Source organism: Photorhabdus akhurstii, from assembly GCF_018448925.1.
Taxonomy (GTDB): domain Bacteria; phylum Pseudomonadota; class Gammaproteobacteria; order Enterobacterales; family Enterobacteriaceae; genus Photorhabdus; species Photorhabdus akhurstii.
The window spans coordinates 57,672-101,187 of sequence record NZ_RCWE01000017.1; the positions used below are offsets into that span (position 1 = coordinate 57,672).

Annotated in this window: 3 protein-coding genes (1 of these 3 running past the window's edge); all 3 read left to right on the forward strand. The window is 51.8% G+C overall.

What is annotated here, in order from left to right; genetic code table 11:
* Positions 1-385 carry the final stretch of a non-ribosomal peptide synthetase gene (locus EAE93_RS16750; protein ID WP_214040156.1) on the forward strand. 15,986 nt of this gene lie to the left of the window's left edge, so 385 of the gene's 16,371 nt are visible here — the last part of the coding sequence; its start codon lies beyond the left edge, outside the window; it ends in the stop codon at positions 383-385.
* Between the two features lie 1,074 nt (positions 386-1,459).
* Positions 1,460-41,053, forward strand: coding sequence for a non-ribosomal peptide synthase/polyketide synthase (locus EAE93_RS16755; protein ID WP_214040157.1), 39,594 nt, complete (start codon positions 1,460-1,462; stop codon positions 41,051-41,053).
* A gap of 2,323 nt (positions 41,054-43,376) precedes the next feature.
* A partial coding sequence (locus tag EAE93_RS16760; protein ID WP_214040160.1) for a DcrB-related protein occupies positions 43,377-43,516 on the forward strand: 140 nt, incomplete at its 3' end.

The following is a 43,516-nucleotide window of genomic DNA, read 5'->3' on the forward strand; positions in this document are numbered from 1 at the left end:
GGTGCAGTTTATTGAAGCGGCACAAGAATTGGCGTTGTATCCCGCAAATCTGCATGCCGATGTGATCGCAAAACGTTGGCAGCAGATCGAACGTTACACCCAAATAGTGGCGGATTATGAACCGTCAGCATTAACAATAACGTTGCATCAATTCTATGCAGTAGAACCTTCCCCTACTGTTTCTTTTGTGACGGATGAAAAGCCGGAGTCCGTGAATATAGAACCGTCGTTAGGTTGGGAACGGGTAATGCCCGATACTTTACTTCAGTTGATTGCTACTCCGGGTAACCATTTTAGTTTATTGGAGGATAATGAGAATAAAATCACTTTAGCTCAGATTTTGAATAGGGCGTTGGCAATCAACTATGACGAGGAGGCTTCGTAATACTGATATATTAAGGAAGTACTCAATTATTTAGTTCTAGTGTGATAATCCGGTATGTATTTATTATACCGGATTTTTTATGCATTAAAATAGAATAAGGGAAGTTATCATTCCCATATAAGTTATTTTTTTAGGTTTCTTTGTTATTATTGTTGCTATTTTATATTGTGTGAACTCAAACGGATTTGATTGTTGATTTTATTTTATTTTGTTGATTGCCTTGGTATCGAAATTATATTTTTAATTGTGGTGTTATTGTTGGGAATATTTATTGTAATAGATAATTATGAGAAGATAATTGAAGGTGTGATCATGGTAATGTGTTTTTTGGTGGTGATATAGGCTGGTTTAATTACCCTTAATTTCATGATCTCTCTTTGGAATATATCGGGTTTATTTTAAATGCTCGTGATAATTAAAGACCTTACCTATTAGGGGTAATTGTTGCGGGCCGTTTTTATAAATGAACAGCAAATACGGACGGTGCAGAGAGCCCGGCGTATACACGTAATATGTGAAGGGTAATTCGCCTTGTTCTCTATGGCAAAGAATAGCAAGTAAAATAGTCATATTGGGAGGGGTATATAATTGAATAATATTAAATTTAATCCCATCTTGCACCACGTGTTGATAAATATCTCTGGGCGTCAGAAAAATAACATCACAAAACGATCTAATTGTAATATATCTCGTTATAATCAATATTTTATTGAGTTTATTATTATACATGTCACATAATCTTATTATTATGAAATAATATATGGTGATATTAATTGTAATTTGTAATGTTTCTTTATGGTATTGAATATAATAATGTCATTATAGTGACAAGAATAGAGTGTTTTATTTGTTCAAATAAGGTTGATTATTTGTTCGGTTATTAGGGGAATTAGCGTGCAAAAATGATTAATTGTCCGTTATTAATCGGGCGATGGTACGATTTTTGAATATTTTGAATTGATGTCGGATACGTCCGATTTTATTTCTTGGGGGCAAGAAGTAAGAAAGAAATATTGGTGATGGCTGTCAGGTATGACAGTTTTCAAATTTCTAACAGATTCGTTGAGGTAATAGATGAAAGGTAACATTGCTACAGCGGGAAATGTTCTTAAAGACCAAGCTCTCTCTCAGATGTCATGTGAAAATATAACTCATAATACGTATGATACATCGATTCCATCACGAATATGCGTTGTGGTGGGGGGAACAACCCTTGCGGTGTTTTGCGCCGAGCAAATTTTGGCGGCTGGGCATACCATACAAGCAGTGCTACCTACTGATACTGTTCTACAAACATGGGCTGCCCAACAAGGGATTGTTTGTGTGAACTCGGTTGATGCATTACAAGAACAAATCACGTCACAGCCTGTCGATTGGCTTTTTTCAATCGTTAACCCAATCATCTTGCCGGTGGCGCTCATTGAACAAATTCGTGGCGGGGCTTTTAATTATCATAATAGCCCCCTGCCACGCTATGCGGGTAGTCATGCAACCTCTTGGGCGTTGTTAGCTCGGGAGACACATTACGCTATTTCTTGGCACTGTATTGAAGGCGGTGTGGATACCGGCGATATTGCAGTGCAATGGCCGGTATCGATTGAGGAACAGGATAACGCTTTCTCGTTGAATCTGAAATGTTATCAGGCGGCTCAGGAAGGATTTGTTGAACTACTGAAAAATCTGGGGCGCGACGCACTGGTGACTTATCCTCAGGATCTCTCGCAACGGAGTTTTTATGCTCAGTCACGTCGTCCCGACTGGGGGGGATATTTGTGTTGGGAGCAGTCGGGAGAAGCTCTGTCAGCTTTAGTGCGGGCATTGGATTTTGGGGAGAATTATTTAAATCCATTGGGTTGCCCGAAACTGTTGCTGAAGCAGGGCCCGGTACAGATTTCTTGGCTTCAGCGGTTGAACACGTGCTCCGAAGGGTTACCCGGTACGCTGATTAGTGTGGAGGAGGATAGCTGGCAGGTGACGACCGGCAGTGAGGATGTGCGGATTGGGGGATTCGCTACCCTTGAAGGTCATTTGCTATCTGCCAGAGAGCTTGCCGATATATCGGAACTTAGACCGGGCAAACAGCTTCCTTTACTCTCCTCACAACAAGCGCAGAATGTAAAAGATACCCTTCAAACACTCGCGCCTAGTGAACCATTTTGGTATAAGCGTCTTGCCTCGTTGCAACCACTCCAGCTGCCTTTTGAAATGATTGGGAAACAGGCAGAATCCCTATGGGGAATCAGCCCCTGGCAGCCTCCACTGCCGAATGCTGGAGAAGACCCATTACAGACACTGTTGCAGGTATTCGTTATCTACCTTGCGCGTTTGACTCAGCAGACTAAATTCCAAATCGGCTGGTGCGTGGATGAGGCAAAAGATAAACCAAATATATTGACGGGGTTGTCATCGGTGGTGCCGATGGTTGTTGAGGTGGCGTTTGATAAGCCGTGGTCTATGGTAACTGATTGGATTGATAACGAGCTTGTCCGATTGGCGCGGCACCGCACATTTAGTCGAGATCTTCTTTCCCGTTCTCCTTCACTGCGGGCTATCCCGGCATTAAGAACAAGCCGACCGTGGCAGATCGCCGTTTCTATGATACAGGATGACAAATCGTATGATCAGTCGGTATCCGGCGAATTGTTGACGTTCCAGATGAATGCGCAGGGTGGTTTTCGCTGGATTTATGATGAAAATCGTTTGAGCTCGGAAGTTATTCTGCGGATGAGTGAACATTTGCAGGTGCTGGCGTCATCAAAAAGGATGAGTGGTGAAATCCCCGTAGGGCAGCTTAATTTGTTACCGGAGGCTGAACGTAGGTTGTTACTGGAAACCTGGAATGCCACTGAAACCGCGTATCCTGAGGCGTTATGCATTCATCAGTTGTTTGAACAGCAGGTGGAGAAAAACCCGGAGGCAACGGCACTGATAGCGGGAGATAAAACTTTCAGTTATATGGAACTGAATACCCGCGCCAATCGGTTAGCTCGACAGCTCATCAAACAAGGGGTGTGTCCCGGTGATCATGTTGCGTTTCTGCTAGAACGCTCGATGGAACTGGTGGTCGCTCAATTGGCGATTCTGAAAGCCGGTGCTGTTTACGTGCCGATAGATCCTAGTGTGCCGGATGAGCGGAAAAACTGGTTGATAAGTGATTGTGCCGCCAAATTACTGCTCGCCGGTACACAGTCGGATATTCCGGCTAACCTGGCTGTGCCGCTGCTTTGTCTCTCAGATGAGACAGACGCGGGCTGCGAGGAGGATCACCTTAACCTTGACTTACCGCGTTCCAGCACCGAGTTAGCGTATATCATGTACACCTCCGGTTCTACCGGGACACCCAAAGGGGTTTTGGTGCCGCATCGTGCGGTAGTCCGGCTGGTTATCAATAATGGTTATGCTGAAATCGGACCGGATGATCGAGTGGCTTTTGCCGCTAATCCGGCGTTTGACGCCAGCACGTTTGAAGTCTGGGCGCCGTTGCTGAATGGCGGCGCATTAGTGGTTGTCGATCACGCCACTTTGCTGACGCCGCAGGCGTTTGTCCAGGTTTTACAGATTCAGCGAATGACGGTTCTGTGGTTGAGTGTCGGGTTGTTTAACCGGCTGGCAGCGGAACTGTCTCCGGTTTTGCCGCAGATAAAGCTGCTGATTGTCGGCGGAGATGCCCTTGATCCTCATGTTATCGGCCAGGTACTGAATGCCGGTCCGCCACAACAGCTATTAAATGGCTATGGGCCAAGTGAAGGCACCACCTTTACAGCAACATACCGAATTAATGCAGTCGCATCAGGAGCGACCAATATCCCGATCGGCAGACCGGTAGCCAACACGCGGATTTATCTGTTAGATACCTATGGTCAACCGGTGCCGTTAGGGGTGGTCGGAGAGATTTATATCGGAGGAGATGGGGTAGCCTGTGGTTATCTTAATCGGCCTGAATTGACCGCCGAGCGTTTTCTTATCGATCCGTTCAGTGATAACCCGGATGCTCGTCTGTATCGCACCGGGGATTTGGCGCGTTATCTGCCGGACGGCAATCTGGAATTCTTGGGCCGAAACGATCAGCAGGTTAAAATCCGTGGCTTCCGCGTTGAACTGGGGGAAATTGAAGCCCGGTTAGCAGAGCATCCAACGGTGCGTGAGGCGGCGGTGTTAACGCTAGGCGATGGGCCGGACAAGCGGCTGGTGGCCTATGTGGCGGCAAAAGCTCATGACGGGCTGGTGAACAGCTTACGTGCTTATCTACAAGCTATTTTGCCTGACTATATGGTGCCGTCAGCCTTTGTGCGGCTGGATGCGTTTCCGCTAACGCCGAACGGTAAATTGGATCGTCGCGCACTACCGGCGCCTGATAGTGAAGCCTTTGCCCGTCAGACTTACGAAGCGCCTCAGGGAGAAACAGAAATTGCGCTGGCGGCGATTTGGCGTGAATTACTGGGGATTGAGCAGATAAGCCGGTATGACAGCTTTTTTGCTCTGGGTGGTCATTCGCTACTCGCGATACGGGTGGTTGAACGCCTGCGTCACTTGGGATTGACACTGACGGCGCGTGATCTGTTCCAGTTTCCGGTGCTGTCAGACCTGGCTCAAACATTGGGACAGCATCAGGCTGTGATAGTGCCGCCTAACGTTATTACGCCAACAACCTCAGAGTTGACGCCGGCAATGTTGCCGCTGATTGATTTGACTCAGGCTGATATTGACCGCATCGTCGGGCGGGTGCCGGGTGGGATCGCTAATATTCAGGATATCTACGCCCTATCGCCGTTGCAGGATGGTATTTTGTTCCACCATTTACTGGCAAACGAAGGTGATCCCTATCTGTTGACGGGGCAAATGGCTTTTGCTGATCGGGCGCTGTTGGATCGTTATCTGGCGGTGGTGCAACGGGTGGTTGATCGCCACGATATCTTACGTACCGCTTTTATCTGGCAAGGATTGTCAGTCCCAGCGCAAGTGGTCTGGCGTCAGGCCACTTTATCGGTGACTGAACTGGCGTTAAATCCAGTTGATGGCTTGGTCAGTGAACAGTTAATCCGGCACTTTGATCCACGTCAGCATCGTCTCGACCTGAGCGAAGCGCCGTTATTGCGTTTTGCCGTGGCGCAGGAAACTGATGGCCGTTGGATTCTGCTGCAATTGTTGCATCACCTGATTGGCGACCATGAAACAATGGAAGTCATGCACCGCGAAGTCCAGGCATATCTGGCAGGTCAGGAGGAGAGCTTGCCGGTGCCGGTACCTTTCCGCAATCTGGTGGCTCAGGCTCGGCTGGGGATGAGCCAGGAGGAACATACCCGCTTCTTTACCGAGATGTTGGCGGAGGTGGATGAACCGACGCTGCCGTTTGAGTTGACAGAGGTGCATCGTGATGGTTCACAGGTGACGGAATCTCACCGGATGTTGGCCCCAGAGTTGAATAGCCGTCTGCGCGGTCAAGCCCGGCGTTTGGGCGTCAGTTTGGCGGCGTTGTGTCATTTGGCTTGGGCACAAGTGTTGTCGCGCGCCAGCGGGCAGGAACAAGTCGTGTTTGGCACCGTATTGTTTGGGCGTATGCAGGCAGCGGATGGCGCCGACAATGGTATGGGGCTGTTTATTAATACCTTGCCATTGCGGTTGGATATCGATGAAACCCCGGTACGGGAGAGTGTACAGATTGCTCATACCCAACTCGCCGGATTACTGGCGCATGAGCATGCGTCACTGGCGCTGGCTCAGCGTTGCAGTGGGGTTTCCCGCGGTACGCCGCTCTTTAGCGCCCTGTTGAACTATCGGCATAATGCCTTATCGGCAACGTCAGATGAACTGATTGGCGGTATTGAATTCCTTGGCATACAGGAACGAACCAACTACCCGTTAGTGCTGTCAGTGGAAGATTTTGGCGATGCACTGGGACTGACAGCTCAGGTAGTGCAACCGTTTGAGTCAGAACGGGTATGTGGTTATATGCAACAGACGCTGGAGAGTCTGGTGGAGGCTCTTGAGCAAGCCCCGGATATGGCTGTTCGGGCATTGGAAATTCTGCCGGAAGCGGAGCGTACTTTGTTGTTAACAACCTGGAACGCGACGAAAACTGCCTATCCTGAGACGTCATGCATTCATCAGTTGTTTGAACAACAGGTGGAAAAAACGCCTGACGCGATAGCATTAGTGTATGAAGAGCAGACCCTCAGTTATGCCGAATTAAATGCCCACGCTAACCGGTTGGCTCGTCAGCTCATTGAACAAGGGGTGTGTCCCGGTGATCATGTCGCGCTCCTGCTAACACGCTCGATGGGGCTGGTAATGGCCCAATTGGCGATTCTCAAAGCCGGTGCTGTTTACGTGCCAATAGATCCCAGTGTGCCGGATGAGCGGAAAAATTGGCTGATAAGTGATTGCTCCGCCAGATTGTTGCTCACTGATACACGGGAGGATATTCCAGCGGATCTGGCTGTCCCGCTGTTTCGTTTTTCGGATGAAGCTGACACGGATAGCGAAGCAGATCGCATCAATCCTAACTTACCGCGTTCCAGCACTGAGTTGGCGTATATCATGTACACCTCCGGTTCTACCGGGATACCTAAAGGGGTCTTGGTACCGCATCGTGCGGTGGTCCGGCTGGTGATTAACAACGGCTATGCTGAAATTGAACCCGATGATCGGGTGGCTTTTGCCGCTAACCCGGCTTTCGATGCCAGCACGTTTGAAGTCTGGGCGCCGTTGCTGAATGGTGGCGCGTTAGTGGTTGTTGATCACGCCACTTTGCTGACGCCGCTAGAGTTTGTACAGGTTCTACAAGTTCAGCGAATTACTGTTCTGTGGTTGAGTGTTGGATTGTTTAACCAGCTAGCAGAAGAGCTATCTCCGGTTTTACCGCAGATAAGGCTCCTGATTGTCGGCGGAGATGCCCTTGATCCGCATGTTATCGGTCAGGTGCTGCGCACGAATCCGCCACAACAGCTATTAAATGGCTATGGGCCGAGTGAGGGCACCACCTTCACGACCACATACCGTATCAATGCAGTCGCGCCGGGAGCGACCAACATCCCGATTGGCCGACCGGTAGCCAACACGCGGGTTTATCTGTTGGATGCCTATGGCCAGCCGGTGCCGTTGGGGGTGGTCGGAGAGATTTATGTGGGTGGAGATGGGGTGGCCTATGGTTACCTTAATCGGCCTGAATTGACCGCCGAGTGTTTCCTTGTCGATCCGTTCAGTGATAACCCGGATGCCCGTATGTACCGCAGCGGAGATTTGGCGCGTTATCTGCCGGACGGCAATCTGGAGTTCTTGGGCCGTAATGATCAGCAGGTTAAAATCCGCGGTTTCCGTATTGAGCCAAAAGAAATTGAGGCCCGGTTAGCCGAGCATCCAACGGTGCGTGAAGTGGCGGTGTTGGTACAGGGGGAAGGTCAGAATAAACGGCTGGTGGCCTATGTGGTGGAATCAGCGGATGACGGGCTGGCGGACAGCTTGCATACTCACCTGAGCACTATTTTACCTGACTATATGGTGCCAGCGGCCTTTGTGCGGCTGGATGCTTTTCCGTTGACGCCGAACGGTAAGTTGGATCATCGGGCGTTACCGGTGCCGGACAATGAAATTGTTGCCCGTCAGGTTTACGCTGAGCCTCGGGGAGAAACAGAAATAGCGCTGGCGGCGATTTGGCGTGAATTATTGGGCATTGAGCAGATAAGTCGGTATGACAGCTTTTTTGCCTTGGGTGGTCATTCGTTGCTCGCTGTACGTATGATTGGACGCTTGCGTCACTTGGGATTGACACTGACGGCGCGTGATCTGTTCCAGTCGCCGGTGCTGTCAGATCTGGCGCAAACATTAGGACAGCATCAGGCTGTGAAAGTGCCGCCTAACGTCATTACGCCAGCAACCACAGAGTTGACGCCGGCAATGTTGCCGCTGATTGATTTGACTCAAGCTGATATTGACTGCATCGTCGGGCAGGTGCCGGGAGGGGTTGCCAATATTCAGGATATCTATGCTCTGTCGCCGTTGCAGGATGGCATTTTGTTCCACCATTTGCTGGAGAATGAAGGCGATCCCTATCTATTGTTCAGTCAGATGGCCTTTGCTGACCGGGCGCTGTTGGATCGTTATCTGGCCGCGGTTCAGCGGGTGGTTGATCGCCACGATATTTTGCGTACCGCTTTTCTCTGGCAAGGATTGTCAGTCCCGGCGCAGGTGGTCTGGCGTCAGGCCGCCTTATCGGTGACGGAACTAACACTGAACCCGGCTGATGGCCCGGTCCGCGACCAGTTAACCCGGCGTTTTGATCCGCGTCAGCATCGTCTTGACTTGAGGGAAGCGCCGTTATTGCGTTTTGTGGCGGCACAGGAAACCGATGGTCGTTGGGTCCTGCTGCAACTGCTGCATCACTTGATTGGCGACCATGAAACGATGGAAGTGATGCGCCGTGAAGTGCGGGCGTATCTGGCCGGTCAGGAGAAGAGCCTGACTACACCTGCGCCTTTCCGTAATCTGGTGGCGCAGGCCCGGTTAGGAATGAGTCAGGAAGAACATACCCGTTTCTTTACTGGCATGTTAGCGGAGGTAGATGAGCCTACGTTACCATTTGGGTTGACAGAAGTGTATCGTGATGGCTCGCAGGTGGCTGAATCTCACCGGATGTTGGCGCCTGAGCTAAATAACCGTTTGCGCAGTCAGGCCCGACGTTTGAGTGTTAGTCTGGCGGCCTTGTGTCATCTGGCCTGGGCGCAGGTATTGGCGCGTACCAGCGGGCAAGATCAAGTGGTGTTCGGTACGGTGTTGTTTGGGCGTATGGCTGCGGGAGACGGGGCTGACAATGGCATGGGGCTGTTTATTAATACCTTGCCGTTGCGGCTGGATATGGATGATACCCCGGTACGGGACAGTGTACAGGCCGCTCATACCCGATTAGCCGGATTGTTAGCGCATGAACACGCGTCACTGGCGCTGGCACAGCGTTGCAGTGGCGTTCAGGGTGAAATACCCCTGTTTAATAGCTTGTTAAACTATCGGCACAATACTTTGCCGGTAATGTCAGATGATTTGATGAGCGGTATTGAGTTTCTTGGCGCTCAGGAGCGGACCAACTATCCGTTAGTGCTGTCGGTGGAAGATTTTGGTGACGCACTGGGTCTGACTGCTCAAGTCGTCCAGCCATATGAGCCGGAACGGGTATGTGGTTATATGCAGCAGGTGCTGGAAAGTTTGGCGGATGCGTTGGAGCGAGCCCCGGACATGCCTGTTCGGGCATTGGAGATCCAGTCGGAAGCGGAGCGTACACTGTTATTAAGAACCTGGAATACAACGGAAACCGCGTATCCTGACCAGTTATGCATTCATCAATTATTTGAACAACAGGTGGAGCAAACTCCTGATGCGATAGCGATAGTATATGAAGGACAGGCGTTCAGCTATGCCGAATTAAATGCCCGCGCCAACCGATTGGCCCATCGGCTAATTGCGCTGGGCGTAGAGCCGGACCAGCGGGTGGCGATTTGTGTGGCGCGTTCACCGGCAATGGTGGTGGGATTGCTGGCGGTGTTGAAAGCCGGGGGAGCTTATGTGCCGTTGGACCCAACCTATCCGGGGGAGCGTCTGGCGTATATTCTGACTGATGCCGCACCCGCTATTTTGCTGGCGGATAACGCCGGACGTGCTGCGTTGGCTGAGCAGGCACTGGCAGCACTCACGGTACTTGACCCGAATGCGCCGCTTAACCTGCGGGACGATAACCCACAAATATCGGCATTAACCTCACGACATCTGGTGTATATCATTTATACCTCGGGTTCGACAGGGACCCCGAAAGGGGTGATGCTGGAACATCGCGGTGTCTGCAACTACCTGCTATGGGCGCGGAGTGAATACCTGGCTGAAAGGCAATTCGATAGTATCGTTTCGTCATCGCTAGCCTTTGATGCCACGGTCACCAGTCTTTACCTGCCATTACTGTGTGGCGGCAAGATCCACTTGCTCCGTGACGGGCAGGAGCTGGTTGAATTACTTCCCGCGTTGCTGTCAATGGAATCGGGCGCTCTGGTTAAGATTACTCCCGGTCATCTCTCTGCAATGGGGCAGGAATTGAAAACTGCGGGACGAACATGCCCCGCTCACTGCTTTATCGTGGGTGGAGAGACACTGCCCAGTTCCACTGTCGCACTTTGGCGAACATTATCGCCTGGATCACGTATCATCAACGAGTACGGCCCGACCGAAACCGTTGTGGGTTGTACCGTGTTTGATACCCATCATCCGAGCTGTTTTGCTGATAACGTACCGATTGGTCGCCCAATTTCCAATACCCAAATTTATATTCTCGATACCCACGGGGAACCGGTCCCAATGGGCGTCGCTGGTGAACTTTACCTTGGGGGAGTCGCTGTCGCCCGTGGCTACCTGAACCGGCCAGAGTTGACGGCTGAACGTTTCCTGTCTGACCCGTTTAGTGATAAACCCGATGCGCGGATGTATCGAACCGGGGATTTGGTGCGTTATCTGCCGGATGGCAATCTGGAATTTCTGGGACGTAATGACCAGCAGGTAAAAATCCGCGGTTTCCGTATTGAACCGGGGGAAATTGAAGCTCGCCTGACAGAGCACCCAGAGGTACGCGGAGCATTGGTACTCGCTCTGGATGATGGGCAGGATAAACGGTTGGTTGCTTACGTGACGGCGCCGGCGAATGACCAGTTGGTGAATAGTTTGCGTACCCACTTGAGTGCTCTGTTGCCGGGTTATATGGTGCCGGCGGCTTTTGTGCGTCTGGATGCGTTTCCATTGACCCCGAACGGTAAGCTGGATCGTCGGGCGCTGCCGGCACCGGGCGATGATGCCGTTGTCCGTCAGATTTACCAAGCGCCACAAGGAGAAATAGAGATAGCGCTGGCGGCGATTTGGTGTGAAGTCCTGGGGATTGAACAGATCAGCCGACATGATAATTTCTTTGCCTTGGGGGGGCATTCATTATTGGCGGTACGGGTGATGAACCGGGTAGCCGCGTTGGGTATTGAATTGCCGCTAACCACCCTGTTTAAGTCTCCTTCGTTAAGGGCATTTGCTGAGGCTATGCAGACTCGGAAGGAGCAACCGGATACTATCCTGCCAGCTATTGTGCCGATATCCCGTGAAGGGGAATTACCGTTGTCATTTGCTCAACAACGCTTGTGGTTCCTGGCACAGCTTGAAGGCGTCAGTGAGACTTATCATATTCCTATGTCCCTGCGCTTGTGTGGTGAGTTGGATATCGTGGCTTGGCAAAAGGCGTTGGATGCCTTATTTGCCCGTCATGAGGCGTTACGTTCGGTCTTTGTCTCTGTAGATGGTCAGCCACAAGTGCGTCTGTTGGAACCGGATAGTGGCTTACTGTTATCTCAATATGATCTGCGTGGGGTTCCGGATGCGGATGGGGTTCTTGAGCGTTTGAGAGTGGAGGAAGCTCATGCATCATTTGATCTAGACAGTGGTCCGCTTATCCGCGCCTGTCTTATTCGGATCGCCGATGATGAATATCAATTTTTGCTAACTCAGCATCACATTATTTCCGATGGCTGGTCTGCCAATGTGCTGGTAGAGGAACTGAACGCACTCTATACGGCGTTTATGGACGGGCAATCGGATCCGTTGCCGCCGTTGGCGATTCAATACCCGGATTACGCCGCCTGGCAGCGTCAGTGGCTGTCGGCTGAACGTATTCAGGTTCAGTCTGACTATTGGCGTACCATGTTGGCTGATGCGCCGGTTCTGTTGGATTTGCCCACTGATCGGCCCCGTCCGCCGGAGCAGTTGTTTGCCGGACAGGCTGTGCCGGTTAATCTGGATGTGGCGTTAACAACCGCCCTGAAACGCCTGAGTGAGCAGCAGGGCGTCACCTTGTTTATGACGCTGTTGTCTGCTTGGGCTATAGTTCTGTCTCGTCTGTCAGGTCAGGAAGATGTGGTAATTGGCACACCGAGTGCCGGCCGTAGCCGTCAGGAAGTGGAGCCGTTGATTGGCTTCTTTGTCAATACACTGGCGTTGCGCATGGACTTATCCGGTGAGCTGACTGTGACGGAATTACTGGCGCGAGTTCGGCAAACCGCATTGACGGCGCAGGAGCATCAGGATTTACCGTTTGAACAGGTGGTGGAAATCGTGCAACCGCCGCGCCGACTAGCACATACCCCGTTATTCCAGGTGATGTTCGCCTGGCAGAATAATGAAAGTACGGAATGGGGATTACCGGGGCTGGAGGTATCGCCGGTCGATCAAGCCGTTGATGTTGTTAAGTTTGATCTTGGGCTCAACTTGTTAGAAGAGGAAGGCAGGATTGTTGGCGCATTGAGTTATGCCACCGCTCTGTTTGATCTATCGACAATGGAACGGCAAGTGGGATATCTGCATACGGTGCTGCAAGCGATGGCGGCTGATCCCCAACAGAAAGTCGGAGAAATTGATATTCTGTCTCCGGCAGAGCGCAGGTTGTTACTGGAAACCTGGAATAGTACGACAACCGCCTATCCTGAGACGTTATGTGTTCATCAATTGTTTGAACAGCAGGTGGAGAGAACTCCAGAGGCAGTAGCCTTAGTGTGTGAAGGGCAGACCCTCAGTTATGCTGAATTAAATGCTCATGCTAACCGGTTGGCTCATCAGCTGATTACACTAGGGGTAGAGCCGGATCAGCGGGTGGCGATTTGCGTGTCGCGTTCACCGGCAATGGTAGTGGGATTGTTAGCGGTGATGAAAGCGGGCGGGGCTTATGTGCCGTTAGACCCGGCTTATCCTAGCGCGCGTCTGGCACATATTCTGACTGATGCTGCCCCGGCCGTGGTGCTGGCGGATAAGGCTGGCAGGATTGCACTAAGCGAGGAAGCGCTGGCTGGATTAACGGTACTGGACCCCAATATTTTGCCTAACCAGAGCGACAGCAACCCGCAGATATTTGGGCTGACTTCGCGGCATCTGGCCTATGTGATTTATACCTCCGGTTCTACTGGTGTGCCCAAAGGGGTGATGATTGAGCACCGCAATACGGTTAACTTTTTGCATTGGGCTCAGCAGGCTTTTGAGGTGGAAGAGATCCGCGAAGTGCTTTTCTCGACGTCGATAAATTTCGACCTGTCCATTTTCGAATGTTTTATGCCATTGTGCTGTGGTGCGGCGATTCGTCTGGTGGAGGATGCCCTGTCATTGATGCAGCATACCCTGCCGGTGACCTTGGTCAACTCAGTCCCGTCTGCAATGAAGCCGTTATTGCAGGCTCAGGCGCTGATGGCGTCGGTTCATACCGTTAATCTGGCGGGGGAACCGCTTAAAGGCGCTTTAATTGAACAAATTTTCAAAGAAACGCAAATCCAGCGGTTATGTAATCTCTATGGCCCTTCTGAAACGACAACCTATTCTGCCTGGTTGCCGATACAGCGAGGTGACCGGATTATTGAAAGTATCGGTCGCCCGATAGCTAACACCCGCCTTTACTTATTGGACGAATATGGTCAACCGGTGCCGTTAGGTGTGGTGGGGGAAATTTATATCGGGGGTGCGGGGGTAGTGCGTGGCTACCTCAACCGCCCAGACTTGACGGCGGAGCGGTTCCTGATGGATCCGTTTAGTGATGTGCCGGATGCCCGGATGTACCGCACCGGGGATTTAGCCCGTTATTTGCCGGACGGCAACTTAGCATTCCTGGGCCGTAACGACCAGCAGGTTAAAATTCGCGGTTTCCGTATTGAGCCGGGGGAAATTGAGGCCCGGTTGGTGGAACACCCGGCGGTGAGTGAATCTGTCGTATTGGCGCAAGGGGAAGGGCAAGAAAAACGGCTGGTGGCCTATGTGGCGGCAGAAGCTCACGAAGGGTTGATTAACAGTTTACGCGAACATTTGAGCGTTCAGTTACCCGACTATATGGTACCGGCGGCCTTTGTGCGGCTGGATGCATTGCCATTGATGCCGAACGGTAAACTGGATCGTCAGGCACTACCGGCACCGGACAATGAAGCTGTTGCCCGTCAGGTTTACGAAGCTCCCCAGGGAGAAACGGAAATGGCTCTGGCGGCGATTTGGCGTGAAATCTTGGGAATTGAGCAGATCAGCCGGTATGACAATTTCTTTGCCTTGGGAGGCCATTCGTTGCTGGCGGTACGGGTGATGAACCGGGTAGCCGCTTTGGGTACTGAACTGCCGCTCACCACCTTGTTTAAATCTCCTTCGTTAAGGGCGTTTGCTGAGGTTATGCAGGCTCGGCAGGGGCAACCAGATACTATCCTGCCGGCTATCGTGCCGATATCCCGTGAAGGAGAATTACCGTTGTCGTTTGCTCAACAGCGCTTGTGGTTCCTGGCGCAGCTTGAGGGTGTCAGTGAAACTTATCATATCCCAATGGCCCTGCGTTTGTGTGGTCAACTGGATATCATGGCCTGGCAGAAAGCGCTGGATACCTTATTTGCCCGTCATGAAGCGTTACGCTCGGTCTTTGTCTCTGTAGATGGTCAACCGCAAGTGCGGTTGTTAGCACCGAACAGTGGCTTACTGTTATCTCAATATGACCTGCGCGGGCTCCCGGATGTTGACGTTGTTGTTGGGCGTCTGAGCGTGGAGGAAGCCCATGCGTCATTTGATCTTGAAAGTGGCCCGCTTATCCGTGCCGCCCTCATCCGGCTCACCGATGATGAATATCAGTTTTTGCTGACTTTACATCACATTATTTCCGATGGTTGGTCTGTCAATGTGCTGATACAGGAACTGAACACGCTCTATATGGCATTTATGGACGGGCAATCCGATCCGTTGCCGCCGTTGGCGATTCAATACCCGGATTACGCCGCCTGGCAGCGTCAGTGGTTGTCGGCTGAACGGATTCAGGTTCAATCTGACTATTGGCGTGCAATGTTAGCCGATGCGCCGGTTCTGTTGGATTTGCCTACTGACCGGCCCCGTCCGCCGGAGCAGTCGTTTGCCGGGCAGGCCGTGCCGATTAACCTGGATGTGGCGTTAACAACCGCCTTGAAACGCCTGAGTGAACAGCACGGTGTTACTTTATTTATGACGCTATTATCAGCCTGGACGGTGGTTCTGTCGCGTCTGTCAGGTCAGGACGATGTGGTGATTGGCACCCCGAGTGCCGGCCGTAGTCGTCAGGAAGTGGAGCCGTTGATTGGCTTCTTTGTCAATACGTTAGCATTGCGCATGGATTTATCGGGTGAGCTGACCGTGACGGAATTACTGGCGCGAGTTCGGCAAACCGCATTGACGGCGCAGGAGCATCAGGATTTACCGTTTGAACAGGTGGTGGAAATTGTGCAACCGCCGCGCCGACTGGCGCATACCCCATTGTTCCAGGTGATATTTGCCTGGCAGAACAATGAGAACACAGACTGGAAGCTGCCGAAGTTGGTAGTCTCACCGGTCGATCAGGTTGTTGATGTTGTTAAGTTTGATCTTGAATTGGGTTTGTCAGAAGAGGAAGGCAGGATTGTTGGGGTGTTGAATTATTCTACTGCCTTGTTTGATCCATCGACGATAGAGCGGCAGGTGGAATATCTACGTGCGGTACTACAAGCGATGGTGACTAACCCGCAACAGCCGGTCGGAGAAATTGATATCTTGTCTCCGGCGGAGCGCAAGTTGTTGCTGGAAACCTGGAACGCGACGGAAACCACCTATCCTGAGACATTATGTATTCATCAATTGTTTGAACAACAGGTGGAGCAAACCCCTGACGCGATAGCGTTAGTGTATGAAGAGCAAACTCTCAGTTATGCCGAATTAAATACCCGTGCTAACCGGTTGGCCCATCAGCTTATCGCACTGGGCGTCGTACCCGATCAGCCAGTGGCGATTTGTGTGTCGCGTTCACTAGCAATGGTGGTGGGAGTATTGGCAATACTGAAAGCCGGTGGCGCCTATGTGCCGTTGGACCCGGTGTATACCGGGGAGCGTCTGGCACATATTCTGACTGATGCCGTTCCGGCTATTTTGCTGGCGGATGATACCGGACGTAATGCGCTGGATGAGAAAACTCTGGCTACTCTGACGGTGCTCGATCCTAATGTTTTGTCTGATCAGCCGGATGGTAACCCACAGGTACCGGTATTAACCGCACAACATCTAGCCTATGTCATTTACACCTCGGGTTCGACCGGGACGCCGAAGGGAGTGATGGTCGAGCATCGTAATATCCAGCGTTTGTTTGACGCGACGGAATCCTGGTATCACTTTAACCAGCAAGATGTTTGGTGTCTGTTCCATTCCATTGCGTTTGACTTCTCGGTATGGGAATTATGGGGAGCATTACGCTACGGCGCTAAACTGGTTCTGGTGCCGCACGCGATTGCTCGTTCCCCTCAAGAGCTGCATCAATTCGTGTGTCAGCACGGAATCACCGTGTTGAATCAGACGCCGAGCGCCTTCAAAGCCTTTATTGCCAGTTATGTAGACAATCCATTACCGGACCAGTTGCGTTATATCATCTTTGGGGGAGAAGCCCTTGAACCGGGTATGTTGCGACCGTGGTATCGCCTGCGTGAAGAGACATCACCGCAGTTGGTGAATATGTACGGTATCACGGAGACAACGGTTCATGTGACTTATCGGGAATTGAATTCGCATGATGTGGAACGGATAACCAGTCCTATTGGTGCGCGTATTCCGGATTTAACCCTCTATCTGTTGGATAAATACGGTCAGCCGGCGCCGTTAGGGGTAACCGGTGAATTGTATGTCGGGGGGGCTGGTGTAGCACGGGGTTATCTGAATCGTCCAGAGCTGACGGAGGAACGTTTCCTGATTGATCCGTTTAGTGATCAATCGGATGCTCGCATGTATCGTACCGGAGATTTAGCTCGTTATCTGCCGGAGGGGGATTTGGTGTTTGTGGGTCGAAACGACCAGCAGGTAAAAATCCGCGGCTTCCGCATTGAACCGGGTGAAATTGAGGCTCGATTAGTGGAGCACCCGGCGGTGAGAGAATCGTTGGTGTTGGCATTGGGGCAAGGGCAGGATAAGCGTCTGGTTGCTTATGTCGTGGCGCCAGCGGATGAGGGGCTGGCGAATAGCCTGCGTAGCCATCTGAGCGCCATGTTACCGGATTATATGGTGCCAACGGCCTTTGTGCGTCTGGATGCATTTCCGCTAACGCCGAATGGTAAATTGGATCGTCGGGCCTTGCCGGCACCGGATGGCGAAGCGTTTGCCCGTCAGGTTTATGAAGCGCCTCAAGGGAAAACGGAAATCGCATTGGCGACCATTTGGCGTGATTTGTTAGGTATTGAACGGATTAGCCGGCACGATAGCTTCTTCGCATTGGGAGGCCACTCTCTGCTGGCGGTACGGATGATTGAGCGTCTGCGTCACCTGGGGCTGACACTGGCGGTGCGTGACTTGTTCCAGTCGCCAGTGTTATCTGAACTGTCACAGACATTGAAGCAGCACCGGGCCGTGATGGTGCCGCCGAATGTCATTACGCCAGCGACGACGACACTCACGCCGGGGATGTTGCCGCTGGTAGATCTGACGCAAGCTGACATTGACTGTCTCATCGGGCAAGTGCCGGGTGGAATGGCTAATATTCAGGATATCTATGCCTTGTCGCCGTTGCAGGACGGTATTTTGTTCCACCACTTACTGGCAAACGAAGGTGATCCGTATCTGGTGGTCAGCCAGATGGTGTTTGCTGATCGCGCTTTGCTAGATCGTTATTTGGCGGCGGTGCAACAGGTGATTGAACGTCACGATATCCTACGGACCGCTTTTCTCTGGCAGGGATTATCTGTGCCGGTTCAGGTAGTCTGGCGTCAGGCGCCTTTATCGGTCATTGAATTGACGCTCGACCCGGCTGATGGGGAGATTTGTGATCAGTTGATTCAACGTTTTAATCCCCGTCATTATCGTCTTGACCTGAATCAGGCTCCATTGTTGCGGTTTGTGGTAGCGCAGGAAACTGATGGCCGCTGGCGAGTATTGCAATTGCAGCACCACCTGATTGGCGACCATACGACGATGGAGGTCATGAACCAAGAGATTCAAGCGTATCTTATCGGACAAGAGAATAGCCTGCCGGTTCCGGCGCCTTTCCGTAATTTGATTGCTCAGGCACGGTTGGGGGTTAATCAGGCAGAGTATATCCGCTTCTTTACCGACATGCTGGCTGAGGTGGATGAACCCACGTTACCCTTTGGATTGACGGAGGTGCATCGTAATGGCTTGCAGATGACGGAATCACACCAAATGTTATCTCAGGTGTTGAATGATCGTCTGCGCAGTCAGGCGAGACGTCTGGGCGTCAGTTTGGCAACTTTGTGTCATTTGGCCTGGGCACAGGTGTTGTCGCATACCAGTGGTCAGGAGAAAGTGGTATTCGGCACCGTGCTATTTGGGCGCATGGCGGCGGGGGAAGGCGCTGATAGTGGCATGGGGCTATTTATTAATACCTTGCCGTTGCGGCTGGATATCGATGATACCCCGGTACAGGACAGTGTACGGGCAGCACACGCCCGATTAGCCGAATTGTTAGATTATGAGCATGCCTCATTAGCATTAGCCCAGCGTTGCAGCAGGGTACAGGGTGAAATACCACTCTTTAGTGCTTTGTTGAACTATCGGCATAACTCATTGGCGGTGGTTTCGGATGGAACCATGAGTGGTATCGAATTTTTTGGTGGACAAGAGAGTAGTAACTATCCGTTTTCCTTGTCGGTGGAGGATTTTGGTGATGCTCTGGGGTTAACGGCTGAAGTTGTCCAGCCGTATGAGCCGGAACGAGTATGTGGATATATGCGGCAGGCGCTGGAAAGTCTGGTGGAGGCGCTTGAGTCGGCTCCGGAGACACCGGTACGGACACTCGGCATTTTGCCTGAGGATGAACGCGCGTTATTGCTGGAAACTTGGAACGCCACGGAAACCCCGTACCCTGGCTCGTTATGTATTCATCAGTTGTTTGAACAACAGGCCGCGCAGGTCCCGAATGCTACGGCATTAGAATATCAAGAACAGATCCTCAGTTATGCGGAACTGAATACCCGAGCCAACCGGCTGGCTCATCAACTGATTGCATTGGGCGTCACACCGGACCGGCGGGTCGCGATTTGCGTAGAACGCTCCCCGATGATGGTGGTGGCATTGCTGGCGGTGCTGAAAGCCGGCGGGGCTTATGTGCCGCTGGATTCCTCTTATCCGCAGGAACGTCTGGCGTATATCCTGAATGATAGCGCCCCATCAGTGGTGCTGGTTGATGAAGCCGGCCGGGCGGCGCTGGGTGAACAGGCGCTGGTGGAACTGACGGTACTGGACCCGAATATTCAGCCGGATCAGCCCGACAGCAACCCGCAAGTTCCGGCGTTGACGCCACAGCATCTGGCCTATGTGATTTACACCTCCGGCTCAACCGGACAGCCGAAAGGGGTGATGGTGGAACATCAGGCGATTTACCAACGTTATCTGGGCTTTAATGAGACCTATGCGATCACCGCGCAAGACCGGATATTGCAATTTGCCGCTTTCGCGTTTGATATTTCAGTGGAAGATTTTTTCTCGTCATTATGCAATGGGGCCACGTTGGTTATCCGTGATGATAGCTGGCTGGCTTCAATGCCGGCATTTATTGCCTTAACCCGACAATATCGTATTACGGTGATGTCGCTGCCGACGCTATTCTGGTCTGAACTGACGGCCAGAGATCCCGGATTGCCGCTGCCGGATTGTCTCCGTCTCATCATCATTGGGGGGGAGGCGGTGAAAAAGAGCGCCGTTCAGAACTGGTTTAGGCAAGCGGGCCACCGACCCCGGTTATTGAATGGTTATGGTCCGACGGAAAACACTGTGACGGTGACCTATAAGAACGTGTTATCCCCGGAAGATGCCCGTTCTATCGGCCGGCCGGTTAAAAATGCCCGTATCTACCTATTGGACAAGAAGGGGCAACCAGTTCCATTGGGTGGTATTGGCGAAATGTATATTGGCGGCGTGGGGGTGGCGCGGGGTTATCTCAACCAGCCGGCGTTGAGCGCGGAACGTTTTATGCCGGACCCTTTTAGCCCGCTATCCGGTGAGCGGATGTATCGTTCCGGGGATTTGGCCCGCTATTTACCGGACGGTGACTTGGAATTTCTGGGGCGTAACGATGAGCAGGTTAAAATTCGGGGATTCCGGATTGAATTGGGGGAAATTGAAACCCGGTTAATGGAGCATCCGGCAGTACAAGAGGCGGCAGTACTGGCGCTGGATGATGGGCAGGACAAGCGGCTGGTTGCCTATGTGGCGGCGCAAGCAGATGATGAATTGGTTAATAGCTTACGTACCCATTTGAGTGCTATTTTGCCCGGCTACATGATACCGGCGGCTTTTGTACGCCTGGATACCTTCCCGTCGACGCCGAACGGCAAGCTGGATCGCCGAGCGTTGCCTGCGCTGGGGGCGGAAGCCTTTGCCCATCAGATTTATGAAGCGCCGCAAGGGGAGATGGAAACAGCATTGGTGACTATCTGGCATGAGTTACTTGGCGTTGAGCAGATAAGCCGACATGACAATTTCTTTGCCTTGGGGGGGCATTCGTTGTTGGCGGTACGGATGATCAACCGGATAGCTGCTTTCGGCATCGAGCTGCCATTAACCACCCTGTTTAAATCCCCTTCGTTAAAGGCATTTGCTGAAGTCATGCAGGCCCGGAAGGGGCAACCGGATACTATCCTGCCAGCCATCGTGCCGATATCTCGCGAAGGAGAATTACCGTTATCATTTGCTCAACAGCGCTTGTGGTTCCTGGCACAGCTTGAGGGCGTTAGTGAAACTTATCATATCCCGATGGCCCTGCGTTTGAGTGGGCAATTGGATATCATGGCCTGGCAGAAGGCGCTGGATACCTTATTCGCCCGTCATGAAGCGTTACGCTCTGTCTTTGTCTCTATTGATGGTCAACCGCAAGTGCGGTTGTTGGCGCCGAATAGCAGCTTACTGTTATCTCAATATGATCTACGTGGGCTCCCGGATGCTGATGGAGTTCTTGAGCGGTTGAGTGTGGAAGAAGCCCATGCGTCATTTGACCTTGACAGCGGCCCGCTTATCCGCGCCTGTCTTATCCGGATCGCTGATGACGAATATCAGTTTTTGCTAACTCAGCATCATATTATTTCCGATGGCTGGTCTGCCAATGTGCTGATACAGGAACTGAACACGCTCTATACGGCGTTTATAGACGGACAATCCGATCCGTTGCCGCCGTTAGCGATTCAGTACCCGGATTACGCCGCCTGGCAGCGTCAGTGGCTGTCGGCTGAGCGAATTCAGGTTCAGTCTGACTATTGGCGTACAATGTTGTCTGACGCGCCGGTTCTGTTGGATTTGCCGACAGATCGGCCTCGTCCGCCGGAGCAGTCGTTTGCCGGACAGACCGTGCCGATTAACTTGGATGCGGCGTTAACAACGGCCCTGAAACGCCTGAGCGAGCAGCAGGGCGTCACCTTATTCATGACGCTGTTGTCAGCCTGGGCGGTGGTTCTGTCGCGCTTGTCAGGTCAGGAAGATGTGGTGATTGGTACCCCGAGTGCAGGCCGTAATCGTCAGGAAGTAGAGTCGTTGATTGGCTTCTTTGTCAATACGTTGGCATTGCGTATGGATTTATCGGGTGAACTGACCGTGACCGAGTTGCTGGCGCGAGCCCGGCAAATCGCATTGACGGCGCAGGAGCATCAGGACTTACCGTTTGAACAGGTGGTGGAAATCGTGCAACCGCCGCGCCGGTTGGCACATAGCCCGCTATTCCAGGTGATGTTTGCCTGGCAGAACAATGAGAGCACGGAATGGGGATTGCCGGGGCTGGTGGTGTCGCCGGTTGATCAAGCCATTGATGTTGTTAGGTTTGATCTTGAATTGAACCTGCTAGAAGAGGAAGGCAGGATTGTGGGGGCGTTGAGTTATGCCACGGCTCTATTTGATCCAGCGACAATGGAACGGCAAGTGGGATATCTGCATGCGGTACTGCAAGCGATGGTGGCTAACCCTCAACAATCGGTCGGAGAAATTGATCTCCTGTCCCCAACCGAGCGCAGGTTGTTGCTGGAAACCTGGAACGCCACGGCCGCCGCCTATCCTGAGACATTATGCGTTCATCAACTGTTTGAACAGCAGGTAGAGAAAACCCCTGACGCGACAGCCTTAGTGTATGAAGAGCAGGCCCTCAGTTACGCGGAATTAAATGCCCGCGCTAACCGGTTGGCTCATCAGCTTATTGCGTTGGGCGTAGAACCGGATCAACGAGTGGCGATTTGCGTATCACGTTCGCCGGCAATGGTGGTGGGGATATTGGCAATATTGAAAGCCGGTGGCGCCTATGTACCGTTAGACCCGGTTTATACCGGGGAGCGTCTGGCGCATATTCTGACCGATGCCGCTCCGGTTATTTTGCTGGCGGATAACGCCGGGCGTGCAGCGTTGGGTGAGAAGGCACTGGCAGCACTCACTGTAATTGACCCGAATACATTGCTCAACCCGCGGGACGACAACCCGCAAATACCTGCGCTAACTTCACGACATCTGGCGTATGTTATTTACACCTCGGGTTCGACCGGGACACCGAAAGGCGTGATGTTGGAACATCGTGGCGTCTGCAACTACCTGTTATGGGCGCGGAGTGACTACCTCACTGAAAGACAATTCAATAGTATCGTTTCGTCATCGATAGCCTTTGATGCTACGGTCACCAGTCTTTACCTGCCCTTACTGTGCGGCGGTAAGATCCATTTGCTCCGTGACGGGCAGGAGCTGGTTGAATTGCTCCCTGCGTTGTTGTCAATGGAATCAGGCGCTTTGGTTAAAATTACTCCTGGTCATCTTGCGGCAATGGGGCAGAAATTGAAAACCGTAGGACGAAAATGTCCCGCTCACTGCTTCATCGTGGGTGGAGAGGCGCTGCCCGGTTCCACTGTTGCACTTTGGCGAACATTATCGCCTGGATCACGCATCATCAACGAGTACGGCCCAACCGAAACCGTCGTGGGTTGTACGGTGTTTGATATCAATCATTCGAGCTGTTTTGCCGATAACGTACCGATTGGCCGCCCAATCGCCAATACTCAAATTTATATTCTCGATACCCACGGGGAACCGGTCCCAATGGGTGTCACGGGTGAACTTTACATTGGGGGAGTCGCTGTCGCTCGTGGCTATCTGAATCGGCCAGAATTGACGGCTGAACGTTTCCTGATAGATCCGTTTAGTGATCAACCGGGCGCTCGTATGTACCGTACCGGGGATTTAGCCCGCTACCTGCCGGATGGTAATCTGGAATTCCTGGGCCGTAACGACCAGCAGGTTAAAGTCCGCGGTTTCCGCATTGAACCGGGGGAAATTGAAACACGTTTGGTAGAGCACTCGGCGGTGCGTGAGGCGGCGGTGCTGACGCTGGGGGATGGGCCAGATAAACGTTTGGTTGCTTATGTGGTAGCGCCAGTGGATGACGGATTGGTGAATAGTTTGCGCACTCACTTGAGTAAAATGTTGCCTGACTACATGGTGCCGTCAGCCTTTGTGCGGCTGGATGCTTTCCCGCTAACGCCGAATGGTAAACTGGATCGTCGGGCGCTACCGGCGCCGGACGGCGAGGCGTTTGCCCGTCAGGTTTATGCAGCGCCTCAAGGGAAAACAGAAATCGCATTGGCGGCTATCTGGCATGAGTTGCTAGGAATAGAACAGATTAGCCGATACGATAGCTTCTTTGCGCTGGGCGGCCATTCTCTGCTTGCGGTGAGAATGATTGAACGTCTGCGTCACTTGGGGTTGACACTGGCGGTGCGTGACCTGTTCCAGTCGCCGGTGTTATATGAACTGGCCCAAACATTAGGGCAATATCGGGCTGTGGCGGTGCCGCCGAATGTGATTACGTCAGCGACGACAACACTTACGCCGGCGATGTTGCCGCTGGTAGATCTGACCCAAGCTGACATTGACTGTATCATCGGGCAAGTGCCGGGCGGGATGGCCAATATTCAGGATATTTATGCCCTGTCGCCGTTGCAGGATGGCATTTTGTTCCACCATCTGTTGGCGAGTGAAGGTGATCCGTATCTGTTGACGGGGCAAATGGCTTTTGCTGACCGGGCGCTGTTGGATCGTTATCTGGCGGCGGTTCAATGGATAATTGATCGGCACGATATTCTGCGTACCGCTTTCCTCTGGCAGGGATTGTCAGTCCCGGCGCAGGTGGTCTGGCGCCAGGCCGCCTTATCGGTGACGGAACTGATACTAAATCCGGCTGACGGCCCGATCAGTGAGCAGTTAACCCGGCGTTTTGATCCGCGGCGGCATCGTCTCGACCTGAGCGAAGCACCGCTGTTGCGTTTTGTCATCGCTCAGGACACGGATGGTCGTTGGTTGTTACTGGAATTGCAGCATCACTTAATCGGCGACCATGAAGCGCTGGAAGTGATGCACCGTGAAGTGCAGGCGTATCTGACCGGTCAGGAAAAGAGCCTGCCTGCGCCGACGCCTTTCCGCAATCTGGTGGCTCAGGTTCGGTTGGGCATGAGTCAGGCAGAGCACAGCCGTTTCTTTACCGAGATGCTGGCGGAGGTCGATGAACCGACTCTGCCGTTTGGTTTGACGGAAGTACATTGTGATGGCTCGCAGGTGACGGAAGTTCACCGGATGTTGCCGGCCGGGTTAAATGACCGTTTGCGTCATCAGGCGAGATATTTGGGCGTCAGTCTGGCGGCCTTGTGTCATCTGGCCTGGGCACAGGTGTTGGCGCGTACCAGTGGTCAGAAGAATGTCGTGTTTGGCACGGTATTGTTTGGACGTATGCAGGCCGGGGAAGGGGCAGACAACAGTATGGGGCTGTTTATAAATACTCTGCCATTGCGGCTGGATATTGATGAGACCCCGGTACGAGACAGTGTGCAGGCAGCCCATGCCCGACTGGCCGGATTACTGGAACATGAGTACGCGTCACTGGCATTGGCTCAGCGTTGCAGCGGCGTGCAGGGTGAGATCCCTCTCTTTAACAGCTTGCTGAACTATCGGCACAATACGTTGCCGGTAATGTCAGATGAATTAATAAGCGGTATTGAATTTCTTGGCGCGCAGGAACGGACTAACTATCCGTTAATGCTGTCGGTGGAGGATTTTGGCGAATCCTTGGGGTTGACGGCGCAGGTCGTGCAGCCGCTTGATCCGGAAAGCCTATGCGGTTATATGCAGCAGGCGCTGGAGAGCCTGGTGACAGCGTTGGAACAGGCCCCAGACATGCCGGTTAGGGCATTGGAAATCTTGCCGGAAGCGGAACGTACTTTGCTGTTGGAAACTTGGAACGCCACGGAAGCCGCCTATCCTGAGCAGTTATGTATTCATCAACTGTTTGAACAACAGGTAGAGCAAACGCCTGACGCGACAGCGTTAGTGTATGAAGAGCAGGTCTTCAGTTATGCCGAATTAAATGCCCGCGCTAACCGGCTGGCTCATCAGCTTATTGCACTCGGCGTAGTGCCTGACCAGCGAGTGGCGATTTGTGCGGCGCGTTCACCGGCAATGGTGGTGGGATTGCTGGCGGTAATGAAAGCGGGTGGGGCGTATGTGCCGCTAGACCCGGCTTATCCGGGCCCGCGTCTGGCGCATATTTTGCATGATGCCGCCCCAGCCGTGGTGCTGGCGGATAAGGCCGGCTGGTCTGCATTGGGCGAGAAAGCGCTGACCGGACTCGTGGTGCTGGACCCGAATACCTTGCCTGAACAGCCGGACAGTAATCCATCGGTACCTGTGCTGACTTCCCAACATTTGGCCTATGTAATTTATACCTCCGGCTCCACGGGAGTACCTAAAGGGGTGATGATTGAGCACCGCAATACGGTTAACTTCCTGCACTGGGCGCAGCAGGCTTTTGAAACGGAAGCGATCCGTAAGGTGCTTTTCTCAACGTCGATGAATTTCGACCTGTCGATTTTTGAATGTTTTATGCCGTTGTCGCGTGGCGCGGCGATTTATCTGGTGGAGGATGCGCTGTCATTGATGCAGCATGCCCTGCCGGTGACCTTGATCAACTCTGTGCCGTCTGCAATGAAACCGTTATTGCAGGCGCAGGCGCTGATGGCGTCGGTTCATACGGTTAATCTGGCGGGGGAACCGCTTAAGGGCGCGTTAATTAAACAAATTTTCCAGGAAACACAAATAGAGCGGTTATGCAATCTCTATGGGCCTTCTGAAACGACAACCTATTCTGCCTGGTTGCCGATACAGCGGGGTGACCGGATTATTGAAAGTATTGGGCGTCCGATAGCCAACACCGGCCTTTACTTACTGGACGCGTATGGTCAACCGGTTCCGTTGGGCGTGGCGGGGGAAATTTATATCGGAGGCGCGGGTGTGGCGCGTGGCTACCTCAATCGCCCTGACTTGACGGCGGAACGTTTCCTGATTGATCCGTTTAGTGATGAACCGGATGCCCGCATGTACCGTACCGGGGATTTAGCCCGTTACCTGCCGGACGGCAATCTGGAATTTCTGGGCCGTAATGACCAGCAGGTTAAAATTCGCGGTTTCCGCATTGAACCGGGGGAAATTGAGGCCCGGTTGGCGGAACACCTGGCGGTGAGTGAATCGGTGGTATTGGCGCAGGGGGAAGGGCAGGAGAAACGGCTGGTGGCCTATGTGGTAGCGGAAGCTCATGAAGGGTTGATCAATCGCTTACGTGAACATCTGGGCGCTCAGTTGCCTGATTACATGGTACCGACGGCCTTTGTACGGCTGGATGCGCTGCCATTGACGCCGAACGGTAAACTGGATCGTCAAGCGCTACCGGCACCGGATAGTGAAGCCGTTGCCCGTCAGGTTTACGAAGCGCCTCAAGGGGAAATGGAAATCGCGCTGGCGGCGATTTGGCGTGAAGTCTTGGGCGTTGAACAGATCAGTCGGCATGACAATTTCTTTGCACTGGGCGGCCATTCATTGCTGGCGGTGCGGGTAATGAACCGGGTAGCCGCTTTAGGCGTCGAACTGCCGCTGACTACCTTGTTTAAGTCCCCTTCATTGAGGGCATTTGCTGAGGCCATGCAGACTCGGACTGGTCAACCGGATAATATTTTGCCGATATCCCGCGAGGGGGCGTTACCGTTGTCATTTGCGCAGCAGCGCTTATGGTTCCTGGCGCAGCTTGATGGAGTCAGTGAAACTTATCATATCCCGATGGTCCTGCGCCTGTCTGGTCAACTGGATATCGCGGCCTGGCAAAAGGCGCTGGATACCCTATTTGCCCGTCATGAAGCATTGCGTTCTGTCTTTGTTTCTATTGATGGTCAGCCACAAGTGCGGTTGTTGGAACCGGATAGCGGCTTATTGTTATCTCAGTATGACCTGCGCGGCGTTCCGGATGCTGATGAGGTCCTTGAACGTCTGAGTACAGAGGAGGCCCACGCATCATTTGACCTTGAAAGCGGCCCGCTTATCCGTGCGGCTCTCATCTGGCTCACCGATGACGAATATCAATTTTTGCTGACGTTGCATCACATTATTTCCGATGGCTGGTCTGCCAATATATTGATGCAGGAACTGAACGCGCTCTATACCGCGTTTATAGCCGGGCAACCGGCTTCGTTGCCGCCATTGGCGATTCAATACCCGGATTATGCCGCCTGGCAGCGTCAGTGGTTGTCGGCTGAACGGGTTCAGGTTCAATCCGACTATTGGCGCGCCATGTTGGCTGACGCGCCGGTTCTGTTGGATCTGCCGACAGATCGATCTCGCCCGCCGGAGCAGTCGTTTGCCGGAGATGCTGTGCCGGTTAACTTAGACGTGGAATTAACGGCAGCCCTTAAGCGCCTGAGTGAGCAGCAGGGCGTCACCTTATTCATGACGCTGTTGTCAGCTTGGGCAGTGGTTCTGTCACGTTTGTCAGGTCAGGACGATGTGGTGATTGGCACGCCGAGCGCAGGCCGTGGTCGTCAGGAAGTGGAACCGTTGATTGGCTTCTTTGTCAATACGTTGGCGTTGCGCATGGATTTATTGGGTGAGCTGACTGTGAGTGAGTTGCTAGCGCGAGTCCGACAAACCGCATTGACGGCGCAGGAGCATCAGGACTTACCGTTTGAACAGGTGGTAGAAATCCTGCAACCGCCGCGCCGGTTGGCGCACACCCCTCTGTTCCAGGTAATGTTTGCCTGGCAGAACAATGAAAACTCAGAATGGGCGTTACCGGGGCTGGCCGTCTCACCGGTCTATCAAGACTTGGATATTGTCAAGTTTGATCTTGAACTGGGCTTGTCGGAGGAGGAGGGCAGGATTGTTGGGGAGCTGAGTTATGCTACCGCCCTGTTTGATCCAGCAACAATGGAACGGCAGGTGGGATACCTGCATGCGGTGCTGCAAGCGATGGTGGTTAACCCTCAACAGCCGATCGGAAAAATTGATATCCTGGCCCCGGCGGAGCGCAAGCTATTGCTGGAAACTTGGAACGCGGCGGAAACCGTTTATCTTGATCAGTTATGTATCCATCAGCTGTTTGAACAACAGGTGGAGAAAACCCCGGAAGCTACGGCATTGGTATATCAAGAGCAAACGCTCAGTTATGCCGAATTAAATGCTCGAGCTAACCGGTTGGCCCATCAGCTTATCGTATTGGGCGTCGTACCTGACCAACCGGTAGCAATTTGTGTGTCGCGTTCACCGGTCATGGTGGTGTCGTTGTTGGCGGTATTGAAAGCCGGTGGCGCCTATGTGCCGTTGGACCCAACTTATCCGTTAGAACGTTTGGCGTATATCCTAAATGATACGACTCCGTTAGTGGTGTTGGCTGATGCGGCTGGACGGGCGGCGCTGGGTGATGAAGCGTTGGCTGGGCTGACGGTACTTGACCCGAATACCTTGCCAAACCAGTCGGATCGCAACCCGCAGGTAGCTGCGTTAACGCCACAACACCTGATTTACATTATTTATACCTCCGGCTCGACCGGGCAGCCGAAAGGGGTGATGGTGGAACATCAGGCGCTGTATCAACGTCATTTGGGCTTTAATGAGACCTATGCGGTGACGGCGCAAGATAGGCTGTTGCAATTTGCTTCTTTTGCGTTTGACGTTTCGGTGGAGGAATGTTTCTCGACATTATGCAATGGCGCCACGTTGGTCATGCGTGATGACAGTTGGCTGGCGTCGATGTCGGCGTTTATTGGCTTAGCCCGACAGCACCGTATCACAGTGATGTCTCTGCCGGCGTTATTCTGGTCCGAACTGATTGCCAGAGACAACAAGGCATTACCGCTGCCGGATTGTCTTCGACTCATTATTATTGGTGGAGAAGCGGTTAAGAAGAGCGCCATTCAGGATTGGTTTGTGCGAGAAGTCCACCGCCCCCGATTGTTGAACGCCTATGGCCCGACGGAAAATACCGTAACGGCGACTTGTAAGGAGGTTTTATCCCCAGCCGATGATTGCTCTATCGGCCGACCGCTTAAAAATACCTGCGTTTACCTGCTGGATAAATACGGTCAGTTAGTCCCATTAGGCGGCGTTGGCGAAATGTATATTGGCGGCGTGGGGGTGGCACGCGGCTACCTTAACCTGCCGGAATTGAGCGCGGAACGTTTTATACCTGATCCTTTTAGTCCGGTCCCCGGCGCACGGATGTATGTTACTGGCGATTTGGCCCGCTATTTACCGGATGGCAGCTTGGAGTTTCTAGGTCGTAACGACCATCAGGTCAAAATTCGCGGCTTCCGGGTTGAGCTGGGGGAAATTGAAAGCCGACTGGAAGAACACCCGGCGGTGCAAGAAGCCGCAGTGGTGGTATGGGAAGATGAGCAAGGCAAACGGCTGGTCGCCTATGTGGCGGCAGAAGCGAATGAAGGGTTGGCAACCCGTTTGCGTGAATATTTGAGTGCAGTTTTACCTGACTATATGGTCCCGACCGCTTTTGTGCGGCTGGATACTTTACCGCAGACCCCAAATGGCAAGTTGGATCGCCGAGCATTGTCGGCGCCGGGGGAGGAGGCGTTTGCCCGCCAGATTTATGAAGCCCCGCAAGGGAAGATAGAAACAATGCTGGCGGCTGTCTGGCGTGAGTTGTTGGGTGTTGAGCAGATTAGTCGGCATGACAGCTTCTTTGCGTTGGGTGGTCATTCGCTGCTTGCGGTACGTATGATTGAACGATTGCGGCGTATCGGTCTGAGTGTATCGGTAAAAACGTTATTCCAGCATCCAACACTCTGTGTTCTGGCACAGTCTCTGGTTCAGCATAATGAAATTCAGGTGCCTGACAACTGTATTACACCGGAGACTACAGTGCTGACGCCGGCGATGTTGCCGCTGATTGATTTGACCCAGGCTGACATTGACCGCATCGTCGGGCAGGCGCCGGGCGGACTCGCCAATATTCAGGATATCTATGCGCTGTCGCCGTTGCAGGATGGCATTTTGTTCCACCATCTGTTGGCGAATGAAGGTGATCCGTATCTGTTGGTGGGGCAAATGGCTTTTGCTGACCGGGCGCTGTTAGATCGTTATTTGGCGGCGGTTCAATGGATAATTGATCGTCATGATATTCTGCGTACCGCTTTCCTCTGGCAAGGATTATCAGTGCCGGCGCAGGTGGTCTGGCGTCAGGCTCCATTATCGGTGACTGAGCTGACATTAAATCCGGCTGACGGCCCGGTCAGTGAGCAGTTAACCCGGCGTTTTGATCCGCGTCATCATCGTCTCGACCTGAGCGAAGCGCCGCTGTTGCGTTTTGTCATCGCTCAGGATACTGATGGTCGTTGGTTGTTACTGGAATTGCATCATCACTTGATCGGCGACCATGAAGCGCTGGAAGTGATGCACCGTGAAGTGCAGGCGTATCTGACCGGTCAGGAAGAGAGCCTGCCTGTGCCGACGCCTTTCCGCAATCTGGTGGCTCAGGTCCGGTTGGGAGTGAGTCAGGAAGAGCACAGCCGTTTCTTTACCGACATGCTGGCGGAGGTCGATGAACCGACTCTGCCGTTTGGTTTGACAGAGGTGCATCGTGATGGTTCGCAAGTGACGGAAGCTCATCGGATGTTGCCGGCCGGGTTAAATGACCGTTTGCGCCATCAGGCGAGACATTTGGGCGTCAGTCTGGCGGCGTTGTGTCATCTGGCCTGGGCGCAGGTGTTGTCGCGTACCAGTGGTCAGCAGAATGTCGTGTTTGGCACGGTGCTGTTTGGACGGATGCAGGCCGGGGAAGGGTCTGACAGCGGCATGGGGTTGTTTATTAATACTCTGCCATTGCGGTTGGACATTGATGAGACCCCGGTACGAGACAGTGTGCATGCCGCTCATACCCGATTGGCCGGATTATTAGCGCATGAACATGCGTCACTGGCGCTGGCGCAGCGTTGCAGTAGTGTTGCTAGTGGTACGCCGCTCTTTAACGCATTATTAAACTACCGGCATAACCTGTCTCTGGTAACGCCGGATGAAACAATGAAGGGCATTGAATCCTTAGGTGGACAGGAACGGACTAACTATCCGTTTACCCTATCAGTGGAGGATTTTGGCGATGCTCTGGGGTTAACGGCTCAAATTGTTCAGCCGCTTGATCCGGACCGTATATGCGGTTATATGCAGCAGGCGCTGGAAAGTCTGGCGGAAGCACTTGAACGGCAGCCTGAGACACCGGTGCGGGCATTAAATATTTTGCCTGAAGCGGAGCGAAAACTGTTGCTGGAAATGTGGAATACCACTGAAACCACCTATCCTGAAACGTTATGTATTCATCAGTTGTTTGAACAACAGGTGGAGAAAACCCCTGACGCGATAGCGTTAGTGTATGACGAACAGACACTCAGTTATGCCGAATTAAATGCCCGCGCTAACCGGTTGGCTCGTCAGCTCATTGAACAAGGGGTGTATTCCGGTGATTATGTTGCGCTCTTGCTAACGCGTTCGATGGAACTGGTGGTAGCCCAATTAGCGATTCTCAAAGCTGGCGCCGTTTATGTGCCGATTGATCCTAGCATGCCGGATGAGCGGAAAAACTGGCTGATCAATGATTGTTCAGCCAAGTTGTTGCTTATCGATATGCGGGCGGATATTCCGGCTAACTTGACTGTGCCGCTGCTTCGTCTCTTGGGTGAGGCAGATACGGTCCACGGGGAAGATCGCCGCAACCTTGACTTACCGCGTTCCAGCACCGAGTTAGCGTATATCATGTACACCTCCGGTTCTACCGGCACGCCTAAAGGGGTTTTGGTACCGCATCGTGCGGTAGTTCGGTTGGTTGTTAATAATGGCTATGCAGCAATTGGGCCGGAGGATCGGGTAGCCTTTGCCGCTAATCCGGCGTTTGATGCCAGTACGTTTGAAGTCTGGGCGCCATTGCTCAATGGTGGCGCGTTAGTGGTGATCGATCACGCCACTTTGTTGACGCCGCAGGCGTTTGTACAGACTCTACGGGATCAGCGAATGACCGTTCTGTGGTTGAGTGCCGGATTGTTTAACCAGTTGGCGGCGGAGCTGTCTCCGGTTCTTCCACAGATAAAGTTCCTGATTGTCGGCGGAGATGCCCTTGATCCCCATGTTATCGGTCGGGTACTGAACACGAATCCGCCACAACAGCTATTAAATGGCTATGGGCCGACTGAAGGCGCTACTTTTACGACCACATACCGTATCACTGCATTAACATCGGGAGCCGCCCGCATTCCTATCGGCCGGCCGGTAGCCAATACGCGGGTTTATCTGTTGGATAAGTATGGTCAGCCGGTGCCGTTGGGGGTGACCGGAGAGATTTATGTGGGGGGCGATGGGGTAGCCTGTGGTTATCTTAATCGGCCTGAATTAACTGCCGAACGTTTCCTTATTGATCCGTTCAGCGATCGACCGGATGCCCGCCTGTACCGCACCGGAGATTTGGCGCGTTATCTGCCTGACGGCAATCTGGAATTCCTCGGTCGTAATGACCAGCAGGTTAAAATCCGTGGCTTCCGCATTGAACCGGGTGAAATTGAGGCTCGATTGGTAGAACACCCGGCAGTAAGTGAATCGGTGGTATTGGCATTGGGGCAAGGGCAGGATAAGCATCTGGTTGCTTATGTCGTGGCGCCAGAGGATGAGGGGCTGGCGAATAGCCTGCGTACCTACCTAAGCGCTATTTTACCGGATTATATGGTGCCAATGGCCTTTGTGCGGCTGGACGCGTTTCCGCTAACGCCGAATGGTAAATTGGATCGTCGAGCCCTGCCGACGCCAGACGGCGAGGCTTTTGCCCGTCAGATTTATGAAGCGCCGCAAGGGGAAACGGAAATAGCTTTGGCGGCGATTTGGCGTGAAGTCTTGGGCGTTGAACAGATCAGTCGACATGATAATTTCTTTGCCTTGGGCGGTCACTCGTTACTGGCGATGCGAGTGATGAATCGGGTGACTGCTTTAGGTATTGAACTGCCGCTGACTACCCTGTTTAAATCTCCATCATTAAGGGATTTTGCGGAGGCCATGCAGGCCCGGATGGGGCAGTCGGACACTCTGCTGCCGTCCATCCTGCCGATATCCCGTGAAGGGGAATTACCGTTGGCGTTTGCTCAACAGCGCCTGTGGTTCCTGACGCAGCTTGAGGGCGTTAGTGAAACTTATCATATCCCGATGGCCCTGCGTTTATCTGGTCAATTGGATATCGTGGCCTGGCAAAAGGCGCTGAATACCTTGTTTGCCCGTCATGAAGCGTTACGTTCTATCTTTATTTCTATTGATGGTCAGCCGTACGTGCGGTTGCTGGAACCGGATAACGGCTTACTGTTATCTCAATATGACCTGCGTAGGATTCCTGATGCTGATAGAGTCCTTGAGCGTTTGAGCGTGGAAGAGGCTCATGCGTCATTTGATCTTGAAAGCGGCCCGTTGATCCGCGCGGCTCTCATCCGGATCTCCGATGACGAATATCAGTTTTTGCTGACTTTGCACCACATTATTTCCGACGGCTGGTCTGCCAATGTGCTGATACAGGAACTGAACACGCTCTATATGGCGTTTATGGACGGACAACCCGATCCATTGCCGCCGTTGGCGATTCAATATCCGGATTATGCTGCCTGGCAGCGTCAGTGGTTGTCGGCTGAGCGTATTCAGGCTCAATCTGATTATTGGCGCGCCATGTTGGCTGACGCGCCGGTTCTGTTGGATTTGCCGACAGATCGGCCTCGTCCGCTGGAGCAGTCATTTGCCGGACAGGCCATGCTGGTTGATCTGGATGTGGAATTAACCACGGCTCTGAAACGTCTGAGTGAGGAGCAGGGCGTCACCTTATTCATGACGCTATTGTCAGCTTGGGCGGTGGTTCTGTCGCGTCTGTCGGGTCAGGAAGATATGGTGATCGGCACACCGAGTGCGGGTCGCAATCGTCAGGAAGTAGAACCATTGATTGGCTTCTTTGTCAATACGCTGGCGTTGCGCATAGATGTATCGGATGAGCTGACTGTAACCGAGTTGCTGGCGCGAATCCGGCAAACCGCATTGGCGGCGCAGGAGCATCAGGATTTACCGTTTGAACAGGTGGTGGAGATCGTACAACCGCCGCGCCGGTTGGCGCATACGCCGTTATTCCAGGTGATGTTCGCCTGGCAGAACAATGAAAGTACGGAATGGGGATTGCCGGGGCTGGCGGTGTCGCCGGTTGATCAAACCATTGATGTTGTTAAGTTTGATCTTGAATTGAACCTGCTAGAAGAGGAGGGCAGGATCGTGGGGGCGTTGAGTTATGCCACGGCCCTGTTTGATCCAGAGACTATGGAGCGGCAGGTGGAATATCTGCACACAGTGCTGCAAGCGATGGTGGCTAACCCTCAACAGTCGGTCAGGGAAATTGATCTCCTTTCTCCGGCGGAGCGCAAGTTGTTGCTGGAAACCTGGAACGCCACGGCAACCGCCTATCCTGAGAGGTTATGTATCCATCAGTTGTTTGAACAACAGGTAGAGAAAACCCCTGACGCGACAGCGTTAGTGTATGACGAACAGACACTCAGTTATGCCGAATTAAATGCCCGTGCTAATCGGCTGGCTCGTCAGCTCATTGAACAAGGGGTGTATTCCGGTGATTATGTTGCGCTCTTGCTAGCGCGCTCGATAGAACTAGTGGTAGCCCAATTAGCGATTCTCAAAGCCAGCGCTGTTTATGTGCCGATTGATCCTAGCGTGCCGGATGAGCGGAAAAACTGGCTGATCAGTGATTGTTCAGCCAAGTTGTTGCTTACCGATACGCGGGCGGATATTCCGGCTAACTTGACTGTGCCGCTGCTTCGTCTCTCGGATGAGGCAGATACGATCCACGAGGAAGATCGCCGCAACCTTGACTTACCGCGTTCCAGCACCGAGTTAGCGTATATCATGTACACCTCCGGTTCTACCGGCACGCCTAAAGGGGTTTTGGTGCCGCATCGTGCGGTGGTCCGGCTGGTTATTAATAATGGTTATGCGGAAATCGGACCGGATGATCGGGTCGCTTTTGCTGCTAATCCGGCGTTCGATGCCAGTACGTTTGAAGTCTGGGCGCCGTTGCTCAATGGTGGCGCGTTAGTGGTGATCGATCACGTAACTTTGTTGACGCCGCAGGCGTTTGTACAGACTCTACGGGATCAGCGAATGACCGTTCTGTGGTTGAGTGTCGGATTGTTTAACCAGTTGGCGGCGGAGCTGTCTCCGGTTCTTCCACAGATAAAGTTCCTGATTGTCGGCGGAGATGCCCTTGATCCCCATGTCATCGGCCAGGTACTGAACACCAGTCCACCGCAACAGCTATTAAATGGCTATGGGCCGAGTGAAGGCACCACCTTTACGGCAACATACCGTATCACTGCATTAGCGCCGGGAGCCGCCCGCATTCCTATCGGTCGGCCGGTAGCCAACACGCGGGTTTATCTGTTGGATGCGTATGGTCAGCCGGTGCCGTTAGGAGTGGTCGGTGAGATTTATGTTGGGGGCGATGGGGTGGCCTGTGGTTATCTTAACCAGCCAGAATTGACCGCTGAACGTTTCCTTGTTGATCCGTTCAGTGATCAACCGGATGCCCGCATGTACCGCACCGGAGATTTGGCGCGTTATCTGCCTGATGGCAATCTGGAATTCCTTGGCCGTAATGACCAGCAGGTTAAAATCCGTGGTTTCCGTATTGAACCGGAGGAAATTGAGATTCGGTTGGCAGAGTATCCAACGGTGCGTGAGGCGGTGGTGTTAGCACGAGGAGAAGGGCAAGAGAAACGGTTGGTGGCCTATGTGGCGGCACCTGCGGATAAGGAGCTGGTGAACAACTTGCGTGCTCATCTGAATGCTATTTTGCCTGACTATATGGTGCCGTCAGCTTTTGTGCGACTGGACGAGTTTCCATTGACGGCTAACGGTAAGTTGGATCATCAAGCGCTGCCGGCGCCGGACAATGACGCCTTTGTCCACCAAGTTTACGTTGCGCCCCAAGGAGAAACAGAAATCGCGCTGGCGGCGATTTGGCGTGAATTGCTGGGCATTGAGAAGATAAGCCGATATGACAGCTTTTTTGCCCTAGGGGGGCATTCGTTGCTCGCGATACGGATGGTTGAACGCCTGCGTCACTTGGGATTATCGCTGACGGCGCGTGATCTGTTCCAGTCGCCGATGCTGTCAGACCTGGCGAAAACATTGGGACAGCATCAGGCTGTGATAGTGCCGCCTAACGTCATCACTTCGGCAACTACGGCCCTGACGCCGGCGATGTTGCCGCTGATTGATTTGACTCAGGCTGACATTGACCGCATTGTCAGACAGGTGCCGGGCGGGGTGAGCAACATTCAGGATATCTATGCCCTGTCGCCGTTGCAGGACGGTATTTTGTTCCACCACTTACTGGCAAACGAAGGGGACCCTTATTTGTTAGCTGGTCAGATGGTCTTTGCTGATCGGACTCTACTGGACCGTTATCTGGCGGCGGTACAACAAGTTGTTGATCGCCACGATATTTTGCGTACCGCCTTTATCTGGCAAGAGTTGTCTGTGCCGGCTCAGGTCGTCTGGCGTCAGGCGCCTTTATCGGTCACTGAATTGACGTTAGACCCGGCGGATGGGCCGATTTGTGATCAGCTGATTCAACGCTTTAATCCCCGTCATTATCGTATTGAGCTGGATCAAGCGCCATTGTTGCGGTTTGTGGCGGCGCAGGAGACGGATGGTCGTTGGGTGGTACTGCAATTGCTGCATCACCTGATTGGCGACCATACCACGCTGGACGTGATGAACAGTGAGGTTCAGGCGTATCTTACTGAACGGGAGGAGAGTCTGACTTCCCCAGTCTCTTTCCGTAATTTAGTGGCTGAGGCCCGGTTGGGAATGAGTCAGGAGGAACATACCCGCTTCTTTACCGAGATGTTGGCGGCGGTGGACGAACCGACGCTGCCATTCGGATTGACGGAGGTGCATCGTGATGGTTCACAGGTGACGGAATCCTACTGGATGCTGGCGCCTGAACTGAATGACCGTCTGCGTGGTCAGGCCCGGCGTTTGGGGGTCAGTCTGGCGGCCTTGTGTCATTTGGCCTGGGCACAGGTGTTGTCACATACCAGCGATCAGGAGCAAGTGGTGTTCGGCACCGTGCTGTTTGGGCGGATGCAGGCAGGTGAAGGCGCTGACAATGGCATGGGGCTGTTTATCAATACCTTGCCGCTGCGGCTGGACATCGATGATACGCCGGTACGGGAGAGTGTGCTGGCCGCCCATGCCCGACTGGCCGGATTACTGGCGCATGAACATGCGTCACTGGCGTTGGCCCAGCGTTGCAGTGGCGTACAGGGAGAGATCCCCCTCTTTAGCAGCTTGCTGAACTATCGACACAATGCATTTTCGACAACGTTGGATGAACTTGTAAACGGCATTGAATTCCTTGATATGCAGGAGCGAACCAATTATCCGTTAGTGTTGTCGGTGGAGGATTTTGGCGAATCTTTGGGGGTAACTGTTCAAGTTGCCCAGCCATTTGAACCGGAGCGGGTATGTGGTTATATGCGGCAGGCATTGGAAAGCCTGGCGGAGGCACTGGAACAGACCCCGGAAACGCCGGTACGGACATTAAGCATTCTGCCGGAAGCGGAGCGTACACTGTTGCTGAAAAACTGGAACGCCACGGAAACCGCGTATCCTGAAGCATTGTGTATTCATCAATTGTTTGAACAACAAGTGGAGCAAACCCCGGATGCGATAGCATTGGTGTATGAAGATCAAACCCTCAGTTATGCGGAATTAAATGCCCGTGCTAACCGGCTGGCCCATCAACTTATTGCTCTGGGCGTCGAGCCGGACCAACGGGTAGCGATTTGCGTGTCACGTTCACCGGCAATGGTAGTGGGAATATTGGCAATACTGAAAGCCGGTGGCGCCTATGTGCCGTTGGACCCGGTTTATACTGGGGAGCGTTTGGCTCATATTCTGACTGATGCCGCTCCGGTTATTTTGCTGGCGGATAAAGCCGGACGTGCTGCGTTGGGTGAGAAGGCACTGGCAGAACGCACCGTACTTGACCCAAATGCATTGTTCAACCAGCGGGATGACAACCCGCAGATACCGGCACTCACTTCACGACATCTGGCGTATGTCATTTATACCTCGGGTTCGACAGGAACACCGAAAGGCGTGATGCTGGAACATCGTGGTGTCTGCAACTACCTGCTATGGGCGCGGAGTGATTACCTCACTGAAAGGCAATTCGATAGTATCGTTTCGTCATCGATAGCCTTTGATGCCACGGTCACTAGTCTTTACCTGCCTTTACTCTGTGGCGGCAAGATCCATTTGCTCCGTGACGGGCAAGAGCTGGTTGAATTGCTGCCTGCGTTGTTGTCAATGGAATCAGGCGCTTTGGTTAAAATTACTCCCGGTCATCTTTCGGCAATGGGGCAGAAATTGAAAACCGAGGGACGAAAATGTCTTGCTCACTGCTTTATCGTGGGTGGAGAGGCACTGCCTAGTTCCACTATTGCACTTTGGCGGACATTATCGCCTGGATCACGCATCATCAACGAGTACGGCCCAACCGAAACCGTCGTGGGTTGTACCGTGTTTGATGTCAATCACCCGAGCTGTTTTGCTGATAACGTACCGATTGGCCGCCCAATATCCAATACCCAAATTTATATTCTCGATACTTACGGGGAACCTGTCCCAATGGGTGTCACGGGTGAACTTTACATTGGGGGAGTCGCTGTTGCTCGTGGCTACCTGAATCGGCCGGAATTGACCGCTGAACGTTTCCTGATGGACCCGTTTAGTGATCAACCGGGCGCTCGTATGTACCGTACCGGGGATTTAGCCCGCTACCTGCCGGATGGCAACCTGGAATTCCTGGGCCGCAACGACCAGCAGGTTAAAGTCCGTGGTTTCCGCATTGAACCGGGGGAAATTGAAACACGTCTGATAGAGCATCCGGGGGTGCGTGAGGCGACGGTGTTGGCGCTGGGGGATGGGCAGGACAAACGGCTGGTTGCTTATGTCGTGGTACCAGCGGATGAGGGGCTGACCAATAACCTGCGTACCCACTTGAGTGTCGCTTTACCTGACTATATGGTGCCGTCAGCTTTTGTGCGTCTGGATGCTTTTCCGCTAACGCTGAACGGTAAATTGGACCGTCGGGCCTTGCCGGCTCCCGACAATGAGGCGTTTGCCCGTCAGAGTTATGAAGCGCCGCAAGGGGAAACGGAAATCGCATTGGCGGCTATCTGGCGTGAGTTGCTGGGGGCTGAACAAATAAGTCGGCATGACAACTTCTTCACGCTGGGGGGCCATTCACTGCTCGCCATGCGAATGATAAATCTTGCCGCCGGTCGGGGTTTGGTTTGCACATTGAATGCTGTGTTCCAATTTCCGGTGCTGACTGAACTGGCTGCGAAAATTACCTCAGATCTGTTGTCTCAGCCGCAAAACAGCGCTATATCGGTACGACTTGATGGAGCAGGGTTGCCGCTGTTCTTTGTGCCGAGTGGCATGGGTGATTACTCCTATGTCTTCGGGCTGGCTCGACATATTCCATCGGACCACCCGATTTATGCGCTGCCTTGGCCGTCTATTAACGAAAAACCGATGGCAACAATGGAGCAACAGGCGGCGAGAATGATCACCTTGATAAAGGCTGTTCAACCGGAAGGACCTTATCGGCTATGTGGTTACTCTTCTGGTGGAATATTGGCTTATGCTATTGCTCAGCAGCTTTTGAATGCGGGTGAAGCAGTCAATTTCCTTGGGTTGATTGATGTGCCTGCGCCTCATTATTTAGGGGAACAGATCATACAACCTAAATATCGGTTCTTTATTGAACTGGCTCGACAGACAGGGGAGGGGCACACGGAAGAGATTGCGGCGTTATACCGAAGAATCGATGAGTTGAATTTTGTGCAGTTTATTGAAGCGGCACAAGAATTGGCGTTATATCCTGCAAATCTGCATGCTGATGTGATCGCAAAACGTTGGGAGCAGATCGAACATTACGCGCAAATAGTTGCGAACTATGAGCCGCCAGCATTAGCAATAACGCTGCATCAGTTCTATGCGGTAGAACCTTCCCCTGCTATTTCTTTTATAGAGGATGAAACACCGGAGTCAGTGAACATGGAACCGTCATTGGGTTGGGCGCAGATAATAGCTGATACCTCGCTTGAGCTGATTGCGATACCGGGTAACCATTTTAGTTTATTGGAGGATGATGAGAATAAAACTGTTTTAGCTCAGGCTTTAAATAGGGCGTTGGAAATCAGTTGTGATGAGGAGACATCGTAATACAGATATAGTCAGGCGTTTTAAATAACTTAACCTTGATATGATAATCCGGTATATATTGTTTATACCGGATTATTTTTCTACTTATTCTTTTTCCCGAGGTATATGCGCATTAACAAAGCTTTTTACTGATAGCTTTATGACGGGCAGGTTTTAAACGGTTATTAAAAACCCTTGTTTTAACCTCCGATTTTAATCGTTATCAGGTTTTAACCGCTGTTTTTATCACTTTTATTATCTGATTTTTATTCAGTTTAATCATCATGGCATATCGTATTTTACATTTAATAAACATTAATCGTACCCGCTTTTTATCTTTGCTGAGGCTGTTTACGCTCAATCCTGAGCGATTTCTATAGGTTATTTTTCGCCTAAATTAGGCCAGTCAATGGCCTGATGGTATTAAAGATACCCCCTTATGTTTTTTCGGATAATCAACTCTCTGTTTAGAAGTTAAATCCTACCGTATTAACCGTTTTACCCTCCTTTTTATTGCGTTATGTTTATAACTTACTCAGTAAAATAACAGTGAGAAAATATTTTAATATCAACATGCCGAATAACATTATTTTACCTGCTGATTTCTTTTCAACTGTCTGTTAATGGTTAATGGACTTTTAATACCAGAAAATTACTATCCTTATAAAAAAGTATCTATTGAGTTAACTCTATATTTTTCTTTTATATAAATCTTTAATCTCTCTGTATACTCACTTTTAAATTATTATAGCAGGGAATAAATCTCTTTATTCACGCTGTAATTTTTAAAAAATGGGCATTAATGGGAGACCTACTTTTTAAATCCCCAGATGAATTAATTAGCGATAAAAAACGCTTGCATTCACTAATAACTGGAAATACAAGTAAAAAGAGAAAGTTAATCACGTTAAAAAAAATGGCATCGGTAAAACAACCATCATTCCTGGGTTTTTCCTATTTTTTAAAGCAAAAATGCATCTAATAGATGGTTTTGATTAAGCAGTTTTTATCAACCTAATGTTTTTTCGTTTCCTGATACGTAGTTAACTTCCCTGATTTTATTAAACTGATGTTTAAGTTTTCTCTTTTCCCTGTATTTAGTTCTTCAACTTTAAAACCTGAGCAGATAACCGGGATGATAATAATATTTAAACTCAATGCCTGATGATTTCATCATGTTTAATAATGCTAATCTAATCAATCTAAAGGTTTATCAATTTTCTTTAATGATTGTCTCTGTTTTTCGTAAACCCCTTACAGCCCATGTAAAACCGCTTATTTAAGCACATTAGCTTAATTCGGTTAATCTGGTTAAAGATTTTCACTCTTATTATTGGATTAACGCAGTCACTTTGTTAATCAATTCAAGACTGGTTTTTCCGAATGTTTTTTCTGCCAATGTCAATGTTGCGTCGAATTTTCTACCCGTTTTTAAAAAGTTTTAATCACCTGTTTTCACCGTTAATGATTAAAGTTTTTACCTGTTTTTTCATCACACACTGACTATTTTTCTCCCGATGTTAAAACGACACTGACAAACCCTAAACGCCTTTTTAATAACGGTTTTATCATATGCGGATAAAGCGTATCTCATCTTGCCTGAATGAGTGAAAACTTCTGACCCTCTGGCTTTCAAACGATATAAAAAACGCCACCCCACCTGATTTAATCTGAGCGAGCCTTAACATGGCGAAGTCAATAAAAAACGCTAAAACGAAAAATCAAAGACAGTAAAAACAGCGTTAAAACCACTGCCGGTGGTAGCAAAAAGCGATAAAAAAGAAGTTTCATGGCCATGAAAACGGTCAGTACACCTTTTTTCGTTTTATGATTAATGAAAACTCCACCGTGATAATCGAAGCGTTAAAAGTAAATACAGCCTAATATGGTGTCCGTTGCTTTCGTTTAATAAAATTCGGATGTTGGGTGAACGTAGCGGGTTAAAGGATTTGCGATTTATGTCACATTTATTAAGTTAATCAAATGGTCATCATACAAACAGACGGGACAACATAAGTTTTTTGTTATATGTTCCTGACTGGATATTAAACAAATGAACTGTTTAATTAGTTATCTTAACCAGACGCTTAAACAGCAATAGCATATCCCCGACGTTGCCTGTTTATACAGGTTATCAATAAGACTGTCAGCCACAGACTGCCAGCGCTTTCATCGTTTGATGTACTTTCACCCGAGGCGCTTTAACCTTTGGGGCAGCTTATGAGCTGCTCCCCTGGCCTGATAATGCGTTCAGTTAACCTTGTTATCTGATTGTTATTATCTGACCACGCAAGGTAAGTTCACTGGAACATGACAACCTGTTTCAATCAACAACGGAAAAAACATGGAAAACACCACCTATCAAATGAATGAAGGCTCACTGACTATCCCGGGCAACTGGCGGGATGAATCCATGAATGTCTTTGTGCTGCCGGACGACAGCGGCATCAATCTGGTGGTCAGCCGCACCCCGGTCCCCGCCGG

Excerpts from the sequence above, each read along its gene's own strand:
- EAE93_RS16755 (WP_214040157.1), top strand. The coding sequence starts at position 1,460 with ATGAAAGGTAACATTGCTACAGCGGGAAATGTTCTTAAAGACCAAGCT.